The organism is Sorangium sp. So ce362 (assembly GCF_051519845.1).
Classification (GTDB): Bacteria; Myxococcota_A; Polyangia; order Polyangiales; family Polyangiaceae; genus Sorangium.
On sequence record NZ_CP150332.1, the window covers coordinates 3,183,468 to 3,241,138 of the forward strand.

Genomic DNA, 57,671 nt, shown 5'->3' on the forward strand with positions numbered 1-57,671 from the left:
GAGCGCGATCATGTCGCCCGGCAGCGCCTTGAACGACACGTTGTCGAGGAGCGTCTTCTGCTCCTGGGGGTTGTCCCTGTCGGGGACCTGGAGGGCGAGGCTCCACGCCTCGATCTCGTAGAGCGGGCGCCCAGCCCAGCGATCGGCGGAGTACTCTTCCTGGACGACCTCGACCGCGCCTGCGCCCCCCATCTCGATCTGGAGGGGCATGGGCCCGATGTAGATCTTCTCGCCGCTCTGGACGGCGATCTTCTGGCCGGGCGCGATGCGGTTGCCGCGGACGTAGGTCCCGTTGGCGCTGCCGCAATCCTCGACGTAGAGCTGCCCGTTGATCGAGTGCAGGAGGGCGTGGTGGCTCGACACCTGCGGGTGGGCGAGCACGATGTCGTTGTCGGGCGTGCGGCCGATCCTCTTGACGTTCGACCCGGCGCCGGAGAAGTCGAGCTGGCCGAGGACCGTCTTGTTCTTCCGCCCGGGCGCGCCGGCGGCGGGCAAGGACGACGCCGCCTGCGCGGGCTGCTGCGCGTAGCCGCCGGCGGGCTGCGGCGGCGGCGCGTAGCTCCCGGGGATGGGCTGCTGCGACGGCGTGTAGCCGCCGGCGGGCTGCGGCGGCAGGGCGCTCGTGCCGGCGATGGCGCCCTGCGCGGCGGGCAGCGCCGACTGCCGGGCCGCCTGGGCGAGCTGGACGAGCAGGCTGACCTGGACCGGGACGGGCCCGAAGGCGATGGCGCCCTGCGGATCGATCGGCGTCGGCGCGCCGGGGGCGATGCGCTGCGCGCCGACGTAGGTGCCGCTCGTCGAGTTGTGGTCGATGACCATCATGCGATCGAGCGTGACGGTGGCGTGCTGGCTCGAGACGCTCGGGTGCTGGAGCACCAGGGAGGCGCGCGTGGGGTCTCGCCCGATCACGACCTGTCCGGGCGCGGGCGCGAGCGACCCGGGCGACGCCATCATCAGCGTGATGGCCGGGTGGTTGAGCGGCACCGGCGTCTGCGCGACGACGAACTGGGTGCGGAAGTCGAACGGGAGCTGCTCTCCCGGCGCGAGGGGCCGCCCGTTCGCCGATGCAGGCCCTTGGCCGCAGGCGAAGAGCAGCTTTCCACCACCCTGGTTGATGATGCGCGCGTGCTCGGGCAGGACGCCGGGAGCGACGAGCACCACATCGCAGGTGGGGGCACTGCCGATCGTGATGCTTTGCTTGCCTAGCCCCGGGATCATGCGGGCCGCGTTTCACCACAGGCGGTTGGGGAGAGCAAGGAAAGAGGCGCGTCGTGCCCGCGGCGACGGCGCCGCGCTGCTCGCGATCGTGTGCGGGAGGGAGCGCGTGACGCGCGACGCGCGCGGCGGGACGATCTCGTCTGCCGGGCGAGGAGAGCTTCAGAGCGGAGCGTCGTGACGGCCGGTAGCCGGGCGGCTCAGCGCATCACAGGTCGAGGAGCATGAAGCCGGCGCGGACCTCCTCGAGGGAGGGCATACGGGTCGACTGGGGCTCGTCTTCCATCTCCGTGGGCGTGCCATCCATGTCGTGTCCGTACTCGAGCTCTTGATCTCCAGGCATGGAGGAACCTCCGGAGAGCTAGGCTAATCCGGAATCTGGTCCATCTTCAATTGCATTCCGCGGCCGAGATCGTCGCGCGGCGGTCATCCGTTCGTGTTGGTGCGTGGGGACGTCGTCGCGCTGTCGCGCTCAGCCAGCGGCGAGCTTCCAGAGCAGGAGGGCGACCAGCACGACGATCACGACCGAGAGCGAGGCGATGAGGGCGATGTAGACGCCGCGCGAGGCGCGCACGGTGCTCGGGACGCCCGATGCCGTGGACGAGGACACGGGCCCGGAGAAGCTCGGCGCTGGAAGGGCGCGCGGCCCGGCCGCGGCATATCCAGGTGCGTGCGGCGGGGCAGGGGCGAGGTGCGGAGCGGCGGCGGCAGAGGGACCGCCCGGCGCCGCTGCGTGGTGCCCCGAGAAGGCGACCGAAGCGGGAGGAGCGTCCTGGTCGATCGGGTGGGGCGATGGGCCGAAGGCGGCGCCCGGGTGAGGCGGGGCGCCCGGGTGAGGCGGGGCGCCCGGGTGAGGCGGGGCGCCCGGGTGAGGCGGGGCGCCGAAGGAGCCCGGGTGAGGTTGCGGGCCGAAGGCGGCGCCGGGATGGGGCGGGGCGCCCGGGTGAGGCGGGGCGCCGAAGACCCCCGGCGGAGGCTGTGCGCCGTAGCCGGCGCCGGGACGAGGCGGGGCGCCCGGGTGAGGCTGTGCGCCGAAGGCTCCCGGCGGAGGCTGCGCGCCGTAGGCGGCGCCAGGCGGGCCCAGGGCGGCGCCCGGGTGAAGCGGGGCGCCGAAGCCTCCCGGGGGAGGCTGCGGACCGAAGGCGGCGCCCGGGTGAGGCGGGGCGCCGAAGCCTCCCGGGGGAGGCGGCGCGCCATGGGCCATCGGAGGTGGTGCGGATGCCGCGGGAGCGCTCAGCGGAAGGGGGGACAGCACGGCGCGCGCATCGGGCGCGAACGTGTGAGGCACCGGCGCAGGACTTCCCGGCACGGTCGTGGGCAGCGGGTGGACGGAATCCATCGCTGTCGGACTCACGGCAAGCGCGCTGTCGGCGGCGGTCGGGCGCACCGCCGGCGCGCCGTGGGCGATCGTTGGCGCCACGGCGGGCGTGTGGTCGGCGGCGGTCGGGCGCACCGCCGGCGCGCTATCGACGGTGGTCGGGCGCAGCGACGACGCGCCGTGGGCGGGTGCTGGCGCCACGATCGGCGGGTTGTCGGTGGCCGTCGGGGTCAAAGCGGGTACGACGTCGGTGGTCGTCGGGGTCACGGCGAGCACGCCGTTGATGGCCGTCGCGGCCGCGGCGGTCGCGCCGTCGGCGGCCGTCGAGGCCAGGGCGGGCACGCCGTCGGCGGCCGTCGAGGCCAGGGCGGGCACGCCGTCGGCGGCTGCCGGGTCCGCGGTGATCGCGCTGCTGGTGGACCCCGGACGCCGCGCGGGCGCGCCGGTGGTGCCCGTCGGGATCACGGTCGTCGCGTCGCTGGCGGACGCCGTATGCCGCGCGGGCGCGCCGGTGGTGCCCGTCGGGATCACGGTCGTCGCGTCGCCGGGGGACGCCGGGCCTGCAGCAGGCGCGCTTCCAGCGGTCGCCACGCCCGGCGCCGGGGCGCCGTGGCCGTGGGCGAGCAGCGCATCCGCGGCGCTCTGCGGGACGCTCGCCGCCCCCTCGGGGCGGGTCATCGCGACGGTCTCCTGCGGGCCCGAAGCGCGCGCCTGGTCGACGCCGTCGCCGTCGCCGCCTGCCCCTGGCGGTCCGTGCGCGATCGTCAGCGAGCGGCTGCCCGTCTCGATCACCCGGACCATCTGGACGGTGATGTTGTCGTGACCGCCGCGGTGGTTCGCGAGCTGCACGAGCATCCTGCATGCGTGATCGACCGAGCCCGACGCGAGCGCCTGCCGCGTGCACCCGAGGATGTCCCCGCTGAGCACGAGATCGGTGAGGCCGTCGCTCGCCTGGATCAGCACGTCGCCCGGATACAGCTCCATCGGCTCGGGTCGAACCTCGACCTCCGCCTCCGGTTTCATCCCGAGAGCGCGCGTGATCTTGTTCGCGTCGGGGTGGCCGATCGCCTGCGCCTCCGTGATCATGCCCGCGTCGATCATCCCCTGCACCATCGAGTGGTCGCGCGTGAGGGGGTAGATCTGCTGGCTCCGGATCACGTACGCGCGGCTGTCGCCGACGTGCGCGACGTCGACGCCGCGATCGTGGAGGACCATCGCCACGACGGTCGAGCCCGGGCGGACGCGGTTCTCCGCCGGCCCGCCCAGCTGATAGACGCGGCGCGCCGCCTCCTCGATCGCGGCCTTGAGCGCCGCCCTCGGATCGACGGCGGCCGGCGTCTGCTCGATCACCTCGAAGATGGTCTGGATGGCGGCGCGGCTCGCCTCGCTGCCCCCGTAGTGCCCGCCCATGCCGTCGCACAGGACGCAGAGGTGACCGAACCTGGTCTCGGCGTAGCCGCACGCGTCCTCGTTGACCTGCTTGTTCGGGTCACGACCCGCATCGCTGGCCTGGGCGAACTCGATCTTGAGGCGCGGAGAGGACTCGGTCGGGGGCATCATGGGGGGGGGCGTCGCTTGGGGCGTGAGGCCGGGGCCCCGGACACGCTACTCCAAACGGACGTTGAACTCGACGGGGCCGAACCGCAACGAGGCGCCGGGCGGCACGGGCGTCCAGACGCCAGCGGCGACGCGCTGACCGTGCACATAGGTCCCGTTGTTGGAGCCCTCGTCCCGCACGAACAGCTGACCGGCCTCGAGCTTCACGCTCGCGTGGGTGCCGGACACACGCGGCTCCGCGAGCGCGATCAGGCACGAGGCGCCGTCGCGCCCGGCCCGTACCTCGGCGCCGGGGTGCACGGTGAAGATGCCCGCCGCGCCCGAGAGCGTCGCCCGGCTGACGCCGCCCGGGGGAGGCGCCATCATCGGCCCGCCGCCATAGCCGAAGTCGCCCGGCGGAGGCGGCGCGGGTGCGTAGGGCGGAGGCGCCCCGCCGCCCGCCACGATGGGCCTCGGGGGCGCCGCCGCCGCCGCGCCGCGTCGCCGGCCGCCGCCGCCGCCGCCGCGGAAGATGGAGACGAGCAGCAGCACGATGACGACGCCGCCGAAGGTCACGCCGGCGATGAGCAGGTACGGCAGCGGCGCTTCCTTCGCCTTCAGCGTGAGGATCTTGTCGGCCGTGACCGCGCTCGTGCGCCGCGCCTGGTTGTCGTAGACGATGAGGCGCGCCGTCATCTGGTCGCCCTTGCCCACGAGGAACTTGTCCGTGTCCGGCAGCTCGAACTCGACGACGCTGTCGCCGGCCGAGATCGCCTTGCCGCGCATCCCGCTCTCGATCAGCGTCCGCTGGGCCTTCTTCGCGTCCTCGAGGTTCCCGCCCTGCAGCGACTGCGGCGCGGCCTGGTTCTTCGGGACCATGTAGATCTCGGCCCGCTGCGCGTTGCCGCCCCAGCAGAAGTTACCGAAGATCTTGACCGTGCTGCCGGGATGGATCGGCGACTTCTTCGCGGCGCGATCGGTCGCGTCGCGGTCGATGTCGAGCGGCCACGCGGTGGGATCGATGCCGACGGGGACGTTCTGGAACGTGGCGTCGCCCGCGATCGGCGGATCCGTGTTGATGAAGGCGAGCTTGAACGTCTGCGTGATGCTCGGCGCGACGCAGGAGACCCGCCACTTCACGATGTGCATCTTGTTGAAGCGGGTGCGGATCGCGTTGACGATGTTGGCCGCGCGCCGCTGCTGGCCGTCGCGCACCACGCTGAAGAAGCCGCCGATCTCGGTGTTCGCCATCCCCTCCATGAACTCGCGGGCGTTCGCGGTGAACTCCTCGACGAGCCGGCTCGGGAACCAGATCGAGATGACGGGCACCGGCGTCTTCGGCAGGACGTCGTTGTTCTCGGGGAACCGCCCCTTCGTGAGGTAGTCCCGGAGCAGGTTCGACGCCGCGGCGGTCGAGCTCGGATCCGCGCCGGCGGAGCCGTTCGAGAGGACGACCATCGCCTGGTGCATCGGCACCGGGACCCCCTGGCCGGCGTTGCCGAGCTCCTTGAACGCGTCGGTCGCGGCGTTCTTGATGATCGTGAAGAGCGGGCGCGTGCGCCCCTGCGTCGGGTAGGTGCGCGTGACGCCGCCGATGGCCTGCGCCGCCGTCTGCTTGTTGCTCACCCACTTCGAGTCCTCGACGACGCCGCGATCGTTGAAGAACATCACGTCGACGATGTCGTTCGGCTGCATCGCGTTCACGAACGCGCTCGCGACCGCCTTCGCCTCGTCGAAGCGGGTGCCCATGCTCGACGCGGCGTCGATCAGGATGAGCCACGCCGTGCCGACGCCCGGCTGCCCGGCGCTGTCGCCCCACCGGACCTTCGACTCGAACTTCGCCGGCAGGTCCGTGCCGTCGACCGTGACGGAGAAGATCGCGTTCTTGTCCGGGAAGTCGAACGACGAGTAGAGCGCCGACGGCTGCTCGATCGCGTCGGCGACGCAGTCGAGGTTCGCGTCGCCCGTGAGCGCGGCGCAGGTGCGGGTGATGTCGCTGAGGCGCTTGCTCTGCACGACCTCGAGCACGGTCGTGAGCACGGGCGACCCGTCCGCGGTGCTCGCGCGCGGGTCGATGCGGAGCACGTGCGCTTCGGGCGCGGCCTCGGCGCCGCGCGGTCCGCCGAGGAGCGCGAGGACAGCGGCCGCGAGCGCGAGCAGCGGAGCGCAGCGGAGGGGTTTGCCCCCGCGCCTGCCGCGACGGGCGGAGGCGCTCATGGAGTGGATGGGGCGAGTCGCGTCATGAGAGGGAGTCATGCGTGGGGATCTCCAGCGAGCGCGAGGGAGCAGAGGAGCGCTCCCCGCGCGAGCGGGGCGGCCGCCGCGCACTGGCGGCGGCTATCCGGTTGGTTTTCACGCAGCCTGACCGGGGCGCCAGGTGCCGGTGGAACGTCGCGAGGGAAGGGGGCCAGGCTCGGCAACGCCTCTCCTCGTGCGATGGGCCCGTCAGGCCCGCGTGGCCACGTTGAACAGGATGACGCTGAACCCGCCGAAGCGGATCTTGTCGCCATCGCGTAGCTCTCGTCGGCCCTGGAAGCCGACCGCCTCCTCGTTGTGGAACGTCCCGTTGGTGGAGCCGAGATCGGCGAGGACGAGCCGGCCGTTGTCGATCTCGATCGTCGCGTGGTGCGTGGAGGTCGTTCCGTGGGCTATCTCGATGTCGACCTTCTGTCCTGTCTCGGCGCGGCCGACGACGTTCTTGCCTTGCCAGAGCGGCCAGAACCGACCGAGCGGGTCGTCCTGGAAGCTCACGAGGAAGCCGGCGAGGGCGCGTCGGTCCTGCCCGATGGCCCTCGGCGACGCCGGCGTGGACGGGTGCACAGCCGGAGGGGCGGACATGTACTGAGGCGGCGGCGCCGGCTGGGGCATGTGCTGCTGGGGTGGAGGAGGCTCGCCGTAGCCCCCCATGCTGCCCCCCTGCTGCACGGGCGGCGGCGCGGACGGCCCCGGGTAGCCCCCCATGCCGCCCCCCTGCTGCACGGGCGGCGGCGCGGACGGCCCTGGGTAGCCCCCCATGCCGCCCCCCTGCTGCACGGGCGGCGGCGCGGACGGCCCTGGCTGGTTTGGCGCGTGCGTCGTCTGGTTGAAGGCGTCGCCGCTCATCTGGATACCGTCGAGGGCGATCGGGTGGCCTCCCTCCATGCAGAACGAGCCGCCCGCCGGGATCGCGTGCCCCTGTACGCAGCGCGCGCCCTGCGGCTGCGGAGGAGGACCGAAGCCGGGCCGCGGGGAGCCGGGATAGCCGCCCTGCTGCTCCGGGAAGCCCGGGGCCGAGCCATAGCCGCCGCCCTGCCCGCCGTAGATCGGCGGCTCGGGCGGGAACGGAGGTGGCTTCAGCGGCAGCGGAGGAGGTGGCGGGGGAGCGCCGTAGCCACCGGGCTGCGACCCGAAGGGCGGCGGGGGGCCGAAGCTCGACGAGCCGCCCTCGGGCGCCGGCGGGAATCCGGGGGGCGAACCTGGAGGAGCCCCGAAGGGAACCGGCGGAGGCGGACCGAAACCACCGCCCGGTGAGCCGAAGTTGGGAGGCTCAGGGGGCGAGCCGAAGCCCGGTGCAGGAAACGGCGGAGGAGGAGGCGGCGGCGGCGGAGGCGGCGCCCCGAACGCTCCGGGCCCGGAGGGAGCGAGCGGCGAGGCGCACACAGCGCAGAATTTATCGGCGGGGGTCGCGGGCGCACCGCAACGCGGACAGAGCATGGTGATCCTTCTCGGGTTTCGCGGCGCCGCGGCGCCGCCGCCGCGAGCATACCGTGGGCGCTCGGCCGAGGATCAAGAAGAAGTATGCGGGAATCCTTGCTGGCGGCCGACAATGCGGCACGCACACGCCTGCATGCAGCGCCGTTCGGCGCGCGCCGGCTGCAGCGCTGCGCCATGGACGCGCCTGCTCGCGCGCTGCGGGCCAGGGGGCGGCTGCCACCTGGCCATCGGCTCTGCGGGAGCGCGCTGCGTCTGTCCGCGCGGCCGGGACGCCGGCCTGCGAGGCTCAATCCTTCGCGTCGCGGACGCGGGCGGCCTTGCCGGCGAGGTTGCGCAGGTAGAACAGCCGCGAGCGGCGGACCACGCCGCGCGAGACGATCTCGACCTTGTCGATGCGGGGGCTGTGGAGGAGGAAGATGCGCTCGACACCGATCGTGAAGCTCACCTTGCGCACGGTGAACGTGCTCCGGACCCCGGCGCGGTGGCGCTTCAGCACCACACCCTGGAACACCTGGATGCGCTCCTTCTCGCCCTCGACGATCCGGTAGTGGACGCGCACCGTATCGCCGACGCGGAAATCCGGGATCCCCTCGCGGAACAGGGGCGCTTCGATCTTCGCGAGGATGTTCGAGGTCTGCATGGTCGGTCAATCCTTCAAAGGGTCGGGGATCCGTCTTCGCGGTCCCGTGCTCAGGGGGCAGGGCCGCCGCCGTTTGTGGACTGCATCCGGCGGAGCGGGGGCCGCGAGCGGCCCGGTGCTTCACGCCATGACGCAGATGCTTGCCCGGTCGCGGTTCCGGAAGCATGGGCGCGAGCTCGGCCCGCGCACCTCCCCGGGGGGTACCGGAGAGGTGCGGCATTATGCATGCGGGCGATCCGGTGTCAACGCCGGCAACGGCGCAACTGCGCGCTCTCGCGCGGCTCTGCGCGCGAGCTCTCTGCTTCAGCGGCGGACGGGGATGATTTGCACGCGGCGGGCCTCTCCCTCACCGTCGCTCTTCGTGACGACGCCGGGGAATTTCGCCAGGGCCAGGTGGACGACGCGGCGATCCTGCGGGTTCATCGGCTCGAACGTGATGATCTTGCCCTCCTCGACCGCCTGCTTGCCCAGGCGGCGCGCCATGGACGAGAGCGTGTCCTCGCGTCGTTGCCGGTAGCCCTCGGCGTCGATGATCACGTGGCGCCGTTTCTTGCCCGGCCGGTTGATCACGCGGTTGGCGAGGAACTGCAGCGCCGCGAGCGTCTGCCCCTTCTTGCCGATCACGCGACCCGCATCCTTCCCCTCGACCTCGAGGCGGATCTCCTCGGGCGGATCCTCCTCCTCGTTCTCGAGGAGATCGACGGTGCAGTCCATGCCCATCGACGCGAGCACATCGATGACGAAGTCGAGCGCGATGTCGGCGCGTCCGTCCTCCTCGAACTCGGCCACGTCGCCAGCGCCCTGCGCCTCTGCATCGACATCCGCCGCGTCGATTCCCCTTTCGGCAGCTTCACTATCCACGGACACGTGCTTTTCCCTTTCCGAGAGCAGGCGCCGACTTGTCGTCGCCCGGAGTCTTCTTCGTCGCGGATTGGGGCTCCGCGCTCGCGATCTCTCGCACCTCGATACCGGCGGCCCGTTCGTCCCTCGCCTTCAGGTACCGCTCGACGAGCAACTGCTGGCCGATGCCGAGCCAGGTGTTGGTCAGCATGTAAACGCCGAGGCCGGCCGGGAGGAAGAGCATCATGGCGGTGAAGATGCCGGGCATCAGGTACAGCATCATCTTCTGCTGCGCAGGGTCGCCCTGCGGGGGCATGAGCTTCTGCTGGATGAAGCTCGAGGCGCCGAGGACGATGGGGATGATGAAGTACTTGCCCGGGGCCGACAGGTCCGGGATCACGGGGCCGAACGGGGTGTGGTAGAGCTCCACCGCGGTCTGGAGCGCGGTGTAGAGGGCGAACCATACCGGCATCTGGAGCAGCATCGGGAAGCAGCCGATGACCGGGTTGGCGACCTTGTTCTTGCGCCAGAGCTCCTGCATCGCGAGGCCGCGCTGGGTGGCGTCGTCCTTGTACCTCGCGTTGATCTCATCCATCTCCGGCTTGAGCTTGCGCATCGCCGCGGCGCTCTTGATCTGCTGGATGCTCAGCGGGAAGAGCAGGAGCCGGACGGTGATGGTGAGCAGGACGATGGCCCAGCCCCAGCTGCCCACCGCGCCGTAGAGGACATAGAGATACGAGACGAGGAGCTTCGCGATCGGCGAGAACCAGCCGAGGTTGATGACCTCGCTCGCTCCGTGGTCCACGGCGGCGAGCAGGTCGCGCTCCTTCGGGCCGGTGAAGGAGAGGACCTTGTAGGTCACCGCGCCGCCGGGCGCGAGCTCGTGCTCGGGGTAAGCGAGCCGCGCGCGGTAGACGTGCCCGAAGGTCGGGTCATTGCCCTTCTGCTGGAACTTCGACGTGTCCCAGATCTCCTCGATCTGCGTCTCGGCCACGGGCTTCCCGGGCCCTTCCAGCGGGATCGCGATCTTGCTGAAGTAGCTGCTCGCGACCGCGGCAAACCGCGCGTTGCCCGGCGTGCGCCGCCAGCGCTCGGCGGTGAACTCCTTGTCCTCGAAGTCCTTGGGCTCGAAGGCGTCGGGGTGCTGCCGCTCGGTCGTCTGATCGGTCGAGGCGACCGTCTCGGTGATCCACTCCGAGAGCAGGCCGAGGTGGCCCTCGGTTTCCTTCTGGGTTCGCCACGAGGTCTGCTCGACCGCGAACCGGTGCTTGCGCGGCTCCTGGCCGGCGTTCTCGACCGTCAGTTGCAGCGAAAGCTCGTAAGGGCGCCCGGAGGCGGCGACGACCTTGGTCAGCCTCGTCGTGTCGTCGGTGTAGGTGAAGGTGCAGCTCTTGCCGTCCTGCGCCGAGAGCTTCCAGTCGAGGTCGTGGAACGGCACCTGCTGCGCGTTGCCGCCCGGCAGGCGCAGGTCCGTCCTCAGGGGCATCCGCGACTCGAGCGAGGTCGTGACCAGGTCCATCGGCCTGTGCTCGCCGTTCCCCGTCGTGTACTTCGGGTCGGTCATCCAGAGGTGCCGGACCGACGCGCCCCGCGTGGAGAGCTCCGCCTTGAACCGATCTCCGTCGATGACGCACGCCTCCGCGGGGGCGCGCTCCGCGGGGGCGGTGCTGTCGTTCACGTCGAGCGGCTGGAACTGTTCCGCGCTCTCACCGAAGAGGAGCGGCTTGCCGAACTGGATGAACAGGATGATGGCGAGGCCGAGGAACAGCCATTTGGCGATATTGCTGCGTTCCATGAAGTCCTTCGTCGATCCCAGGATCTCGAGCCGCGCCCTTCGCTGCTGGCGCCACGTGACGCCTCACGAGGCTGCCCAGCGTCGCTTCGGACGGGCTTTGCTCCGCGGCTTGTCGGGCGCCGTGCCGCCGGGGCCTTGTCGATGGTCGAGCGGGATTAGTCCATGAGAGTGACCCGGCCGCTGAAGCCCGCTCGCCGAGGGGGCGAGGCGTGCGAGGCGAGCTCCGTGCCAGTAGCCGAACAGCGTGCCGTATCCCGCGGGTCAACGTCCCGTTGCGTCGGCGTCCGAGCCGCCGCGTCACGGGGAAGACGAGGTGGTGGCGGAGGGTCGAACCCGCCCGGATGAAACGGGTGACACCTACACAGTCGCTTGAGCGAAAGCAAGCTCCCCCGAAGCGCTCCGTGACCCAGGATGCAGGCGGCGGCGTAGCGCGAGCAGGAAGGCTCGAACCGGCAGACCGGGCCCATCAACGCCACGATGACCCTGGAGAGCGTCATCTGGTAGGCGCGGATCAGCGCGAGGAGGAGCTTCGCCAGCATGCGGTGACCCGTGAGTGAGCGGGGAGCTTGGGGCTCAGCGCACCACGGCGCAAGGTAAGCCTCGTCATCGGGCGGGCGGATCTTCTGCGCCGCGCTCGTCCGCAGCCGCGGGCGCGCCGGTGAGGGATGGCGCGGCGGCGAGCGCGTCCCGTGCCCTGCGCCGGAGCACCGGGACCACGCTGCGCAGCTCCGCGAGCACGTCCTCGAGGCCGAGCGAGCCGGCGCCGGTGCGCAGGATCACCACGATGTCGACGCGCTCCGGGAAGAGCTCCGGGAACCTCCGGAATGCCTCCCTGAGCAGGCGCTTCGCACGGTTGCGGGCCACGGCGTCGCCGACCTTGCGCGAGGCGACGAGGCCCAGCCGAAGCGCACCCGGTACGGGAGCGGGGGCGGGCGCCTCGCCCTTCTCCGCGCCGCGAGCGGGCGCGTCGGTGGGGGCCGCAACGAGGATCAGCAGGTGCCGGGTGTTGACGCGATGACCGCCGTTCTGGATGCGAACGAAATCGGCCCGCTTGCGGATGCGGCGCCCGCGGGGGAACGACGAGGGGGGGGACGCCGACGAGCGCGGGCGCGCTGGCGCCGTCACGCTCGCGTTACTTCTTGTAGATGGTGGTCGAGAGCCGGGCGCGGCCCTTGCGGCGGCGGTTGTTGATGATCTTGCGACCGCCGGCGGTCGCCATACGCGCACGGAAGCCGTGAGTCCGGGCGCGGCGGGTGTTATGGGGCTGGTAGGTGCGCTTCATGGCTGGTGGTCCCTTGGCGTTCTGGACCGCGAACGGCGGCGACCTGGCCGCACGTCAAGCGGGCGCGCAAGAAAGCACGACGTTCGGCCCAGGTCAACACCAGACGACGCGGCGCCGCCTTGGTTCGCCGTTCTCTCTCACCTTTCTAGGTACCTGGGTTAGCGTGTAGCCTCCGATCGACCGCGGGGGCCGTTCTAGACGGGCCACAGGAGGGAATTTGACGCGCACCGGAGGACATGTGGGGGAGAAGCGGCACGTGGCTGCGCGGGGCGTCACGCGACGCGCGCTGGGCGTTGCTGCGGCGGGAGCAATGTTCCTGAGCGCGCTCCCTGCCAGCGCACAGACGAGGACGTTCTACCTGGACCGGCTCTACATGGCCGGCGCTCCCGAGGATTCGATCGCGCTCTGGAGGCCGCAGGTGGCGCCGGAGACGCGCTTTTTCGGGCAGTTCGGGCTCGGCTTCGGGCTCAACCCCTTCCGGATCGAGAACATGCTGAACGACGAGCGGTCCGCGCAGCTCTTCAGCAGGAAGCACGGCGCGCCGGTGTCGTCGCAGCTCATCGGGTACCTCAACGGAGGCGTCGAGTTCCTCGACCGCTTCAGCGTCCAAGTGGGGCTGCCGTTCATCGGCTTGCAGACGAGCAACCAGACGAACGACGCGATCATCGCCGGCGCGCAGGACGCGGCGAGCCCGTCGAGCGCCGCGATCATGGACCTGCGGCTCGACGCGCGGGCGGTCCTGTACCGCTCCGACGATCGCTTCTTCAAGCTGGGCGTCAACGCGGCCGCGTGGGTGCCGACGGGCCACAGGTTCTCGTTCGCCGGCGACAAGAGCACGAGCACGCTGATCGGGCTCTCGGGCGAGATCGACCTCAGATCCATGTTCTTCGTTCTCAACACCGGAGTGCAGTTCCGGCCGTACGCCTCGCTCAACGACTTCAACGTGTCGCACGAGTGGCGGTGGGGTATCGGCGGCTTCGTGCCGCTGCGGAACGGGACCTTGCGGCTCGGCGCGCAGATCTTCGGGTCGACCGGCCTCGGTCGGGGCACGACGTTCACCGGGGACAACACCCCGCTCGAGTGGATGGCCGAGGGGCGGCTCGCCCTCGACCAGCGGAAGAAGGCGTGGCTCGGTGTCGGCGGTGGCACGCGCCTCACCGGGGGCTACGCGCCGGATTTCCGGCTGACCGGGGTCCTCGGCTACGCGTTCGGCATCTCGGATGTCGAGCCCATGTCGCCGGGCGCACGCTTCAAGGCGCTCCCGCCGCGCGCCGCGGACACCGACAAGGACGGCTACCCGGACGACATCGATCTCTGCCCGACCGATCCCGAGGACAACAAGCCGCCGAACTCCAGCGACGGCTGCCCGGCGCTGCCCGACCGCGACGGCGACGGCATCCCCGACGTCAGCGACAAGTGCCCGGATGAGCCCGAGGATTTCGACAAGATCAACGACGCCGACGGCTGCCCGGAGGACGACGCCGACGAGGACAAGATCCCGGACGCGAAGGACGCGTGCCCCAAGGAGCCGGGCGAGCCGAGCACCGATCCGGCCAAGAACGGCTGCCCGCAGTTCATCCGCCGCATCACGGGATCGAGCGAGATCCAGATCCTGAAGCAGGTGCAGTTCGCGACGGGCAGCGCGAGGATCCTGCCGAACAGCTACGGCATCCTCGACGAGGTCGTCCGGCTGCTCAAGGTGAACCCCGAGATCGGGCTCGTCGCGATCGAGGGCCACACGGACAACCGCGGGCCTGACCAGCTCAACGAGCGGCTCTCCAACGATCGCGCCCACTCGGTGAGGACCTACCTCATCGAGCGCGGCGGCATCGACCCTGCCCGGCTCACGGCGGCGGGCTTCGGGCCGCGGCGGCCGATCGAGAGCAACAACACCGAGGCCGGGCGCCAGAAGAACCGGCGCGTCGAGTTCCACATCCGGGAGAGCAACACGGGCGGCAACAAGGCCTCCGGCAACACCACCGGCGGCGGCAGTGGCGGTACGGTCACGCCCTAGATGCCAGCGCCGGGCGGCGCGCGCGGGAGCTCTGCTGTGTGCAGTCCTCGCCGCCGCGTGCCGCCCGGACGAGGGCACGCCCTATCGCTGCAGCTGCATCTTCGTCACGGACTTCGACGCCGACGCGAAGCTGGACGTGGAGGTCTGCTCGCCGACCGAGGCCCGCGCCGAGGGCGTCGGACGCGGGTGCGCGCAAACCCACGCGCCCGGCCCGGTGTCCGGCTGCTCCTGCACGAGCGCCCCGGCGCGCGGACCGTGCGAGCTCGGCGCGTGCCGCGCTACCCCAGCAGCGCCCTGAGCTCGTCCGGCGTCGTCACCGGGGCCGAGCACGTTCGCCCGCGGCAGACGTAGGCCACGGCCGCGCCGGAGCGCGCCGGCTTGCCCTCGGCGACGACCTGCGCCGCCGCGGCCGTCTCCGGGCGCGCCGGATCCACGAGGACGATCGCCCGGTTCGGCAGGTAGGTCCCGAACGCCTCGCGCGCGAGTCCTCCAGCCGCTGTCGAGCCCGCCTCACCGACCACGACCACCGTCACGCTGCCGCGCGCGAGGCGGTCGAGCACGCACACGGTCTGGCCGAGCCCGAACGGGTTCTCGAGGGCGGCCGGCGCGAGGGCCTCGAGCTGCCGCTCTGCCGGCGGTAGGTAGCGCTCGTCGGCGATCTCGGCGAGGCGCAGGCAGAGGAGCGCCGCCATCGAGACGGCCGACGGCGCCGCCTGATCGTAGATGTCCTGCGTGCGCGCGATCAGCGCGTCGCCGTCGTCGGGGGTGAAGAAGAACCCGCGCGCCGCGTCGTCCCAGTGGTGCGCGATCATCGCGTCGGCGATCGCGCGCGCGACGCTGACGTAGCGCGGATCGGAGGTGGCTTCGTACAGGTCGAGGGCCGCGTTCCCGAGGTACGCCTGGTCGTCCAGGAACCCCGGCCGCACGTCGCCCGCGCCGCCGCCCTCCGCCTTCGCGCCCGCGGGCGCGCCGTCCTTGAGGTAACGGCCGACGCGGCCGCCGCGGATGAGCTTCTGCTCGAGCACCGCGAAGGCGCGCGCCGCGGCGTCGACCCAGGCGGGCTCATCCAGGGCGCGGCCCGCGTCGGCGAGCGCCCCGAGGAGCAGCCCGTTCCAGCTCGCGAGCACCTTGTCGTCGCGCGCCGGCCGGGGCCTCGCCTCGCGCGCGGCGAGCATCTTGACCCGGGCGCGCGCGAGCGCCTCGCGGCAGCGCTCGAGGTGCGCCGCGGCGTCTCCTCCGGCGCCCCCGTCGAGGACTGCCGCGGCCTGCTCCAGCGTGCGGTGCTGCGAGAGCACCGTCGCGCCGGTGTGCTCGAAGTTGCCTTCCTCCGTGATGCCGAAGACGAGGCGGGCCACGTCGTAAGCGAGCTGATCCTCGCCGAGCGCCGCGCGCAGCTGGTCGAGCGTCCACACGAAGAACTTGCCCTCGCTCCCCTCGGAGTCGGCGTCCTGCGACGCGTAGAACCCGCCCTCCGGGTCGCGCATCTCGGCGAACAGGTAGCCCACGATCTCGCGCGCCGTCTCGGCGTAGATCGGCCTCTTGAACGCGCGGAAGCCGTCGACGTACAGGCGCAGGAGGAGCGCGTTGTCGTAGAGCATCTTCTCGAAGTGGGGCACGAGCCAGCGCTCGTCCGTGGAGTAGCGGTGGAAGCCGCCGCGCAGGTGGTCCCAGATGCCGCCGTCGCGCATCCTGTCCAGCGTGAGCTCGACGCTCTCCGCCGCGGCGCGATCGCCCTCCAGCACGCCGCGGCGTAGCAGCACGTCGAGCGACATCGTGTTCGGGAACTTCGGCCGCGATCCGATGCCGCCGTGGCGGCTGTCGAAGCGCGCGAGCAGCTGCCGCGACGCGCGCCGGAGCAGGTCCGACGAGGCGGGCTCGACGGCGCTCGCCGCCCCGGCGGCGGCGGTCGCCGGCGCGCGCTGCACGCGCTCGATCGCCTGGGTGATCTCGTTCGCCTGGAGCTCGACCTCGTCGCGCCGGCTCCTGTAGGCGTCGGCGACCGCGTCGAGGACCTTCGGGAAGCCGGGCATGCCGTGCTGGTCCTTCGGCGGGAAGTAGGTGCCCGCGAAGAAGGGCCGCTGGTCGGGCGTGAGGAACACCGTCAGCGGCCAGCCGCCGCTCCGGCCCATGAGCTGCACGACGAGCTGGTAGATGTGATCGAGGTCGGGGCGCTCCTCCCGATCGACCTTGATGTTCACGAAGAGCTCGTTCATGCGCCGGGCGATCGCCTCGTCCTCGAACGACTCGCGCTCCATGACGTGGCACCAGTGACAGGCGGCGTAACCGATGGACAGGAGGATCGGCCTGTCCTCGCGCCGCGCGAGATCGAGCGCCTCGCCCCCCCACGGGTACCACGCGACCGGGTTGTGTGCGTGCTGCAGGAGGTACGGCGACGACTCGCTCGCGAGCCGGTTCGTGGGGGATGCCATGGAGCCCACCTAGCGCCGGGCGAGGGGGACCGCCAGCCGGGCCGCAGCGGGCTTGGGCGTCTGGGCCAGGCCCGCTCTGGGCTACGCCCGCTCCAGCACGAGGGCGCAGTTGTGCCCGCCGAAGCCCGCAGAGCACTTCAGCGCGTGACGCAGGTCGACCGAGCGCTGCTCGCGCACGACGTCCAGGGAGCAATCCGGATCGAGCTCATCCACGTTGATCGACGGGTGCAGCAGCTGGTCGCGCAGCGAGCACACGACGGCGATCGTCTCCACGGCGCCGGCGCCGCCGAGCAGGTGCCCGATCATCGACTTTGTCGCCGAGATCGGGATGCGCGCGAGGCGCTCGCCGAAGACCCGCCGCAGCGCGAGCACCTCGGCGGCGTCGCCCTGCGGCGTCGAGGTCGCGTGCGGGTTGATGTACCCGATCGCCTCCGGCGCGACGCCCGCCCTGGCGAGGGCGCGCTCCAGCGAGAGCGCGAGCCCGAGCCCGGTCGAGTGCGGCCGCGTGAGGTGCTGCGCGTCCGTGGTCATCCCGAAGCCGGCCACGAGGGCGAGCGGCTTCGCGCCGCGCGCCCGCGCGTGCTGCTCCTCCTCGAGCACGAGCGCGCCCGCGCCCTCGCCCATCACGAAGCCGTGGCGCCGCCGGTCGAACGGGCGGCTCGCGCGCGTCGGGTCGCCGTCGAGGGCCCTGGCGAGCGCCTTCGCGTTGCCGAACCCCGCGACGGTGTTGAGCCGCGTCGCGGCCTCGGCGCCCCCCGCGACCATCACGTCGGCCTCCCCCGCCTCGATCATGAGGGCCGAGGTCGCGATCGAGTGCGTGCCCGTCGCGCACGCGCTCGCGAGGTTGTACGACGGCCCCATGAGCCCGTAGCGCATGGCGATGAGCGCCGCCGCGCCGTTCGGCATGACGCCCGGGATGAAGTAAGGCGACACGGCCCTCGGGCCGCGCGCCGCGCTCCGGGCGATCTGCTCCTCGAAGATATCGACGGAGCCCATCCCGGTCGACATCAGGCACCCGATCCGGGTCCGGTCGAGGCCGCCGCCGCCCGGCGCCTGGGCGCCCTCCGCCGCCTCGTGGTCCGCGGCGGGCGCGCGCTCGAGCGGCGCGATGCCCGCCTCGCGCAGCGCCTCCACCGCGGCCGCGAGGCTCAGGTGGGTCACCCGGCCGTAGATGTCCGCCTCCTTGGGCGACAGGTACTTTCCGACGTCGAACTCCTTCACGCTGGCGGCGATGTCGCTGCGGAGCTTGTCGACGGGGAAATCGCGGATGAAGTCCACGCCGGACCGACCGGCGAGGAGGTTTTGCCAGGTGGTCTCGACGTCGTTGCCCAGCGGGCAAACGGCGCCGATCCCGGTCACGACGACCCGCCTTCGCATCGGACTGCTCGTGCTCGCTTCAGGGAGGGGGAGAGGGTTCAGGGCGGGCCGGGGGACGGTTCAGGCGGACAGCGCCTGCGGACCGGCGTCGTTCAGGTTGGGAGCGGCCGCGAGGCTCTCGAGCGACGTGTCGCGGCGGCGCTCTGCGCCGTGGCGCAGGTCGAGCGCGGCGCGCTGGGCGGCGAGCATCTCGTGCCGGCCCACCCCGAGGTACTTGAGGATCGGCATGTAGACCTTCTGGATGAACACGTTCCGATCGACGCCGGCCTCGCGCATCTTCAGGATGCGCGAGTCGTAATCGGGGACGATCCCGACGCCCGGCATCTCGAAGTTCGCGAACACGTGCGCCATGTCGGCGAGCGTCCCCTGCCGGTCCTCCTCGAGCAGCACCTTGATGACGCTCTGGTAGAAGCGGCAGTGGGCGATCTCGTCGCGGGCGATGTAGTCGTAGACGGCTCGCAGGCACTCGTCGTTCTCGCCCGCCGCCCGCTCCCGGTGCTTCACGTAGATGACGAACGTCGCCATCTCCTGCACGCAGCCGTAGAAGGTCATCTGCCGCGGCGTGTGGAACGGGAGATCCCACTTCTTCGCGAAGAGCTGGTGCTGCAGATCGGCGAGCTGCTCCTCGGTGCGCTTGCCCGACCGCAGGAGGTACTGCATCAGCGTGAGCGAGTGCTTCGACTCCTCGTAGGCCCAGTTCGCCTGGAACCACGCCTGGCCGAAGTAGCTGCGCACGAGGTTGATGCCGTTCGACACGTAGTCGGGCAGGTACATCTCGACCGAGCAGAAGGTCTCCGCGCAGAGCGCGAGCTCCTCGCTGGCGTCCTTGTTCACGCGATCCCAGGGGATGTCCTCGAAGAGGTTCCAGCGGCGCTCGCGCTCCGCCTTCTCGAAGAAGGTCATGTACTCCTGGAAGATCTGCTCCTCGAGCCGGCTCATGCGCCCGCCTCCAGCCGCTCTCCGACCTTCTTGCAGAGGTCGCCCACGGTGATGAGCTCGACCAGATCTTCGTCCGGGATCATGATCCCGAGCTCGGTCTCCATCTCTCCGACGATCTGCATCATCGAGAGCGAGTCGATGCCGAGCTCCGTGATCACCGACGCCGCGGTGACGCTGGGGAACTCGCGCCTGTCCACGCGAGCGGCAACCGTCTTGAACATCTCGAGCAGATTGGTCTTGTCCGTCATGGTTCAGTCGATCCTGCGAAGCTCGTATTGAGCGAGGGAGCTGTAGTGCTTGTCGAACGCGTTCACGCACGTCGACAGGTAACGATCGTAGTCGTCGAAGACCTTGTCCCCCCACGTCGACCGGATGGTCTTCTCGTTCAGCCGGAGCCGGCGGAGCCACTCCGCGGTGGTGCGCTGGTAGTGCTCGCGCCGCGTGTTCACCTGCATCACCTCCCAGTAGGGGTTCGCCGCCTGGATGATGTCCTCGAGCCGCGGGTTCAGGCCGCCGGGGAAGATCTCCCGGGTGACGAAGTAGATGTCCTCGAGGTCCTTCCTCGTGCCGGCCGGGAGCCCGCCCCACGGCGTCATCCGCGGCGTCCGGTTGCGGAGGATGGTCTGGAGGCCGAACCAGGCGCCCTGGTTCGTGAGCTCCCAGGCCTTCTTGAAGTACGCCCGGTAGATGTCGATCGCCTTGCCCTGGCGCGCCTCCTCCGGCGAGCACAGGTGGTCGATCATGCAGATCGAGATGAGGCTGTCGAACCGCTCGGACGTCGTGAAGGTCCGGAAATCCCCGCCGACCACCTCGACGCCGGGGAGCTTGCGGGCGTTCACCTCGGCGGCCTGCGCGGTGGACAGGGTGACGCCGACCGCGCGCTTCACACCGCGCGCCGTGGCCACGTACTCGAGCGCCGCGCCCCACCCGCAGCCGATGTCGAGGACCTTCTTCTCGGGCCCCGCCTTGGCGAAGTCCGACAGGATCCGGAGCTTGTTCAGCTGCGCGGCCTCGAGCGACTGCTCGGGGGACTCGTAGACGGCGCTCGTGTAGTTCATGCGCTCGTCGAGCCACAGCCTGAAGAACTCGTTCGAGACGTCGTAGCTGACCTCGACCTCGGCCTTACTGGATCCCATCGATGACTCCTTCGACACGTGCCGGGGCGCCGCCCGCGCGGCCCCCTTCGTTTCGCGCCGCCGCTCCGCTCGTGCGGACCACGTCGGCATGGGGGGAGGGCGTGATGCCCTCGTCAACGTCCGAGGCGACCTCGAGCTCGCCGGCCTCGAATCGCCGCTTCATCTCGCGGCGCCGCACCTTGCCGCTCGACGTCTTCGCCAGCGTCCCCCGCTTGATGAGCGCGATCTCGGACAGCTGGACGCCGATCTGGGCGCGCACGGCCTGGGTGATCGCCTGCGCGACGCCGCCCGCGCCGCGCTTGGCCTCGGCGACGACGACGGCCCGCTCGGCGCCCGACGCGGTGAGGCACGAGAACGCCACGCAGTGGCCGTCGCGCACCCCCTCCACGGAGGACGCGACGCGCTCGATGTCCTGGGGGAAGTAGTTCTTGCCGCCGAGGATGATGAGATCCTTGGAGCGGCCGCAGAGGTACACCTCGCCGGCAACCGTATAGCCGAGATCGCCGGTCCGCAGCCAGCCCCCTCCGAACGCCGCCTCGGTCGCCTCCGGCTCGTTGAAGTAGCCGGCGGCGACGCTCGGGCCGCGCACCCAGATCTCGCCCACCTCGCGCTCGCCGAGCGGCGCGCCGTCGGGCCCCACGATGGCGAGCTCGTGGCAGGGGAGGGGACGGCCGCAGGAGACGAGCTCCAGCGACGCGCCGCCGTTCGCGGGCCGCGCCTTCCCCGCCTGCATCGCCTTCGCGTCCACGCGGTCGGTGGTGAGCGGGGCCGTGAGGTCGCTGAAGGTGATCGCCAGCGTGGCCTCGGCCATGCCGTACGAGGGCAGGATGCTCTCCGGGCGGAGCCCCTGCTTGCGGAAGCGATCGAGGAACGCGCCGAGCACGTCCGCCTGGATCGGCTCGGCCCCGCACCCGAGCGCGCGCAGACACGAGAGATCCCACTGGCCCGCCTGCGCCTCGGTGACGGCCCGCGTCGCGAGGGCGAAGGCGAAGTTCGGGGCGAAGGTGATCGTGCCGCGGAACCTGTGGATCGCGTCGAGCCAGAGCGAGGGGCGGCGGATGAACGCCGTCGTCGGCAGGAACATCACCGGCACGAGCGCGTAGAGCGGCGCGATGACGAAGCCGATGAGCCCCATGTCGTGGTAGAGGGGCAGCCAGCTGACGCCGCGATCTTCCGGGGTGGAGCGCAGCCCGTCGAACATGATCGCGTGGCTGTTCACCGTCAGGTTGCGGTGGGTCACCATCACGCCCTTGGGCCGCGAGGTGCTCCCCGACGTGAACTGCAGGAACGCGAGGTCGTCGAGGGACACCCGCCAGGGCTCCGCCGCGTCCGACGCGTCGAACCCCTCGGGCTCGCGCAGGTCGCGCTCCAGGACGACGCGCAGCCCCGGCAGGGCGGCTCGGCCCTCGCTGCTCGAGGCGAGGTAGGCGTCGATCATCTCCTTGAGCTGCTCGTTCGTGACGAGCACGCTGGCGCCGGACGCCTCAAGGATGTGCTGCACCGTCTCGCTGTACGCCTCGAGCTTGGCCAGCGACTGCGGCGGATACATCGGGACCGCGACGATGCCGGCCGTGAGCGCTCCCACGAAGGTCAGGACGAACTCGTCGGCCTCGGTCAGGATCAGCGCCACGCGGTCGCCCTTGGCGAGCCCGAGCTTGCGAAGCGCGTGGGCCCGGCGCCGCGCCTCGAGCCAGAGCTCGGCGTAGCTGATCGCCCGCTCCTCTCCCGAGCTGCGAACGAACCGGATCGCTCGATCGGCGTGCACCGAATTTTGCTGGAGGACTTCGACGAACGTTCGCATGGCTCTCTGGTGGCTCAGGCCGAACGGACGTAGGTGCCCGTCCGACAAGGACGCCCCTGGCTTGAGTGAGCGCAGCCATAAGCGAAATTCGGGCCAGGGCAAACCGAAAACAATGAAATCCAAGGTTTGAGCCTGATTCCGCCGCTCGGGCGCATGAGTCAGCCTGACGCTGGCGTCCTGGGTGACGAAAATCCGTGCGCAGAGTGCGTCGAATATTCGTCACATCGCCCCCCGTGTGCGAATCGGAATTCGCGTGGCGCTGGCGGTAGGCCATGTCGGTGCACAAAAAGCGAAGAGGCGCCGGTCTCCCGGCGCCTCTCTGTCTCACGCGCGATGTTGCCGGCTACTCGCCGTCTTCCATGCCGGGCATGCCCGGCATGCCGGGCATGCCCATGTGGCCAGCCGCCTCGTCCTCGTGGGGATTGCCCCCCTGCTTGTCGTCCTTCTTCTCGGACTTCTCGAACCGCTTCGGGTCCGCGAGGGCCCAGTCGGCCGACCACGACGAGAGCACGTAGATCGTGCCGTCGCCGCCTTCTTTCACGGCGTAGCGGCTCGACGCCTTCGCGGTCTTACCCACCTTGATGGTGAAGTCGCCCGCGTTGTCCTTGAGCTTGATCGTGATGGTGCCGCCGTTCGTGGTCGGGGCGTCGAGCCCGGTGTCGGCCTCGGACTTGCCGTCGCCGAAGTCCTCGGCGCCGAGGCCCTTGAAGGCGCGGAGCAGGTCCTTCACCTTGTCCGCGTCGAACTTCGCCCACTTCGCGGAGGCCGCGCCGAGCTTGCCGCTCTTGTCGCGCGGCGCGAACGTGCCGGCCCACTTGTCGTCGTTCTTCGAGAAGCTGAACAGGCCGTTCTTGTTCTCCACCGAGACCTGGATCGCGTTCTCGTCCTCGAACTTGAGGATCGAGTTCTCGCGCCAGTTCTTCGCCTCCCGCGTGTAGAGGTAGCTCGAGTAGCCGCCCGCGACGTAGACGCCGTCCGTGCCCTCGACCCGCGCCATCTGCCCGCGCGACCCGCTCTTGCCGAAGTACAGGTCGAGCGCCTTCTCGTCGCCCTTGTGCGCGACAAGGCGGACCGCCTTCTCGTCGGTGAGCTCGTACTGGCCGTAGGTGCCGCTCGTCCTGTCGATCACCTCCTTCAGCTTGAGCTCCTTCATGTTGTCGAGGAGGCTCCGCACGTTCGCCGCGTTCGCCTTCGCGTTCACGGGCTTCGTGACCTCCCACGTCTCGCCCTTCTTCTCGAGCGTCACGTCGGACTTGTCGGCGTTCTTGATCGAGATCTTCGTGATCTTCTCGACGTCTTCCTTCGAGATCCCGACCTTGGGCAGATCCGCCGTCGCGGCGGTCACCGAGTGCGCGGCGAGCTGGTCCTTCTGCCGCTTCTGCGTGAGGTACACGCCGACGCCGAGGAGCGCGAGGACGACGAACGCGATGTAGATTTTGTGCTCGGTCTTCATGGCTCTTTCACCCCATGGGGTCTGGCTCAGTCGAGCGTGATGTTCTCGCGTGCGCTCTCGCGCCGCCGCCACCGGACGATGCCGAACGCGGCGAAGAAGACCGCCGGCAGGAGCGTGAGCGTCCACTGCACGCGCTGCTGCACGGTCTTGCGCTCCGCCCGGTACTCCTCGGCCTTCTTGGCCAGCGTGGCCTCGTCGTCCGTGGCGTCCTGCTTCGGCTTCTCGATGTCGGCGTAGGTCAGGTTTGTGTCACCGAACATCTTCGCGGTCGCAGCGAGCAGCGTGCTGTCCCCCGCCATCCAGTCGAGGGTGTTCTTGAACGTCAGGATGGTGGCGGTCAGGTACTTCTGCGCGTAGGGCTGCGACAGCATCAGGAGATCCTCGTCTCCGCCCATCCCGCCCATCATCTGCATCTGCGGCGGCATGGGGGGCGCGTTGCCGGCGCGGGCGAACGGGTTCGCGAGGAACTGCGACGCCGAGAGCACGAGGATCCGGCTCCGGTCCGCGCTCTCCGCGGGCGCACTGATCCCGAGCCCCTCCTGGCCGCCGAAGGCGCTCTTGAGCTTGCCCTCGACCGTCACCGCGATCGCGCGCTGCGCGTACTCGCCCTTCGGCTTCCAGTCGGCCGAGAACTTCATGTCGACGGCCTCGGACGTGTCGACCGTGGTCTTCGGGGTCGAGCGCGCGACGACCTTCATCGTCGCCTCGGGCTGCTTCTCCGGGTGCGGCACGAGGGTCGACGGGAAGGGGAAGGCGAGCTCGGGGAGGCGGAAGAAGCCGGGGAACGACGAGTCGAGGATCTGCTCGTTCTCCTCGAAGCGGCTGTCCTCCTGGAGCTGGAGGATGCCCGGCGCGCGGAACCACATCATCTGGCCCGACTGCGTCTGGACCGGGATGGCCATCGAGCGGCTCCAGTCGAGGATCGCCTCCTTCTTCATCTCGACGCCGTAGCCGTCGAGCAGCTTCTCGAGGCCCCAGGTGTTCAGCGTCGCCTTCATCGACGGGTCGGACGCCTTGAGGTTCACCGCGCCGGCGAACACCGCGAGCGACTTGTTGCCGAGCATCAGGAACTGGTCGACGCGGCGCAGCTCCTTCTCGGTGAACTCCTTGCCCGGCTGCGTGATGACGAGGCCGGCGAGCTCCTTGTTGACCTCGGCGTCGCCGCCCTTCAGGTCGACGTCCTCGAACTTGTAGAACGGGAAGTGGTGCTCGAGCAGCGCCCGCATCGACGGGCCGCCCCGGCCGCCCTGCGACGCGACGAGGTTCGGGTCCGTGAGCTTGATCTCGTCCTTGCCGGTCACGACGCCGATCTTTGTATCGATGCCGTCCGCCTTGTCGCGGATCTCCCGGATGGTGTTCGTGATCCAGAACTCGAGGCCCTGCCCCTGGTCGGGCGAGAGCATCGGGATCGCCTCCTTCTCGCTGCCGTACTTGAAGGCGATGCCCATGAACCCGCGGGTGATCGTCGCCTGGTCCTGGCCGGTCTCGCTCCCCTCGCCGAACGCGGCCTCCTGCAGGCCCGCCTCCTTGGCGGCGGTGCGCTGCTCATCCGTCTTCGCCTCGATGAGCGCGTAGTGGAGCTTGCCGTTGGAGGCCTGCTCGTACTCGTTCATCAGGTCGGTGAGGTCCTGGATGAACGCCTCGTGCTTCGGGAGCCCCCGGGTGACGTAGACGTCGATCTGGAGATCCTGCTTGAGCCCCTCGCGGACGAGGTGGGCCGAGCCCTTCGAGAGGGTGAACCTCTCGGCCTTCGTCATGTCGAAGCGCTTGTAGACGCCGAGCGAGATGACGTTGGCCGCCACGAGGATGGCGGCCACGATGGCCAGATAGACGCCTGTCTGCGTCGCGGCTTTGGCTTTGCGTTCCATGGTTAGTCCTTACGCCCACTTCCTGCGCTCGAGCGCCCTGAACGCGGCCATGAGGCAGCCTGCGGTGATCGAGAGGAAGAAGACGATGTCGCGGGTGGACACCATGCCGCGCGCGAACGGCGTGAGGCGGGTGTCGAAGCTGATGAAGGAGAGGACGTCGCGGAAGGCCGACGGGGCGTAGTCGGCGAAGTTGTCCACGCCGTGCAGGAAGGCGAGCACCAGGAAGGTGATGAAGAAGGCGATCACCTGGCTGTCGGTCAGCGACGAGATGAGGAGGCCGATCGAGACCGCCGCCGCGCTGTAGAGCACGAGGCCCACGTAGCCCGCGACCACCGGCCCGCTGTCGAGCGCGCCGAGGTGCCAGGGCCACATGAACATCATGATCGGGTAGAGGATGGTCGAGAAGACGAGCACGAGGACGAGCCCCCACGCCCCGAGGAACTTGCCGAGGACGACCTCGTGGTCCTGCACGGGCAGGGTGATCAGCATCTCGAGCGTGCCGCTCCGCTTCTCCTCGGCGAGGAGGCGCATCGTGATCACGGGGATGATGAGGAAGGAGAGCCCTATCGGCGCCCACGAGAACAGCTGCACGAGCGAGGCGCGGTCCGCCTGCCAGAAGCCGCCGTTCATGAAGAAGAAGATGACGCCGAGCGCGATCAGCCCGAAGCAGATCACGACATAGGCCAGGGGGGAATCGAAGTTGGAGCGGAACTCCCGCTTCGCGATGGTCAGGGTGGTGCTCATACCGTTCAGCCCTTCTTCTTGGCCGGCGCTTCGTCGTCGGCGCCTCCGTCCTCGGCGCCGTCGCTCTTCGCCTCGTCGCTCTCGTCGCCGGCGCTGTCCTCGTCCTCGTCGTCCTCGTCGTCCTCGTCGTCCTCGGCGTCGTTTTCGTCATCGAGGTCGTCGGTGATCAGGGCGCGGCCGCGGTCCTTGCGCTCGTCGCCGCGCGTGAGCGCCTTGAACACGTCCTCGAGGCTCTGCGAGTCGCGCCGCATCTCGAGGAGGAGCCAGCCCTTCTGCACGATGAGCTGGAAGAGCTCGGGCCGGACGTCGCCGCCGAGCGCGCCGAGGAGCTGGAAGCTGTGGGCGTTGTCGTCGGTCGGCAGCTCGGTGACGCTCGTGACGCCGGGCAGCCCGGCGAGCGCCTCCTGGACCTCCTGGGCCGTCGGGGGCTTGCGCGCGCCCGACCGGTAGCCCTCGCCGCCCTCGAAGACCTTCTTCTCGTGGACGGTGACCACGTACCGGACCTTCCCGCTCTTGGAGCGGATCTCGTCGAGGGGGCCGTCGGCGACGACGCGCCCCTTGGAGACGATGATGGCGCGGGCGCAGGCGGCCTCGACCTCGGAGAGGTTGTGGGTGGAGAGGAGGATCGTCCGCTCCTTGCCGATCTCCTTGATGTAGCGGATGACCTCCGCCTTCTCGTTCGGGTCGAGGTCGCTCGTCGGCTCGTCGAGGATGAGGATCGGCGGGTCGTGGACGAGCGCCTGACCGAGGCCGACGCGCTGGCGGTAGCCATGGGAGAGGGTGCCGATGTCCTTGCCGAGCACCTGGGCGAGGCCGCACACCTCGACGATCCCCTTCATCCGCTTCTTGAAGAGCGACGGATCGAGCCCGCGCATGTCGGCGACGAACGACAGGTACTCCCAGACGTTCATCTCGCCGTAGAGCGGGGCGCGCTGGGGCAGGTACCCGAGCTTGCGCCGGACATCGAGCGGGTCGTCGAAGACGTCGTAACCGTGGACGCGCGCCGTCCCGGCCGACGCCGAGATGAAGCAGGTGAGGATGCGCATCGTCGTCGACTTGCCGGCCCCGTTCGGTCCGAGGAAGCCGACGACCTCGCCGCGATGGACCTCGAAGCTCACCTTGTCGAGCGCGCGCAGCGACCCATAGCGCTTGGTCAGCGAGCTCGCCTCGATCATCACATCGCTAGCCAAAATGACCTCCTTAGATGGTTCCTTGAGAAGCGGAGCGGGTGCTCCGCGGTTCGCCCCTGGGCGATCCCCCCCGCCCTGGCGGGCGGCCGCGCCGTCGTGACGCCCTGGATCGCCCATTACCCAGGCGAATGGCGGCGCCATCGTAGCGACGGGTGGATCTGTGTCAACAGCGCCGACCCGAAGCGGTTGAGCCGCGGGTTTATTCCCGGCCGGCGGGCCTTGCACGGGGCGTGGTGGTTCAGGGGTTCCACGGTCGGGGTTGGGGTGGCGGCGGTGCTTCCGGTGCCTGGCCTGGGCGCGCTGTGCTCGTCTGCTCCGCGGTGCTTTCGCGTGCGCTGCGGCGCTGTCGCGTGCTCCGCGAAGCTGTCGCGTGCTCCGCGAAGCTGTGGAATTTCCTCTTGACCCGGGCGTCCACGTTGGACTAGTTGGCCACACCTCGCGTGAGCCTCATCGTCCAGAAGTTCGGCGGCACGTCCGTCGGGTCCATCGAGCGCATCCAGCGGGCGGCCGCGCGGGCGCTCGCCACACAGCGGGCCGGTCATGACGTCGTGGTCATCGTGAGCGCGATGGCCGGCGAGACGAACCGGCTGCTCAAGCTGGCGTCGGACATCGCGCCCGTGCCTGACGCGCGGGAGATGGACGCGCTGGCGGCGACCGGCGAGCAGGTCTCGGCGGCGCTGATGGCGATCGCGATCCAGGCGCTGGGGGGCCAGGCGCGGAGCTTCCTCGGTCACCAGCTGAAGATCCTGACGGACAGCGCCTACACGAAGGCGCGGATCAAGGCGATCGACGCCCAGCGGCTGCACGAGGCGCTGGCGGCGGGGAAGATCGCGGTCGTCGCCGGCTTCCAGGGCGTGGACGACGCGGGCAACATCACGACGCTCGGGCGCGGCGGCAGCGACACGAGCGCCGTGGCGATCGCCGCGGCGGTGGGCGCCGAGTGCGAGATCTACACGGACGTCGACGGCGTTTACACGACGGACCCGAACATCTGCAAGACGGCGCGGAAGATCGAGCGGATCAGCTACGAAGAGATGCTGGAGCTCGCCTCGCTGGGCGCGAAGGTCCTTCAGATACGGAGCGTGGAGGTTGCGATGAAGTATGGTGTCCCGGTGCACGTGCGGTCGTCGTTCTCGGACGTGCCGGGCACGTGGGTCGTCGGCGAGGAGCAGTCGCTCGAGAGCGTGACGGTGACGGGCGTGGCCCTCGACCGGAACGAGGCGCGGGTGATGCTGGTCGGCGTCGACGACAAGCCGGGCGTCGTGGCGCAGATCTTCGGCGCGCTGGCCGAGGAGAACATCAGCGTCGACATGATCATCCAGAACGCGCCGAGCTACGGCCTGGAGGCGCGCGGCGCGTCCGGCGAGGTGAGGGCCGACGTGACGTTCACGGTCGGCAAGGCGGATCTTCCCCGGGCGAAGGTCGTGATGGAGAAGATCGCCGGCGGCGTGGGCGCGGTGGGGATCCGTTACGAGGAGGACATCGTGAAGGTGTCGATCGTCGGCCTCGGGATGCGCGCGCACGCAGGCGTGGCGGCGCGGATGTTCCAGCTGCTCGCGGCGGAGGCGATCAACATCCAGGCGATCTCCACGAGCGAGATCAAGATCTCGTGTCTGGTCGGGACGAAGTACGCTGAGCTCGCCGTCCGTGCGCTGCACGATGGCTTCGGGCTCGGCGCCAAATCGTAACGAAAATCGTGCTACCGTCGTAGCGCGCTCGCCGTGAGCGGCCGCCGACACTGTCGGTGAGGCTGCTCGCGGCGCGTTGCGTTATGGCGTCGCGATCGCTCCGCGAGGAGCGCGCTGGCGAGGTGGTGAAGCTCAGCTCACCCACCGAGAAGGATTTCCATCACGCGTGGGGCGGAGTGAAGGTCCGGCTGGAGGGAACGCTCTCCCCGGTGCTCCGGACCGATACCATGGGCGAGCAGACCGTCGCGGGGGCCCATGGGAATATCCACCTCAACAGCGGACCCGAGGGCGGGCTCGTTCATGTGGGCAACGAGGCCTATTACATCGGCGGCGCGCAGAGCGCTTGCCACGAGGGACCGGTCTACTCGGATGTGAACGTCGTGTTCAATCGAGTCGACGGTTTCATTCATAACAACTCCTGTATCTGGAGCTTGCAGCCGGCGAACAAGTGCACGGACATCGATCCGCCGAGCGAGGACTGCATCGCGGAGGAGTCGATGTGCCCCTGACGCTGTACACCGCGCCTCGTTTGCGTGCTGTCCCGACCTCCCTCACGGCGCCAGCATCAGCACCTTCACCTGGCTCGGCACGACCCTCATCCCCGGGCAGTTCGTGCTGTTCTGGAGCGACATGCTCGTCAGCCTGCTCGCCGGCATCCCGCGGATCAGCACCGTGAAGGCCCCGGTCAGGTGGCGGCTCGGCCCCATCACCGTGCCCGACGCGACCCCCATCGCGACCCCGGCGTTGTCCCCGTTCGTCAGCGGGATCGTCGTCGCCAGGTTGTGGGCCGGCGCGGCCATGAACAGCACGTTGTAGACCGCGGGCACCCCCATCGGGCCGGCGGCGATGTTCGGGTAGGGCACGGGCACCGGCGCGGGCGAGGGCGTCAAGCACACGTCCGGCAACCCCAGGTCGATGCCCATCATCTGCGTGTTGGCAAACATGGCTTCCTCTGCTCCCGTTCAGCTCAACCGAGGTGGATCTGCGCGCCGTCGAGCTTGACCAGCTCCTCGGCCGTCACGAGGGTGTTCTCGCCGCGCAGGCTCATGTTCTTCTTTGCCACGTAGTCGACGCGCTCCGCCCGGAGCTGCTCGAACTCCTCGACGAAGCGGTACACCCGCTTCAGCCGCTGCGTCACCCGCTCCACGGAAGCGTCGAACGCCGCCGCCTTCACCTTGACCTTGTCGATCTCGGCCTGCACCGCCGTCCCGAGGTACGACAGGCTCTCCACGAAGACGCTGCCGAGGCGCGCGTTGACCTTCAGCTCGCCGGCCACCACCCCCACCTCCTTGCCGGACGCGAACGTCACGCCCTCGGCGGCGCCGACGACGAACCGCCCTCTGGGCAGCTTCACGTGCAGATCCCCTTCGAGCACCAGGCTGACGTCGCTGCCCTGCCGCTCCAGCACGGCCAGGATGTACGCGCCGCGCTCCGGCAGCACCGAGACGAGCACCACGTCGCCGGCCATGGGCTCGACCATGCAGCTCACCGCGCGACGTGCCTCGATCTCGGCGGCGCCGGAGGCCACCACGAACGCACCGCCCTCCGCGCGCATAACGCGCCCCGCCTCCTGGTAGGCAGCCTCGGGCTCGATCTCCTCAATCTTCGCGAGCTTCTCGATCTTCGCGAGCTTCCTCGCAACGTTGTTTCGCATCACGCCTCCCGCGCCGGCTCAGCCGGCCTTGCCTCGAAGCTTGTCCTGCCAGGCCTCCGCCTCGGCGAGCGGCTCGTCATCGCCCAGGGCGAGCGCGCGGCCGGTGAAGACGGCCCCCTCGTCCCGCGTCCGGTGAAGGCGCGCCCGGAAGAGCGCGGCCCCCGTGAAATCCGCCCCCCGGACGTCGGCGTGGGAGAAGTCGGCGTACGTGAGCTCCGCGCCCGGGAACCGGGCGCGCTCGCAGCGCGCGCGGTGCCAGAGGCTCTGCTCGAGGCTGGCCCTCGAGAGATCGGCGCCCTCGAGCTCGGCGTCGACGAAGATCGCCTGCTTGAGCCGCGCGCCGCGGAGGCTCGCGCCGCTCAGGTCGGCCTCGACGAAGATCGCGCCCTCCGCCCTGGCGTCGTCGAGCCGCGCGCCGGTGAGCTTCGCGCCCTTGAAGCCGCACTGCGTGAGGGTCGCGCCGGTCAGGTTCGCGCCGGTGAGATCCGCCTCGGTGAACTGGCTGAGGGTGAAATCGAGCCCCGAGAGATCCATGCCCGCGAACCGGCTGCCGATGAAGACGACGCTCCGGCAGCGCGCCCCGGCCAGCGCGACCGTCGTCATGTCCGCCTTGATGAGGTGCGTGAACTCCAGCCGAGCGCCCGAGAGATCCAGGTGCGCCACGTTCGCGTCGACCAGCACCGTGCGATCCAGGCTCGCGCGCGCGAGCCTCGCGCCTGCGAAGCCCGACTGCGCGAACGCCGCGATGATCAGATCCGCCTCCGAGAGATCGGCGCACGACAGATCGGACGCGGCGACCTGCGCCGCCGCCCAGCTCGTCCGGACCAGCTTCGCCCGCGCGAGCACGCACCGGTGCATCGCCACATGGTGCAGGTTGGCGCCGGTCAGATCCGCTTCCCTGAAGTCGCACGCGGTGAGGATCGACTCCTTGAACGAGGCCCCGGCGAGGCGCGCCCCCTGGAAGCTCACCTGCTCGAAGAGCCCGCCCGAGAGGTCGGCGCCGCTCAGGTCCTGCCCGTCCAGGCAGGCGCCCGAGATCGTCTCGCCGCCCTGGATCGCCGCGATGAGCTCAGCCCTGTCCACGTTGCCTCCGCGGCACGAACCGCACCTCCCGGACGTTCGCCTCCTCGAAGCGCGTCCGCTCGTCGCCGAGCACCTTCGCGAGATCCGCGCGGAAGAGGTTGGCCCCGGTGAAATCGGCGCCCATGAGCTTCGCCTTCTGGAGGACGCCCAGCATCAGATCGGCATACGTCAGATCGGCGTCCGACAGCTCGGCTCGGATGAACCGCGCCTCTCGCGCCGCGATCCAGGCCATCCTGGCGCCGCGCAGGTCGCAGTCGCTGAGGTCGCTGCCGTTCATCTGCGCCTCGGTGAAATCGGCGCCGGCGAGGCTCGCCCCCCGGAGGTTCGCGCCGCTCAGCGTGGCGCCGCGGAAGTCGGCGCCGTCGAAGGCGCACGCCTTGACCATGCGCAGGTTCTCCGCGAAGGCGCCCCGGAACACGGCGCCTCGACCCTCCGACGAGAAGAAGGCCGTCGAGATCAGCCGGGCGCCCGAGAGATCGACGCCGCCGAGCTTGCACTCGATGAAGGTGGACCGCGAGAGATCCGCGCCGGTGAGCTTCGACCCCGCGAGATCGACCCGCAGCAGCGTGAGCAGCTGCGCCAGCGCGTCCGAGAAGTCGTTGTCGCCCAGGGTGGCCTCGGAGAGGTCGGCCAGGGTGAGCTCCGCGCCGCGAAACGATGCCCCCGTGAGGTCCGCCCGGTAGAGCACGGCGCCGGAGAGGTCCGCGCCGGAGAGGTCGGCGCCCCGGAGCGTCGAAAGCCCCAGGTTCGCGTCCTCGAGCCTCGCGCCCCGGAGCGTGGCCCGGGAGAGGTCGGCGTGGGCGAGGACCGCGCGTTCCAGATCGGCGTCCTCGAGGTCGGCGCCCGCGAGGCTCGCGCCCTCGAGCAGCGCGCCGGTGAGGATCGCCCCGCGGAGATCGAGGCCGGAGAGGTCGGCGCCGGTCAGATCGCGGCCGGCGAGCGAGCGCCCCGCGCGATGCGCTTCGATCACCTCGTCGCGGAGGCGCCGCGCGGCCTCGCCGGCGAGCCGGCCGGCCGCGGGGCCGAAGTGCGCGGTCTGCCGGTATCCCTCCAGCACCTGCGCTTCCATCTCGGCGAGCTTCCGATCGAAGGCGGGATCGGCGAGCGTCTCCTCGAGCGCGGTGTCCGGATAACCCGCGTTCGCGAGCAGCGCCGCGAGATCCTCCAGCCGCTCGCGCTCGGCCTTCGCCGAGAACTTCGGCGGGCCGGCCGCCTGCTTCATCGCGTCTGCCGCCAGCGCGTCGTAATCCATCCCGGCCGCGGCGTAGGCCGCGCGCGCCTCGGCTTCAGCGCTCGCCCGGCGGCCCTCCGCCTCGGCCCGCTCCCGCTCTGCGCGCGCCTCCAGCGCCTCGACGAACGGCCCCAGCTCCTCGATGTCGGGGATGACCTCGTCCACGGCCGGCTCCTCGGCCTGATCGAGACCGAACTGCGCCGGGTCGAGCCCGAGCTCCACGACGGTCGCGTGCGCCTTTCGGCGGTTCGCCTCCGCCCTGCGCCGCGCGCCGTCCTGGAGGTTCTTCCGGAGGAGATCGTCGCTCTCCAGCAGCCGCTCGACGTCGGACTTGTCGCGCGGCGGCCGCGCTCCCGACGGCAGCGGCGGCAGGAGATCGCCGTCGCGCAGGGCCGCGAGGTGCCCCGCCTCGGGGTCGAGCCGCTGCCTCAGCACCTCGCGGTAGTGCTCCCCGGCCCTCGGCTCCCCGAGCGTCTCTGCGCCGATCACGATCTGCAGCACGTCGGCCGCGTCGTCCTCGTCGACGAGCGCGATGCCCCGGAACAGGAGGACCCCGCGCTCGGCGTGAGGAAAGAGGTGCACGGTCTCGAGGTGCATCGCGATCTCGCTGAACGTCTCCGTCTCCCCGCTCTTCCGGTTCATGAACGCGCGCGTCGCGATCCCCGGCAACGCCGCCTCGATCACCGGCTTTTCCGGGTGCATGTGCTCCAGCACCATCGGCTCGTCGCCCCGGAAGAACCCCTGGATCTGCTGGTCCTCCGGCGCGGCGTTGAACATGCCGAGATCGGTGTCCTCGGCGAAGCCGGGGAACCGCTCCTTGAGCCACTTCTGGTCGTACGTGCCGATCTTGGCGAAGCGCTGCGGCCACATGAGGTCGATCGGGCCGAAGCCCGCGGGCGCAGGTCGATCGCCCGGCGACGTGATCAGCGGCTTCGGCAGCTCGATGTTCGGGAGCGGGTGGGTCTCTCCCGCCTCGGTCTCGATCGGCTGGGCCCCCTTGCCCACGGGGTTCGGCGCGAACCCCGGGCCGCCGAAGGCGCGCTCCCAGACTATGGGCATCGAGGTGAACGGCTCCGGCTCGGTGGGGACGCCGCGCCGCCACGTCCTGTCGCCGATGACGTAGAGCGTCTTGTCCACCGCGCCGAGCCGCGCCCTCACCGCGCAGGCCGGCGCCCGGCCCTCGCGCGGGTAGGCTCGCCCGGAGATCAAGAGCTCTCCTCTCGGCTTGGGCATGCCCATGTCGAGCACGGCGTCCCTGCCGAGCTCGGCCGCGGTGAACTTCCAGAGATCGATCTCGGACAGCAGGGCTGCTCCGGGGTCGAACGAGAAGAAGGCCAGGACGGTGACCGACAGATAGCAGTCGCTTCCATCCTCGAAGACCCTGTGGAGGAGGCCGAGCTTCTGGGGCTTGATCGTCTTCATGGGAAAGGGAGGCGCGCCGCGGGAGCGCTGGCCCACGGCCCCCGTGCCGAGGGGATGCGAGGCCGTGGGGCCAGCCGAGGATCAGGGTCGCCGCGGGCCATGCCGCGGCGGCACTGTCACCGAGCCGCCCGCGTCCGTCAATGCGGCGGCCGGAGACCCGGCAGGGTTCCGGCGCGCGCCGCTACGCCTGCGCCATCGCCGCGGCGAAGCGCAGGAGCCCCTCGCCCCAGCCGCCGAGGATGTACGTGCGATCGTAGAACTCGGGCATGAGGGTGTCCTGGTAGCCGGCGACCTGCACGAGGAACACGCGCACGTCGCGGTGCACGCGCGCGCGGTACGCCGCGACGAGCTTGGCCACGTCGATGTACTGCTCGTTCCAGGCGAAGTCCGCGTAGTCCTTCGGTCGCTTACCGTAGAGGCCGCCGTGGCCGGCCTGCATGTCGCTCAGCACGAACACCGCGTCCCAGCGTTGCCGCTCGCGGATGGCGCGATCCCAGAACAGCCACACGCCGTTCTCGGTCGCCGTGCCGATCGTGCGGGCGATCTGCTCGGCGCGGTCGAGCTGGGAGAACACGCTCTCTTTCCTGCGCACGGCGAAGCTCTCCAGCCGGTCGCCGAACACGCCGAGGTGCCCGTCGTCGGCGCGCATCCCGGCCACGACGCCCGTGAGGTTCGCGATCGTGGAGATCCGCATCGTGCCGAGGCTGCTCGTGGTCGTGCCCTGCGCCGAGCCGCTGTTGTCAGAGAGCACCATCACCCGCCCGGGGAAGAACGGCACCTGGCCGAGGGAGCGGTGCAGGCACTGCTCCACCGCGTCCAGCACGGCGCCCGGCGCGCAGGCCTTCACCGCCTGATAGGCGCTGTAGTACCGGAAGGGCAGCTGCTTGCCCTCGGCGGCCGTCGCGACGAGCTTCGGCAGGAACACGTCGGTCGGCACGCCCGCCTCGATGAGGTTGCGCAGGTTGCGCAGCAGGGCCATGTGGCCCATGGCCGGCAGCGCCTTGCGCCACGCGCACCGGTTCGAGCCGCGGGCCGAGACGATCGCCTCCCAGGTGCGGCCTGTCGCGCGGAGCGTGCCCTTCGCGAGGCGGTCGACGCTCGGGCTCTTCGGGTGCACGAGGTTCACGACGTCCACGGTCTTGCTCCCCTTGCCCTCGAGGCGGTACTTCGCGAGGGCGTGATCGTCGAGGCGCTGCAGCGCGTCGCGCAGCGCGCGCTTCAGCGCGTTCGGCACCGGCTTGCCGAACCGGTAGAGCTGGTACGCGAGGGCGACCGCCGGCTCGTCCGCGCGCTTCAGGATGCCCGGCGCGAACCGGCGCACGAGGCCGGTTCCGCGGACCGAGGCGGTGTTCGCCGCGCGCACGAGGATGACCTGGGGCGTCGTGCGCAGGTGCTCCTCCTCGCGCAGCCGCGCCGCCTCGGCGAGCGTCGCCTCCGGATCGGCCGCGAGCGCCTCGTCGATGGCCCGCTCGATCAACGCCGCCGGCGAGAGCGCGCGCCACTCGGCAGGATCCACGGCGCCGAGCGTCTCGCGCAGGCGCCTCACCTCCGCGTCCGAGAGGCGGGCGCTGTCTTCCGCCTTCTTCCTGGTCTTCGCCGGGCGCGGGTCCGCCGGGTCGCGGTGGTAGTACATGGGCTCGCCGAAGAAGCACGACGAGGCCGCGAGGCGGAGGCGCTTCAGCGGATCGGCGATGTCGTAGGAGCGCCCGCCCATCCAGTTCAGGTGGGAGGCGCCGTCGCGCTGAGCCTTGCGCTTGAGATGCTGAAAGAAAGCCATGAGGACACCTCCTTCCTCGACGCACGCGCGGCGAGGGGTCGAGAGATCGGGCGCAGCGCGGAGGATGGTGGTCACGGGGGTTGTCGTTGTTGGACGAAGGAACCGTGACGCTCACTGCCGCGCTGCGCCCTTGTGCCAGAGGCGGGACTCGAACCCGCGACCTCGTCCTTAGGAGGGAAGTAACCCCGGTTCTCACTGCCGGCGCTCATCGCGCCGGAGAACACCGTCCGGAGTTGTTTGCGCGCTCTACCGCTGAGCTACTCTGGCGTGGACGCTGAGGGGGTATTGCAGGGAGGATGCCAGCCGGCCTCGGGCGGGGATTTCCGCGAGGAGCCGTGGGGGACGAGCGCGGGGCCAGGGGGAGGCCTATCCTGGAGGATAAATTTGTAGATGGGGGGATAGAGAGGTGGGCGCGCCGCCGCGCGGGCACGGGCGAGCTGCGGCCGGCGGAGCTCCCGCCGTCCGGCCGGCGGCGTGCGGTGGGGCCGGGGGTTGGGTGTATCGAGGGCGGACGGCCGGGGGTGGGGCCGGCGCGGCGCCGGCCGGATGGCGCGCAGGGGGCCGGGAGGTCGCGACCGCGGCGGGCGCTCGTGACGAGCGAGCGCGGAGGTCGCGACCTGGCGCGCCGCATCTTTTCGACGGAACTGCGAGGTCGCGACCGATGGCTCAGCATAATTTTGAAGGAATTGCGAGGTCGCGACCTGGCGCGCCGCATCTTTTCGACGGAACGGAGAGGTCGTGACCTATCGCACGGCATGATTTCGACGGAACTGCGAGGTCGCGACCTATCGCACGGCATGATTTCGACGGCGCGGAGAGGTCGGGACGTGTCGCAGTGCATGATTTCGACGGCGTGGAGAGGTCGGAACGTGGGCGGGGGCTGTGAGACGAGGGGGCGGCCAGGGGCGCGACCTCCCCAGGGGCTGCGGAGCGAGGGGGAGTATCGCGTGTCGTGATCGAGGTTGCGGTGCGCGCCGGCCAGCGTTCGTGCGGGCTGTCGCTTCGTGTACAGTTCGCGCAACGCGCCCGAGCGCGCCGTCGATCTCCAGGACAGGATGAGCACAGCGACCGTCGAGTTTGCCGGCATCGAGCTCCTCAGCCCGTGCCCCCACTGCAGCGCGCCGATGGCGGTCAACACGCTGACCGACCGGTGCCGCTGCTCGAGCTGCCTCATGGAGTCGGCGCTGCCGCCGCCGGTCTGGGACGAGGCGCTGCGCGGCGTCGAGAAGGACGTTGTGCAGTTCGCGCCCGGGTACCTGCGGCACGGCCCGGCGTGGGGCGAGGGGGGGCCGCCGCCGGGGCCGCACGTGGAGTGGCAGCGCGGCCACGACGCGCCGCCGTGCCCGCGCTGCCAGCGGCCGATGCGCCTGGCGCCGCAGGGGGGCTGCGTCTGCGCAGCGTGCGGCGCGGGGCGAGCGATCCTGCCGAAGCCGCCGTGGCTTCCGGAGAACAGCCCTGTTCTGGGCTTCGTGAGCGACGAGCCGGCCGTGGCCGAGGAGCGGCCGCGCGAGCCCGTGCACGTCTCCTGCACCCAGTGCGGCGGGCCGCTCGTGGCGGATGGGTCGAGCCGGATCGTGCCGTGCGGCTACTGCTCGGCGCGGGTGGCATTGCCGGATGCGGTCTGGGCTGCGCTCCACCCGCCGCGCATCAAGAGGCGGTGGTGGCTCGTCGTCCATGTCGTCGCTGACCCGCGACGAGAGCCGGCGCGACCCGACCTGTTTGGAGAGCCTGCGCTTTGGGTTGTCCTCATGGCCGTGCTGGTGCTGCCGTGGCCTGGCATGCTTCTCTTGGCTCTACTGGATTGGCGAGTGGAAGTTGCTGCCGCCTGTCTACTCACTACGATTGCCGTCATCGTCGCCCTTTGGCTCCGAGGGCGTTGGCTCTACCGAACTATCTGCCGCCCCGAATGCGAAGTCGTGGGCCGCCTGGTTGGTCCTTGGCGCTTGCGGTACACCGCCAGGGTGCTTCTCACGAAGCCCCATCAGCCGGACGTCGTTCTAGCAAGTGCAGTTCTACGGCACGTCAGTGCAGAACGGTTCGCCGAACTCGGCGGTGACGGTGGCAAGGTCCGCGCATGGATGGTGCCCGGAAGAACAGATCGGGTTCACGTCGAGGCGATGCCTTCTGTGCTGGAGTAGGGGCTTTATTTGATCGGGCTGTGCAACCATGTCGCTACACCCGGTTGAGCTCGATGCGTCAGGATCTGTCCGTAGAGGAACTTGATTTTGCGCTTCGGGCAGCGCTGTTCTCGCGACCCTCCGGCCCAATTCACGTCGATGTCGTGAGGCGTTGGGGTGGATGACCACGAAGGACCGGTGACTCATGTTGCGAGGCGTGGGCCACCTCACGCGATCGAAAAGATGCCCGTGAGCATCGCTCGAACGGCGTTCTTGTCAATATGGGTTGCGGCAGTCTTCATGTTGACGGCATTGTTCTGCATCTTGAAGCCGGCGAAATCGACCTTGAAGACGGTTATGTCCATTTTCTGAATTCCGATGTTGATGCTCCGGCCGAAGGTCTTTGTTTCGGCAATTACTCCTTTCATATCCAGGCCGATGAACGCCGACTTGTACCAGGTCCTCTCGTTCCAGCTCGCGATCACCGTGTCCACTAAGCCTTTGGTTTCCTTGTGGCTCCCCGCGTTGGTGACCTTGAACTCCGGCGCGTCGATCACGAAGCTCGGCGCCTTGATGTAGCCGCCCCCGCTGAGCGTCCACTTGAGCCCCTTCGTCTCCCAGTCGAGCGCGCCGACCCTCCACTTGACGTCCCCGCCCTCCTGCTCCGCCGTCCCGAACTTGTCCTTGTGCAGCCCCTCGACGGTCGTCTCGAGGCGCTTGAAGTCCTCGTCCACGGCGCCGGCCTTCGTGTGCTTCTTGCCCGCCATCTCGGTGTCCTGGCTGGCGTAGCGCTCGACCACGGCCTCGGCGGTCGTCTCCTGCTTCCCGCCGATGGTCGTCGTCAGGGAGGTGTCGTAGTCCTCCTCGACCGCGCCCTCGACGTGGTCGTCGCGCTTGCCCGCGACGTGGAGCTTCTGGTCGCCGCCCACGTCCACGCCCTGGTTCGCGCCGACCGTGACGACGTTGTCGCGGTGGGCATGGAGCTCGAGCAGCTCCGCGCCCTTCTTGTCCTCCATCATGATCTGGTTGAAGCCGTCGCCGCCGGGCGACGTCTTGCTCTTCCAGATCGAGCGCGTCTTCTCCGCCGGCAGCTTGAGCGGCGAGACGCTCCACGCGTTGTGCAGGCGGCCGACGACGACGGGCTCGTCCGGGTCGCCGTCGAGGTAGGCGATGATGACCTCCTCGTTCACGCGCGGCAGCATCACCATGCCGTAGTCGAGCCCCGCCCAGCCCTGCGAGACGCGGACGAAGCGGGTCGGGTTGCCCTCGTGCAGGTCGCGGCGATCCCACCGGAACTCGACCTTGACGCGGCCGTGCTCGTCGACGTCGATCTCGTCCACGCCGGCCTTGTTGCCGACCACGAAGGCGGTCTGCGTGCCGAAGATGCGCGGCTTCGGCCGGCGCGCAGGACGCCACGGATCGCCCGCAGGCACGCAGACGAGGACGTGCCGCCGCACCGGGTGGCCGTCAGCCCCCGCCGTCACCGTGCAGCGCGACCGGATCACGAGCAGCTGGCCGTTCACGTCGGCGCGCGGGTGCTCCTCGACCGTGAAGCGGCCGCCGGCGCCGAGCGCGAAGCTCGTGTGGCACTCGAAGACCCGCCGCTCCGAGCGGGCCTCTTCCAGGTACCGCTTCGCCAGCGCCTCGCCGTGCTTCTCGGAGGCGGCGGTGAACCTGTTCGTCGTGAACTCGTACCGTTCGAGCGTCGCCTCGCGGACGAAGGCCTTCTGCGAGGTCTCGACCCGCTGATCGAGGACGTACTCGGGCTTCTTGAAGTCGTAATCCCGCACCGTGACCATCGACGTCTCGATCGACGAGGTGATCGCGATGAACGAGACCGTCGGCGCCGCCGCGCTCATCCCGGCGCCCGTCGGCGGCACGAACGGCACCCGGGGCGCGCCGTCGTCGGTGAAGGCCGTGTCCTCGGCGAGCACCCAGTCGCTGCTCCGGGACCCGTGATCGAAGTAGGAGATGAGGCCCTCGTCCGCGAGGGCGCGGAACATGAAATCGAAGTCGGTCTCCCCGTACTGGACGCGGTACTCGCGCGCCGGCCGATCCGGCGAGGCGATGAGCGAGCTCGGCGCCGGGATCCGGCCGCCGTACGCCGACGCCACGACCTCGCAGACATCGTCCGCCGTGAGGTTCTGGATGATGCGGTGATCCGCGGCCCGGGTGCTGAGCCACAGGGGAGGCACGACCGCGAGCTCGTAGCGCGACACACCGGTGGGCTCCGCCGAGAGCTGCCGCACCCGCCGCACGATGCCGTGGACCTTCTTGAGGAAGGGCTCGCCGTCGAGCTCGACGACGATCTCCTCGCCCACCACGCTGGAGAGATCGACCTCCGGATCGGTGGTCACCACGTCGAGCGTCAGCTCGAAGAGATCGTTGAGCGCGTCCCTGTAGTCGAGCTGGTGGACCTCGAAGCCGGTGACTCCGGAGGTGGGGAACGTCAGGCGCACGTCGATGGCCATGGTCGGGTCTCCTCGGGGGTTGCGCCGCCGGGCGCGGCGCTCATCTCGGCTCGTTCGGGCTCTTCCCGGCGGGAGAAGAGCGGGCCCTTTGCTGCCAGTAAAGCTCCTGCCAGCGCTGATGCGCCGCCGGGTCGCGCGCCAGGCGCTCGCGCCAGAAGCCGTCCACCGCGCGGCGCGCCTCGGGCTCCCTGAGCCCGTACTGCGCGAAGAGGGCCTCCGCGCCGGCGGGAGCGACGGCGAGGTCGGCGCAGAGGGACGCGTACTGCTCCAGGGAGAGCGCCGGGGCCGGCGGGGCGCCCGGGGACGCAGCGGGCGCGGCGGGCGCAGCGGGCGCGGCGCGAGCGCTGGACGAGAACGGCAAAGCCGCCTCCGCGGGCGCTCCGGACGTCGGCTGCGTTCCGGTCAAGCTGGTGAAGCCGCGCATGCCTCTGGGCACCTCGGCCATCGCTGCGCCGAGCTGCGCGGGCTGCGGTGGTGCAGGGAGGCCGAACGGCAGCACGGGCGCGGTGGAGGCGGCGTCGGAGGTGGGCTGCGTGCCACGAAGATCGGTGAACTTGCGCATGCCCGGCGGGACGAGCGACGCCGGGTCGGCCGGCGCCGCGCGCAGGAAGCTCGGCACCGCCGGCGCGCGAGGCGGGGCAGGGTCGCCGGTCGGTCGCGGCGCGGGGGGCTCGCCCGGCTCGGGGGGCGCAGATGCCTCGGGTGCAGACGCCTCCGCGCGAGCCCCGCCGGGCTTCGCCACGCGGGCGTGCGCCGCCGCCTCCGGCGGCAGCGCGCGCGGCCGGGATCGAGATGCGTTGGGCGACGGGATCATCAGCAGGCTCTTGAGTTGTTTCGTGATCATCGCTGTCGTCTGTCCCGCCGCCGCTCCGACGCTCTCCAGGCCGGCTGCGTTCGTGGCTGTCCACGACAGGTATCATGATGCTGGTGTTTCGGCGCGAGAACGCACAGCACCGGGCGGGCGCCGCGCCCGCGGCTTTGCCGCGAAGGCGCGCGGCACCGGCGCTGCGCCCGGTTGGCGTCCCCAGGAACGTGCAGCGCCGGCGCCGCGCCAGGTTCCGCTCAGGCTGGATGCCCTCGAGAGCATTTGTTTCCGACGGCGCTCACCGGTGTGCGCGCCACGACCCGACGGCTTCTGTCTCGTCGCGGCCCACGAAATTCCCTCCCGCCGCTCGCGCGCCTCGGGTAGAGAGCTCTGGCTGGGTCCGCCTGTTCCGCGGTGGAGTTGCCCCCATGTCCGATTCCTACATCTACCAGCGCGATATTCAGGCTTACGGCCGCTTCACCGCGTCGCAGATCCGGACGCTCGTCCTGCCGGTCGATGCGGGCTTCCAGCAGGCCTTGCGCGCCATCACGGCGCGGCTCGACGCCGCGACGGAGGCCTTGCGCAAGGCGATGCTGGACGCGATCGCGGCTGCGGTGGCGGCCCCCGCGTCCAGCACCTCGAGGAGAGGCCAGGTCGATCCGGTCGCGAAGGGCCGCGACCTGCTTCGCCGCCTCGTCGAGCACGCCGCGTCTCGGCCCGGCGGCGCCGCGCTCGCGCGCGACATCCTTCAGGGCGAGACCCTCGCCACGGTGCTCCGCCGCCGCCCCGCGAAGCTCGCCGCGGCGATGGCGCATGCGGTCGAGGTGGTCGAGCAGCGCAAGCGTCAGCTGCCAGAGCACGAGGCATGGGCGGCTGAGCTGAAGCGCTCGCGGGACGCCCTCGAGCCGCTCATCCGGAGCGTGCGCAAGACCCGGATCGCCCGCCGCACGATGACCCCCGAGGTGATGGCCGCGCGCGCCGAGTGGCTCAACATCTATGGCGCGGCGAAGCTCCTCGTGGAGTGCGTACTCCGGCTCCACGGCAAGGTGTCCCTGATGCCGCAGATCTTCGACGACCTCGCGGACGCGTCCCGCGTCACCGACGAGCCGGCCGCCCCTGCGCAGCCTCCGGCCGCCAGCGCCGCCTGAGGGCTCCTCTCCGGCGCCAGCCGCATCCGACACGCTCGCCTCGGGCCGGGCAGCTCGGATCTGCCCCCCGCGCCGCGCAAACAGACCTGGAATAAGCGCCTACCGCCCCCCGAGGTGCGTCCGGAAGAACCGCACAAGGTGACCGTACTGGAGCACCTGGTTGTCCCGCTTCTGCGCCCCATGCCCCTCGTCGGCGAACAGGATGAGCTCGGACGGGATCTTCTTCGCCTCCAGCGCCCGCTGGATCTGCACCGACTCGCCAGCAGGCACGCGCGGATCCGTCACCCCCTGCACGATCAGCAGAGGCGCCTTCACCCGATCAAGGTACGTGATCGGCGAGAGCTTGATCAGCGCGTCCCGGTCCTTCTCGGGATCACCGTACTCCGAGATCCGGAGGATGCGCCGGTAAGGCGCCGTGTTCTGGAGGAACGTCACCAGGTTGCTCATGCCGACGACGGCCGCGCCCGCGTCGTAGGCGCCGGCGAACATCGTCATGCCGAGCAGCGCGGAATAGCCGCCGTAGCTGCCGCCGAAGATGCCGACCTTCGGCGGCCGGCCCTCGTGGCCGAAGCTCGCCCTGACGAACTTCGCCGCGTCCTCGATGTCGGTGATGATGTCGAGCCGCTTCGCGCCGTCGTCGGCGTGCAGCCACGTCTTGCCGTAACCGTCGCTCCCCCGGACGTTCGGCTCGACGAACACGAACCCCGCGTCCACGAAGATCTGCGCACGCGCGCTGAACCCCGCCCTGATCTGGCTCTCCGGGCCGCCATGGAAATGGACGATCACCGGACAAGGCCGCTCGCACCGGGCAGGGCGCCGCACGAACATCGGGATCTGCGTCCCGTCGCGCGCCGGATAGGACTCCAGCGTGGCCGCCGCGAACGCGTCCGGCGCGATCTCGGGCATGCTCGGGGTGTGCCACTGCGTCAGCTTGCCAGTCGTCCAGTCGAGGACATAGCTCGCCGCCGGCGCCCTCGAGGTCTCCAGGAGCAGCGTCGTGAACCGGCCATCCGGCGTCGTCGCGACCGGCACCACATGATCCGCCGCGGGGAGCGCAGGGAGCTTGACCTCGCGGTGCGACCTCGCGTCGAGCGCGCGCAGCCGCGTGTGGCCCCGCTCATTCACGGTGTAGAGGATCCTCTTCCGCGCCCTGTCGATGGAGAAGGCGCTGACGTCGAACGGGAGCTCCGGCGAGATCGGCGTGAGCTTGCCCGCCTTCCAGCTGTAGAGCCGGCGGTACTCCCCGAGGCGCGGCGTGAGCACGAGGACCTCGCCGGGCGCCGCTCCATACATGGCCCTGTAGTCCTCGCGCTCGCCCTGCCCGAAGAGGGGAGTCAGCGCTCCGGCCGCAGGATCGGCCTTCGCGGCGCCCTGCGCGCCGGGCGCCCACTCGTAGAACTCGCTCATGTTGGAGCCGACGTCCCTCGCGAGCAGCAGGCGGCCGCCGGCCGCGGCATCCACGGCGCGCCAGATGCCCTCGCGATCGAAGACGAGCTCGCGCTGCTTCGACGCGATGTCATACCGGTAGATGGCATACGCGTCCTTCTTGACGTCGTTGGCCCGGTAATAGACGTGCCGCCCGTCGTCGGAGACGAACTGCAGCTGCGTCTGCACGCCAGGCTTGTGCTGGATGGCGAGGAGCGGGCCGCCCTTCACGTCCTGCAGGTAGAGCCCGGGGTTCTCCTCGCCCTTGCGATCGCGCGAGAGGACGAGGTGCGCGCCGCCGGGCGTGACGTCCTGCACCACCGTCGGATCCTCGCCGCCCGTCAGCTGCAGCGGGAAACGCTGCGGCCCGTCGAGCCGGAAGACCTGCCTCGTGCCCGTGATCGTCCAGGTGAAGTAGAGCGCCTTGCCATCCGGCCCGAGGACGCCGCCAGAAGGAGCGCGCACGTCGAGCAGCACTTGGATCCGGCGCGACACGTCGTCCGGGAGCGGCGGCGGCGCGTAACGTGCCAGGATCTCAGGAGAAACGCTCGCCGCGCCGTGGCCTTCGTACCCCGGCCGCTCCGGCGCGGGCGCAGGCCGCGGCGCCTCGGCGGAGACCGACGGCACAGACGGCGCGGGCGCCCCGGGCCGGGGTGCGGCCGGCGCGGGCGCCGACGAGGCGGGCGCGCACGCCGCGGAGAGGGAGAGGAGGCCGAGCAAGGAGAGCAGCGCGCCGTCGTGGCGCCGGCGCCGCGTCGAGGGGGACGACATGTGGGACATTTCGCCGGAGAGGCCGCGCGCCGGCAAGGTCAAAGGCCGCGGCGGCGACCGGGAGCTGGCTCAGTCGGGCTCGCCCGGGAGCCTGAGGCGGCCGAGGGCCGCTTCCGCCGCCGCGAGCTGCGCCGCGAGCTTCCGCAGCAGCTCGGCCTCGTCGCCCTGGAGCGAGATGTTCGGGACGAGCGCGTTCAGGGCGCGGCGGTTGTACGCGAGCCCGAGCGGCGAGCCCTTCTCCAGGTTCATCGCCATCGACTCGGCCAGCAACGAGAGCGCCTCCCGGTGCAGCCCCTTCGCCGAGAGCACCTCGGCCAGCGCGGCCGTCGAGCGGGCAAGGCCGATGAGATCGCCGAGCGCCTCCTCCGCCTCGATCGCGGCGGTCAGGCGCTGCGTCGCGCGATCGAGGCGGCCCTTGCGGAGCTCCAGACGGCCGATCGTCTCCCACACCCGGGCGAGCTCCCGGCCATCCCCGAGCTGCTTGTAGGTGCGCTCCGCGGCGAGCGCGTGGTCGATCCCCAGCGAGAGGGCGTCGGACTCGCGCCCGGGCCGGGGGGGGACGTGGAGCGGGATCCGCGCGAAGAGGTGGTCCGTCTCGGCCAGCTCGACGCGCGCCACCGGATCGACCCGGGCCCGATCCTCGAAGACGCGGCGCGACTCGGTGAGAAGGTGCGCCGCCCGGACGGGATCGCCCATGCGCACGTAGACCGCCGCCTGATCGTTGAGCAGCCGGGCCGAGCCGAGGGCGTCCCCGGCGTCGAGCAGCAGGCGGCTCGCGGTCGTGAGCTCCTCCAGCGCGCGCTCGAGCGAGCGCATGTCGCCGATGTCGTAACAGACGCTCGCGGTGAGCGCGGCGACCTCGGCGTGCAGCTCCGGCGGGTCGCCCTGCGCGAGGAGCGCCCGCGCGGCGTCGAGCACCTCGAGCGCGCCCGCGAGCGTGAAGTCCGGGTCAGGGCCGGCCGCCTGCCATTGCACCCGGGCGAGGCCCGCGAGCGCGCCGACACGGAGCCGCCGGCGCGCGGGGGTGGCCGGCATGCCGTCGAGCAGCGCGAGCGCCTTCCGCCCGTAGCTCAGCGCCTGGGCATACGCGCCCATGGCGGCCGCCTCCGCCGCGGCCCCGCGGTAGCGCCGCGCCGCTTCCTCGAGATCGCCGGCCTCGGTGAGGTGGGCTGCCGCGCGCGCGCCGTGGGAGCGGCGTCCGGCGCCGTGCTCCGACGCGCCCGCGGCGCTCGCGGCCTCGGCGCGGTCGGGCTCGGGCGGGGCCGGGTGCACGGACACGCCGAGCGGCGCGGCGGCGCGCAGGGATTCGGCCGCGGCGCGCGCGGGGTCGACGCGCGCGCTGGCCGCGGCGTCGGGCGCCGCAGGCCACGGGAAGGACGAGCGGGATCCGCCGGGGGGCGGTCGCTCGGACAGCGCGGCGGGGACGCGCAGCGAAGCCCCACGGACCGAGAGGATCGGCTCGTCCCCCTGGCCGCCGGCGCTGCCGGGCGCGAGATCGCGGGGCACCCGCACCGGCCCCGGGATGGGCGCGTCCAGCGAGTCGGGCGGGGCGTCGAAACGGACGGACTCGGGCGGCTCGGAGCGGCGGCGGCTCTCCGGGCTGCGCGGGAACAGCTCGGCGTAGGGCCACGGCGGGTTGCCCGGTCCGGCGGGCGCGATCGGCGTGGCCCTCTCCTGGCCGACGCGCGGGTAAGCGCGGCGCGCGCTGTTCATGTGCGCGCCGCCGGCATGGGCGGCGGCAGGCGGCGGCCTGAGCGTCTCCGCCGCCGGCTGTACCCCGCCGCGCGCTCCCAGGGATCCGGCGTCGGCGCCCTTCTCCCGCTCGTCGGCGGCCGCCGCGCCGCCGCTCTCGAGAACTTGCACGGCGGCGGCGGTGGGCGCGCCCGGCGATGCGGCCGCCGGCGATGCGGCCGCCGGCGGGGGCATCGTGCCGCTCGTGCGCGGCGTCGCGATGGCGGGTGTCGACGTGGACGGCGCAGACGACGCGCCGGCAGGCCCCGCGGCAGGGCTCTTCTGGGGGTCGGGCGCGACGGCGCCCGCCGCCGCGCGCGGGTCGTACGCCGCCGGAGCGCCCGGCGCGATCGGCTCCTCGCTGAGGAGGGACGCGAGCCGCCGGTGCCACAGCCGCGCGAGCGATGGGAGGATCGACCCGCGGAGCGCCTCGACGATCGTCTGCGGCAGGTGGAAGCGCCCCTCGCCGCGATCCTCGAGCGGAACGCCCGCGTCCGCGGCGCGCTGCAGCGCCTCGAGCACGTCGACCGCATCGACGCGGAGGAGCGCCGCGACGAGCTCGCCCTCGAACCCCGAGCCGACGATCGCGCCGGCCCGGAGCACCCGGAGCACCTCGCCGGGCAGCTCGCGCAGCGTGAGCTGCGGCGGCGGCGGGGGCGCGGTCACGCTCGTCAGCGTTGTCGTGGCGTCGGGCGGCCGGAGGATCGCGTCGGCGCCGGAGCCGGCGCGCACGGCGCTGAGCAGCTCGCCGGCGGGGCCGGCGGGCGCACGCAGGCGGAAGGACAGGACGAGCGCGACCCGGAGCGCGTCGGGGCGCGACACGACCCGCCGCAGCACGTCGAGCGTGGCGTGGTCGGCGAGCTCCACGGCGTCGAAGACGATGGCCCACCTGCGATCGGTGTGCTGCGCGAGGCGGTTGGCGGCCTCGGTGAACTCGACGTCCACCCTCCGCTCATGCACGTCGCCGAGGAGCCGGCGCCGCAGCCCGGAGACGACGCGGCTGCGCGCCTGATCGAGCAGCGGCGGCGCCCCGCCGACGAGCCGCTCGACCTGGGTCCGCACCTCGTGCAGCGGCCCCAGCGTCACCTCCGGCACATCGCAGCGCACGCGCAGGACGCGCAGCCCGAGCTGGGGCGGAGGCTCCCCGGGGACGATGTCGAGCAAGGCCGTGTGCCGGCCCTCAGAAACACGCTGCCAAAGCTGTTCCACGCTCCGCTCCTTCCGTCTGGCTCGCCCGGAGGTCTCGCACGACTGCGCCCGATCTCTCCGAAGGACGTCACGCGCGAGCTAGTAGCCCCAGAGAAACTCCGCGCGGGCGAACGCCGTGAAATAGCTCCCTGGACCGTCGCCTGCGCCCGGGAGGAGCAGCGTGTACTTGCCGGCGAAGCCTGCGGCGAACTGGCGGTTGAAGGCGTAGTCGATGCCGAACGGGATGGAGACCCCGAACTGCCCTCGGTGGCAGCTCGGCTGGCCATGCGAGCCGCAGGGCGCGAGGCGCACGCTGTCGTACGCGCCGGTCATGAGGCCGATGTAAGGGACCCACTGCAGGATGTCGATGACGTACGCGGCGCCGGCCGATGCGCCGAGGAACATGAGATCGCCCCCCGGGTGGGACGCGGTGTCGAGCTCGGCCATCACGTTGAACGCGTCGGTGAGCCCATAGGCGACGTGCAGGCCGCCGCCGAGCCCGGGGTACGTTCCGCCGTCCGCGAGGAGCGCGTACCCGATGCTGGCGCCGGCGTGCCATTGCCGTTCAAAGGCGTCGGCCTGCGAGGGGGCGAGGAGCGCGACGAGCGCGAGCGCGGTGGCGGTCAGCGGGGCGGCAGGGGAGCATCTCATGGTCGGTGGCGGCGAGCAGCCCGGAGCGCCCCCGCGCCGAACCAGGGAGCGAAGGCGATGGAGGCGCGCGCCGGGCGCTCGATGGGCGCGCGGCGCGAGGCTAGCATGCGCGCCGCGGGACATCCTCAGCGGAGCTGCTCGCGGCGGCGGGGAGCGCGGGACGCGCCCGCTTCCTCTTCATCGAACTCCTCCGCGAAGACCCTCGCCGCGGGGTCGGCCGCGCCGCGGCCCGGATCGATGCGGAGCGAGGGCTGCGGGAAGCGGACGCCGGCCGCCCCCGTGATCCCGGAGAAGGTGTAGAGGAGCTCGCCGTGCTCGCCGAGCTCGACGCCCACGTCGTCGGGGCGCTCCTTGGCGAGCTCGGTGAGCAGGGTGTCCGCCTCCGACGCCGGCAGGTCGAGCACGACGCCGACCTCCTGCGCGGTGAGCGGGCGGCGGCGGTGCGACGCGAGCGAGAAAATCGCCTGGATCTGCGCGTCCCGCGAGGCCTTCACCCCGGACCGGGAGAGCTTCCGCCCGCTGATCAGGAGAAGCACGCCGAGCGTCAGGGCGACGAACCCGATCGGCAGGCCGATCGCGAGGCCGGCGATCGAGCCCGGGAACAGCGCGGCCGCGCCCAGCCCGAGGAGAAGCGCCAGCCCGATCCCCCCGATGAGGACCAGCCAGCCGAGCGCGCCCGCGACAGCTCCGCCGACCCTGGACGGCTTCCCCGCCAGGCTGACCGACTTGCCCGCAAACGGCAGGCGCTCCCGGCCGCACGCGGTGCAATACGCAGCGAGCCCGCGGTGAATGACCGGCGCGTTCTTTCCGCAATGAGGACACATGAGGACTCTCCCCGCGAGCAATTCTTCGCGAGCCAGGCTGTAGCGTAGGAACCGAGCGCCACCACCGCCAGCGGGTCGATGACGTGCTCTCCAGGTTTTTCAAGGCATGCCACGGAACGCTCTGGCGGTGGAGTCCGTCCCGGGGCGAGGTGCTCTGCGCGCAGGTCTCAGAGGCCGAGGTAGCGCGCGATCTCGGCGCGGGCCGGGTCGGAGGCCACGGCGCGCAGGGCTTCGTACCGGCGTTGCCATGCGGCCGCGCTGTCCTCGTCGCCGCGCCATCGCGCCGCCTCGGCCCGGGCGAAGGCGGTGTGCCGGAGCGAGAAGCGGGGAGCGTCGAGCGCGAGGAAGGCGTCGAGCCACACCTCGGCGTCCCCTTCACCGTCGCCGAGCAGCTGCGCCGAGAGCGCGGCGTACGGGACGAGCGCGGGCGGCGCGTCGCCGCGGCGGCGGAGGGCGGCGTAGCGGAGCGCGCGGCGCGTGGGCGGCGGCGCGTCGCGCGCGGCGCTCCAGGCGGCGAGCGCGCGCGAGAACGCCGGCTGGCCGGCGCGCGCCCAGGGGGCGTCGGGGCGCGCGAAGCCGACCCACGGCCAGGCGGCGGAGAGGTCCGCCGGCAGCAGCGCGGGCGGGCTGCCCTGCCGGAGCGGCTCGCCGCTCCCGGGGAGGGCGAGGGCGAGCCGGGTCCACCGCGCGCGAGCGTCGAGCAGCGCGAGCCCGGCGAGCCCCGAGGGCGCATCGCCGGGGCGCGCCGCGCGCGCGGCGGCGGCCGCCTCATCCGCGAGCACGGCCGCGCGCGCGGCCTCGATCCGGCGCCCGAGCGAGGCGAGGAGCTCGGCGCGCTGCAGGAGCACGGCCGCGTGGAGGGCCGGCGGCGCCGCGGCGAGGTCGACGCGCTCGATCCGGTCGAGCGCGCGATCGCGATCGCCGGCGAGGGTCCAGACGCTCGATCGAGCGAGCGCGCGCGCCGCCTCCGGCGCGAGCTCCGGGGCGAGCGCGCCGAGGCGATCCAGCGCGTCGATCGCCCGGGGCGCGTCGCCCTCGAGGGCGAGCTCACGGGCGGCCTGCAGCGCGAGGGCTCCCGCGGCGGCGCGCAGGGCGTCGCCATCGGCCGGCGATAGCTGAGGGTCGGCGGCCAGCTCGGCGGCGCGCGCCGCCGCGCGCGCGCGCAGCGACCCGGCGATCGCGGGCCGCGCGAGCCCCCGCTCCGGGAGCCAGTCGAGCGCGCGCAGCGAGCCCGCGCGCAGCGCCAGCGCAGCGCCGGTCGCGCCGCGTGCCGGGGCGGCCACGGCGCCTCCGACGGCGACGTCGGCCTCCTCGGTCTCGTCCGACTCCGGCCGCGCGAGCGCGGCGGCTTCGCTCGCGTCGAGCGTTCCGCCCTCCGCCAGCACGACGGCGAGCAGGTCGCCGCGGGCGTCCGGATCGAGCGCGGCGGCGGCGACGAGCAGATCCCGGATCGCGCGCACGGCGTGCGGCTTGGCCTCGGCGGCGTCCTCGCGGGCGGCGGCGAGGCGGGCGCGCTGCGCGAGCCGCGCCTCCACGGCGTCGGCCAGGCCGGCCTCGGGGTCTTCCGGCATCGGCGGGGGCTCGACGCCGGCCCGGGCAGCGCAGGCGACCAGGACGGCGCGGACCTCGCCCCAGTTGCGCACCATGCCCGCGTGGCGCTTCGATGCCCGGTCGTCCTGGGTCAGCGTCAGGAGCTCGACGCCACGCTTGGCTTCTGCTCCCGTGCCGAGGCAGAGGATCGCGGCGACCGTCGTGCGCAGATCCTCGTCGCGGGGGTCCATCCCCGCGTAGCGTGTCGCGATCGCGAGCGCGCGCTGCAGGTCGCCCTCGGTGAGCGCCGCGCGGAGGGTGTGCACGCGCACGTGCCAGTCGGCCCAGCGATCCGGCTGCTCCAGGAGCGTGCGGCGATCGCCGAGGCGCGCCGCCTCGCGCGCGAGGCTCGGCGCGCCGCCCGCGGGCCCCAGCTCGTCGAACGTGATGCGCCTGGAGCCGGCGGCGACCGCGGCCTCCGCCGTCGCCACGGCCGCGGTCGCGCCGGCGAGCGCCGCGCGATCCGGCCGGCCGACGGCGGCGTCGATGTACCCGGCGACCGCGGTGCGCACGCCGAGCTCCTCGGCCAGCGTGCTCGCCGTCCGGTAAGTCCACGGCAGCCGCGACGGCAGCGGGAACCAGCGGATCTCGGGCCGGCAGTCGGGCAACGCGGGGCCGCGCGGCGCCTCGATCGACGCGAGGCACGCCGCGGCGCTGCGCCTGCCGGCGAAGACCAGCGCGACGGGGGCGAGCAGCGCGAACACGAGCAGCGCCACGGCCGCCGTGGCGAGCACCAGGGCGAGGGGCCGCCGCCAGCGCGGCCGCGCGGCCGAGGCGCCGCGGTGCACAAGGGAGCCGTGGCTTTCACGGGGCCGTATCGTGGGCTGCGCGCGCACGGGACGGCTTTAGCCCACGGCGCGGCCGAGCGACACTGCCTCGGCGGCGCGGCCCATCGCGCGGCGTCGTCCGCCGGCCGCTCGCTATCGAGCGCCCCGGCCCTCGCCGGCCACGGCCTCCGGGGCGATCAGCGCGCCGGCGAGATCGGCGAGATCGGCGACCGCCGACAGATCCTCCACGCGGGCGACGTCGAGATCGAGCCCGCGGGCGAGCTGCGGGGCGCTGGCGAGGGCGACCTCGGCGACGGTGAGCTTCCGTCCGGTGAGCTGGTGGAGCGATGTCACCCCGTGATCGCGGATGCCGCAGGGCACGATCAGTTCGAACGCCGCGAGGTCGACCGTGATGTTGAACGCGAAGCCGTGCATCGTGAGCCAGCGCGACAGGCGCACGCCGATCGCGCCGAGCTTGGCGATCTCGCGCGCCCACTCGGCGCCGCCCCACTCCTCCGGGGCCGCGCGATCGACCCAGACGCCGATCATCCCGTCGACCACGCCGCCCTCGACGTGGTGCTCGCGCGCGAGCAGGATCATCACCTCCGCGAGCGCCCGCACGTACCTGCGCACGTCGCACCGGTCCGGCCGCAGATCGAGCAGCGGGTAGCACACGAGCTGGCCGGGGCCGTGGTAAGTGACGTCGCCCCCGCGGCCCGTCGCGACGAGGTCGATGTCGCGCTCGTTCAGCGCGCCGGAGTCGAGCAGCACGTTCTCCGGGTTCGCCCGCGGGCCGAGCGTGATGACGGGCTCGTGCTCCAGGAGGAGGATCGTGTCGCCGAGCCGCCCCTGCGCGCGCGCCTCGACGAGCTGCTTCTGAAGATCGTGGATCGGGGCGTAGCGGCGCCGGCCGATCCACACGGCGCGCGCGCTCCGCGGCTTCGGCGCTCCGAGCGGGGCGCCCTGGTCCCTCGCGGGCTGCAGGAGATCGCGGAGCGGGTTGGTCGGCATGGCTACTCGGGGACCTTCTCGCCGCGCGCCCGCCGCTCGTCGCGGTACGCCTCGATGTGCGTCGTGAAGCTGGCCGCGACCTCGGGGTCGAACTGCGAGCCCGAGCACCGCTCGATCTCGGCCACCGCGACCTCGTGCGGGAGCGCGCGGCGGTACGAGCGATCGCTCGTCATCGCGTCGTACGTGTCGGCCACGGAGATGATGCGCGCGATGATGGGGATCTCGTTGCCACGCATCCGGAGCGGGTAGCCGCGCCCATCCCAGCGCTCGTGGTGCAGGTGCACGCCGGGGATGAGCGGGTGCAGGAACTTGATCGGCTCGAGGATGTCGCGCCCGTAGACGGGGTGCCGCTTGAACACCTCGTACTCGTCGTTCGTGAGCTTGCCCGGCTTGTTCAGGTTGAGCACGCACCCGATCTTGCCGATGTCGTGCATGAGCGCGCTCTGCCGGACGATCTCGATCTCGATCGGGCCGAGGCCGAGCCGCTGCGCCAGCATCACCGCGTAGACGGCGACCCGATCCGAGTGGCCCGCGGTGTAGCGGTCCATCTTGTCGATGGCCTTGGCGAGGCCCTCGATCGTCTGCTGGAACGTCGCCTGGAGGTCCTGGTAGAGGCGCGCGTTCTCGATCGCCGCCGCGGCGCGCGATCCGATGATGCTGAGCAGCTTGCGCTGCCCCTCGTCGAAGCGCTTCGTCCGGGTGAACGACGCGACGGCGACGAAGCCCATGACCCGCTTCTGGATGCGGAGCGGCACGGCGACCAGCGACTGGAGCGGCAGCGCCGGCTCCGCCGCGAAGAACCTGAGCCCCTTCATGCCCTGCTCGAGGAGCAGCGCCTCGGGACGAAAGTGATCGAGCACGAGCGCCGGGTCGAGCCGGCCGAGGTCGGCCCCCGTCGGGACCGACGGGCCGCGGAGGTGCTGCCGCTCGAAGAAGCTGCCCTCGCCGTCGTCGAGCCACGTCGAGATGAGATCGCCGCGCACCTCGTGGAGACAGCTGTCCGCGACGGTCTCGAGCACCTGGTCGAGCGAGAGGCTCGCCGCGATGGCCTCGCTCACCTTGTAGAGCGACACCGCCTCGCGCAGCCGGATGTTCTCCGCGGCCATCCGCTGCTTCTCGATGCCGCGCTGGACCACGTGCACCACCTCGTCCAGCTTGAACGGCTTGAGCACGTAGTCGTAGGCGCCGCGCTTCATGGCGTCGATCGCGGTCTCGACGGTGCCGAAGCCCGTCATGATGACCGTGAGCGCGTTCGGCGCCGTCTTGCCGATCTCGTCCAGCAGCGCGATGCCGCCCATCCGCGGCATCTTGAGGTCGCTGATCACGAGGTCGTAATGACCCTTCGTGAGCTCGCTCAGGGCGCTGGTGCCGTCCTCTGCAGTGCGAACGTAGTAGCCCTCCATGCCGAGGAAGTCGGCCAGCATGTCGCGGATCACCTTCTCGTCGTCCACGACGAGGATGCGAGGGCGGTCTTCTGGAAACGTGGACATGCGGCCGGCAAGCCTACCAGATCCGCTCGCAGCCCATCGCTCCAAGGTGGGCGGGTCGGGCACACAGGCGGACCCACGCCCTTTGAGATCCAACGGACCTGCGGCGCCCAGGTACGGTGGATGGCGCTGCGGGGAAGGGGGCGGCCGCCGCGAGCGAGGTGGTCGCCGCCGCGCCACGGGCCGCGGCGGCCGGCCGGTCGGTCTCCTGCCCGCGCGCGGCGCGGGGCCGCTCAGTCCTCGTCGCCGGTCGAGACGATGGGGTGCCGGATGGTCCGCGGCGACTCGTCCAGATCCGGGACGCGGATCGAGATGGGCCCGGGGCTGCGGATGGAGGGAGGCGGCGCGGACTCGGCGTCCTCGGTGCGCAGCGGGATCATCCTGCTGCTCGGAGCGGGCTCGTCCGTGGCGGTCGTCAGCACGGCGACCGCCCGCTGCTCGCCGAGGGCGTGCTTCTGCTCGAGGAAGCGGAGGACCGACGGCCCGGTCGAGCGCTCGAGCGCCGAGCGCAGATCGCCGGGCAGCGTCGACTCGATGATCATCTTCACCCCGGTGCGGGGGTGCTCGATCTCGATGCGCACGAGGTGCACGAACGAGCGATCGAGCCCGTGCTTCTCCTCGAAGTAGCGGTTCGTGGGCACGTGGCCGTAGCGCTCGTCGCCGAGGATCGGGTGGCCGATCGCGGCGAGGTGCCGCCGGATCTGGTGCGTGCGCCCGCCGTCCGGGATGACGCGGAGGATCGAGTGGCCCGAGGCGACCGCGAGGCGGCGGTAGCGCGTGCGCGCCGTGTACGTGCGTGTCCCCTCGCGGAGATCGCGGGTGATCGCGCCCTTGCCCGGCGTGACGCCCTTGGCCGCGGCCAGGTAGATGAGGCGCCCCGTCTTCGTGAGCGCCTCGCCCCAGCGCGCGGCCGCCTCCTCGTTGCGCGCCAGCATGACCAGGCCGCTCGTGCCCGGATCCAGCGCGTGCACGATGACGGGCGTCGTTGTGTTGCCGGGGATGCGGGCGCAGCGGGCGAGCAGCGAGCCGAGGTACTCGGGCTGCGTGGCCACCGGCTCGTGCGGGCCCTTCTCGACGACCAGCACGTCGTCGTCGTCGTAGATGACCTTCGGCGCCGGAGGGGGCGTCCTGCGGAGGGCGGCGATCGTCTCGATCTCCTCCGTGAGCGGGATCATGTCGAGCGGGGTGAGCTCCGTCGACGAGTACCCGAGGCGGCAGAAGTGATCGAGGTCGCGCGCGAGCGTGTCGGGATCGCACGAGACGTAGACGAGCAGCGGCGCGCCGAGGCGCGCGATCGCCTCGCGCGCCGTCGGGGAGACGCCGCGGCGCGGCGGGTTCACCACGATGCCGTCGAACTTCTCCGTGCTGTTGACGAGGGAGCTCACGATCTCCGAGACGTCGCCGGTGCGCACCTCGATGCGCTGGCTCAGCCCCTGCGCCTCCGCCGCGGCGCGCGCGTTCGCCGCCGCGGGCGCGAACGACTCGACCATCAGGACCCGGTTGCCGCCTTGCGCCAGGGCGAGCGAGATCGCGCCCGAGCCGCCGTACAGATCGAGGACGCGCGGGGGCTCCTTGCGCCGGGAGGCCGGGCCCATCGGCGCCTCGCCCTCGATCACGGGCCCGTCGTTCTCGAGCGACGCGATCTCGCGGAGCAGGAGGGCGTGCACGCGCGCGGCCTGCGCGCGGTGCGCCTGCACGAACGAGCCGAACGCGGCGATGTGGTAGGTCTGCCCGATCCGGTCCTCCGCGTGCGAGACGCCATCGAGCACGATCGTCTCGGGCCCGAGGATCTGCGGCGCCTCCGCGTCGTGGAAGTTCGCCGCGATGCCGATGACGCGGGGGAGCATCTGGCGGATGGCGCGGCCGGCCTCCCGCAGCTCGTCGCGCGTGCACGCGCGCTCGCGCTGGAGGACGAACGTGATCAGCACGAACGCCGGGTTGTCCTCGGTCGCCCCCATCTCCGCGAAGAGCGGCGTCCCGGGCGCGAGGTGGACCTCGCGCAGATCGAGCGCGCGGAGCACGCCGCCCCTCGCCGGATCGTACGGCAGGAGCAGCGGCCGGACCTCCGGCGGTGGGGACGCGATCAGCTCGCGGAGCCGCGAGGTCACCGCGGCGAGGGCCGGGGCGAGGACCCTGCAGCCAGGGATGTCGACGACCTCGTGATGCCCCGTGCGGCCGTACAGCCCGATCGCGCCGGAGGGGGCGACGATGAGCTTCGCTCGACCGCGATAGCCGGTGATCGGATCGGCCGGGATGACCGGGCTCGTCTGGAGCAGCTGGAGCGACGGGTAGTGCGCGGCGGCGGACACGACCCGCGCGCGCTTCGTGCTGAGCTGCTCTGCGTAATCACCCGCGATGAGCGGACAGCCCGCGCACTCGACCGAGTGCCCGCACTCGATCAGGGTGTTCGGGATCTCGCCTGCCTTCAATGTACGCCGCACGGGTCCGGACAAAACGCCGCCGCCCGATCCCTCTGCGCTGGTGCTCTCGCCCAGCCCGTGCGGTTCTTCGATACCTGCGCCGGAAGCCATTCCGGGGGAGCTTACAGGGGCTCTCGGCCAGCGTCGAAGGTGTAAAGAGGAGTCCGTCGAGCTTTTCGTCTGCAGCGCTTCGGCGTTCCGGGCACGCCTCCGGGGGACGCTCGGGATCCCGGCAAAGCACCGTGTCTCCCCCGGCGGCCCGCGCGATCGCCCGGACGGCGGGCCGTCCAGGCCGCGCTCGCTCCGTCGGGGCGGCCATCTGGGGATGCAGGCGCCAATGTGGGAGGCGCCTCGCGCTGCTCCGTACCTCGAGCCGCCGCGCCGTTCGCGACATCCGTGGTCGCAGCGTCGCAGCGGGCGCGTCCGTCCCGCGCGCGCCGCGGATGAGGTGGTAGACTGAGCGCCTCTTGCGTCTTCCGATCGCTTCTCTCTTCGGCGTTCTGGCTCTGCTGTTCGCCCACGCGGCGCTCGCCGCGCCGGGCGACAAGGAGGCGAACCAGGGCATCAACGCGGCCAAAGGCGGACAATGCAAGCGGGCGATCCCGCTCCTCGAATCCGCCGAGCGCCAGCGGCATCGCCCGAGCTCTGCGGTCCCGCTCGCCGACTGCTACGTGAAGCAGGGCGACATGCTGAAGGCCAGCGAGATTTATCACACGGTCGCGAGCGAGAAAAAGCAGCCCGGTTACAACGCGCGCGATGTCGCGGCCATCACATCGGCCAAGAAGAAGGCGCCGCAGCTCGACGGGCGCATCCCGACGCTCGTCGTTGCGCCGGTGGAGCCCTACGAAGGGCTCGTCATCGAGATCGACGGCGCGGCGACCCGGGATCCATCGAGACCGCAGCGATTCGATCCCGGCAAGCGGCTGGTGATCGTCGCCCGGGCCGATGGGTACGCGGAGCTCACGCAGAAGATCACGCTGAAGGAGAAGCAGCGGCGCGTGATCAAGCTGCGCCTCAAGCCGAAGGTCAGCGCGACGAAGCCGCCGCCGAAGCCCGCGGCGACGAAGCCTCCGGAGAAGAAGCCGCCGAAGCCCGCGGCGACGAAGCCGTCGGAGAAGAAGCCGCCGGAGAAGGAGCCGC

At 71.4% G+C, this 57,671-nt stretch carries 42 protein-coding genes and 1 tRNA gene (2 of these 43 cut by a window edge); 6 read left to right on the top strand and 37 right to left on the bottom strand.

The features are described from left to right. The 11 genes from WMF17_RS12635 to rpmH all read right to left on the bottom strand — a co-directional run. On the bottom strand, positions 1-1,218 hold the beginning of the coding sequence (locus tag WMF17_RS12635) for an FHA domain-containing protein (RefSeq protein WP_437602292.1). It extends 1,848 nt beyond the left edge of the window; 1,218 of the gene's 3,066 nt are visible here — the first part of the coding sequence; it begins with the start codon at positions 1,216-1,218; its stop codon lies off the left edge, out of view. A 205-nt stretch (positions 1,219-1,423) separates the two neighbouring features. Further along, positions 1,424-1,558, bottom strand: coding sequence for a hypothetical protein (locus WMF17_RS12640; RefSeq protein ID WP_437602293.1), 135 nt, complete (start codon positions 1,556-1,558; stop codon positions 1,424-1,426). Positions 1,559-1,687: 129 nt separating this feature from the next. After that, entirely contained in the window at positions 1,688-4,093 is a 2,406-nt protein-coding gene (locus WMF17_RS12645) for a protein phosphatase 2C domain-containing protein (RefSeq protein ID WP_437649617.1), read from the bottom strand. A 45-nt stretch (positions 4,094-4,138) separates the two neighbouring features. After that, positions 4,139-6,286, bottom strand: a complete 2,148-nt coding sequence (locus tag WMF17_RS12650) for an FHA domain-containing protein (protein ID WP_437649618.1) — start codon at positions 6,284-6,286, stop codon at positions 4,139-4,141. Positions 6,287-6,514: 228 nt separating this feature from the next. After that, positions 6,515-7,762, bottom strand: a complete 1,248-nt coding sequence (locus tag WMF17_RS12655) for an FHA domain-containing protein (RefSeq protein ID WP_437649619.1) — start codon at positions 7,760-7,762, stop codon at positions 6,515-6,517. A 286-nt stretch (positions 7,763-8,048) separates the two neighbouring features. After that, positions 8,049-8,402, bottom strand: a complete 354-nt coding sequence (rplS, locus tag WMF17_RS12660; RefSeq protein WP_437602299.1) for a 50S ribosomal protein L19 — start codon at positions 8,400-8,402, stop codon at positions 8,049-8,051. 303 nt (positions 8,403-8,705) lie between these two features. Beyond that, entirely contained in the window at positions 8,706-9,263 is a 558-nt protein-coding gene (locus WMF17_RS12665) for a protein jag (protein WP_437602300.1), read from the bottom strand. Then, the gene (gene yidC / locus WMF17_RS12670; RefSeq protein ID WP_437602301.1) at positions 9,256-11,037 is read right to left on the bottom strand and encodes a membrane protein insertase YidC; all 1,782 of its coding nucleotides are present in this window, start codon (positions 11,035-11,037) and stop codon (positions 9,256-9,258) included. Before yidC ends, WMF17_RS12665 begins: the two co-directional genes overlap by 8 nt. Positions 11,038-11,192: 155 nt before the next feature. Continuing rightward, positions 11,193-11,576, bottom strand: coding sequence for a membrane protein insertion efficiency factor YidD (yidD, locus tag WMF17_RS12675; RefSeq protein WP_437602302.1), 384 nt, complete (start codon positions 11,574-11,576; stop codon positions 11,193-11,195). A gap of 64 nt (positions 11,577-11,640) precedes the next feature. Then, positions 11,641-12,162 carry a ribonuclease P protein component gene (rnpA, locus tag WMF17_RS12680; protein WP_437602303.1) on the bottom strand — a complete coding sequence of 174 codons (522 nt, stop codon included), beginning with the start codon at positions 12,160-12,162 and terminating at the stop codon, positions 11,641-11,643. 7 nt (positions 12,163-12,169) lie between these two features. Beyond that, complete coding sequence (gene rpmH, locus WMF17_RS12685) at positions 12,170-12,319, bottom strand: 50S ribosomal protein L34 (protein WP_437490053.1); 150 nt, start codon at positions 12,317-12,319, stop codon at positions 12,170-12,172. Between the two features lie 310 nt (positions 12,320-12,629). Here rpmH and WMF17_RS12690 point away from each other — a divergent pair, with 310 nt between their 5' ends. Beyond that, positions 12,630-14,333: an OmpA family protein gene (locus tag WMF17_RS12690; RefSeq protein WP_437602304.1), complete on the top strand. Its 1,704-nt coding sequence runs from the start codon at positions 12,630-12,632 to the stop codon at positions 14,331-14,333. A gap of 278 nt (positions 14,334-14,611) precedes the next feature. Here the strand turns inward: WMF17_RS12690 and WMF17_RS12695 are convergent, their stop codons facing one another. From WMF17_RS12695 to WMF17_RS12740, 10 genes are all read right to left on the bottom strand, one after another. Then, a complete protein-coding gene (locus WMF17_RS12695) occupies positions 14,612-16,762 on the bottom strand; it encodes a thioredoxin domain-containing protein (protein ID WP_437602305.1) in 2,151 nt (716 codons plus the stop codon). A gap of 81 nt (positions 16,763-16,843) precedes the next feature. Then, complete coding sequence (locus tag WMF17_RS12700; RefSeq protein ID WP_437649621.1) at positions 16,844-18,139, bottom strand: beta-ketoacyl-[acyl-carrier-protein] synthase family protein; 1,296 nt, start codon at positions 18,137-18,139, stop codon at positions 16,844-16,846. Between the two features lie 60 nt (positions 18,140-18,199). Further along, entirely contained in the window at positions 18,200-19,078 is an 879-nt protein-coding gene (locus WMF17_RS12705; protein ID WP_437602307.1) for an acyl-ACP desaturase, read from the bottom strand. Further along, positions 19,075-19,326, bottom strand: a complete 252-nt coding sequence (locus WMF17_RS12710; RefSeq protein WP_437602308.1) for an acyl carrier protein — start codon at positions 19,324-19,326, stop codon at positions 19,075-19,077. Before WMF17_RS12710 ends, WMF17_RS12705 begins: the two co-directional genes overlap by 4 nt. Positions 19,327-19,329: 3 nt before the next feature. Then, positions 19,330-20,214, bottom strand: coding sequence for a class I SAM-dependent methyltransferase (locus WMF17_RS12715; protein WP_437602309.1), 885 nt, complete (start codon positions 20,212-20,214; stop codon positions 19,330-19,332). Then, positions 20,201-22,015: a fatty acyl-AMP ligase gene (locus tag WMF17_RS12720; RefSeq protein WP_437602310.1), complete on the bottom strand. Its 1,815-nt coding sequence runs from the start codon at positions 22,013-22,015 to the stop codon at positions 20,201-20,203. The genes WMF17_RS12715 and WMF17_RS12720 overlap by 14 nt, the downstream gene beginning before the upstream one ends. Before the next feature lie 343 nt (positions 22,016-22,358). Further along, the gene (locus WMF17_RS12725; RefSeq protein ID WP_437649623.1) at positions 22,359-23,468 is read right to left on the bottom strand and encodes a DUF4340 domain-containing protein; all 1,110 of its coding nucleotides are present in this window, start codon (positions 23,466-23,468) and stop codon (positions 22,359-22,361) included. A gap of 26 nt (positions 23,469-23,494) precedes the next feature. Beyond that, positions 23,495-25,336, bottom strand: a complete 1,842-nt coding sequence (locus tag WMF17_RS12730) for a GldG family protein (RefSeq protein WP_437649625.1) — start codon at positions 25,334-25,336, stop codon at positions 23,495-23,497. Between the two features lie 9 nt (positions 25,337-25,345). Beyond that, complete coding sequence (locus WMF17_RS12735; protein ID WP_437602313.1) at positions 25,346-26,080, bottom strand: ABC transporter permease; 735 nt, start codon at positions 26,078-26,080, stop codon at positions 25,346-25,348. 5 nt (positions 26,081-26,085) lie between these two features. After that, positions 26,086-27,270, bottom strand: a complete 1,185-nt coding sequence (locus WMF17_RS12740; protein ID WP_437602314.1) for an ATP-binding cassette domain-containing protein — start codon at positions 27,268-27,270, stop codon at positions 26,086-26,088. Between the two features lie 440 nt (positions 27,271-27,710). On the opposite strand from WMF17_RS12740, the gene WMF17_RS12745 reads away from it, so the two are divergent. Both WMF17_RS12745 and WMF17_RS12750 read left to right on the top strand, forming a co-directional pair. After that, a complete protein-coding gene (locus tag WMF17_RS12745) occupies positions 27,711-28,958 on the top strand; it encodes an aspartate kinase (RefSeq protein WP_437602315.1) in 1,248 nt (415 codons plus the stop codon). A gap of 83 nt (positions 28,959-29,041) precedes the next feature. Beyond that, positions 29,042-29,467 carry a hypothetical protein gene (locus WMF17_RS12750; RefSeq protein WP_437649627.1) on the top strand — a complete coding sequence of 142 codons (426 nt, stop codon included), beginning with the start codon at positions 29,042-29,044 and terminating at the stop codon, positions 29,465-29,467. A 42-nt stretch (positions 29,468-29,509) separates the two neighbouring features. Here WMF17_RS12750 and WMF17_RS12755 read toward each other — a convergent pair whose 3' ends face one another. The 6 genes from WMF17_RS12755 to WMF17_RS12780 form a co-directional block, all read right to left on the bottom strand. Beyond that, a complete protein-coding gene (locus WMF17_RS12755) occupies positions 29,510-29,902 on the bottom strand; it encodes a DUF4150 domain-containing protein (protein ID WP_437579845.1) in 393 nt (130 codons plus the stop codon). A gap of 23 nt (positions 29,903-29,925) precedes the next feature. Beyond that, positions 29,926-30,612, bottom strand: a complete 687-nt coding sequence (locus tag WMF17_RS12760; protein ID WP_437649628.1) for a DUF3540 domain-containing protein — start codon at positions 30,610-30,612, stop codon at positions 29,926-29,928. An 18-nt stretch (positions 30,613-30,630) separates the two neighbouring features. Beyond that, positions 30,631-31,695 (bottom strand): pentapeptide repeat-containing protein, encoded by a 1,065-nt coding sequence (locus WMF17_RS12765; protein WP_437649630.1) that lies wholly within the window; start codon positions 31,693-31,695, stop codon positions 30,631-30,633. Beyond that, the gene (locus tag WMF17_RS12770) at positions 31,682-34,348 is read right to left on the bottom strand and encodes a DUF2169 family type VI secretion system accessory protein (RefSeq protein ID WP_437649632.1); all 2,667 of its coding nucleotides are present in this window, start codon (positions 34,346-34,348) and stop codon (positions 31,682-31,684) included. Before WMF17_RS12770 ends, WMF17_RS12765 begins: the two co-directional genes overlap by 14 nt. A 181-nt stretch (positions 34,349-34,529) precedes the next feature. Beyond that, positions 34,530-36,125 (bottom strand): TROVE domain-containing protein, encoded by a 1,596-nt coding sequence (locus tag WMF17_RS12775; protein WP_437649634.1) that lies wholly within the window; start codon positions 36,123-36,125, stop codon positions 34,530-34,532. A 133-nt stretch (positions 36,126-36,258) separates the two neighbouring features. After that, positions 36,259-36,392 (bottom strand) — tRNA-Arg (locus WMF17_RS12780). A gap of 737 nt (positions 36,393-37,129) precedes the next feature. On the opposite strand from WMF17_RS12780, the gene WMF17_RS12785 reads away from it, so the two are divergent. Continuing rightward, positions 37,130-38,263: a hypothetical protein gene (locus WMF17_RS12785; protein ID WP_437649636.1), complete on the top strand. Its 1,134-nt coding sequence runs from the start codon at positions 37,130-37,132 to the stop codon at positions 38,261-38,263. A gap of 206 nt (positions 38,264-38,469) precedes the next feature. Here WMF17_RS12785 and WMF17_RS12790 read toward each other — a convergent pair whose 3' ends face one another. After that, positions 38,470-40,713, bottom strand: coding sequence for a type VI secretion system Vgr family protein (locus WMF17_RS12790; protein ID WP_437649638.1), 2,244 nt, complete (start codon positions 40,711-40,713; stop codon positions 38,470-38,472). Between the two features lie 40 nt (positions 40,714-40,753). Beyond that, positions 40,754-41,557, bottom strand: coding sequence for a hypothetical protein (locus WMF17_RS12795; RefSeq protein WP_437649639.1), 804 nt, complete (start codon positions 41,555-41,557; stop codon positions 40,754-40,756). 389 nt (positions 41,558-41,946) lie between these two features. Between WMF17_RS12795 and WMF17_RS12800 the strand changes: the two genes are divergently transcribed. Continuing rightward, complete coding sequence (locus tag WMF17_RS12800; protein ID WP_437649641.1) at positions 41,947-42,666, top strand: hypothetical protein; 720 nt, start codon at positions 41,947-41,949, stop codon at positions 42,664-42,666. 99 nt (positions 42,667-42,765) lie between these two features. Here the strand turns inward: WMF17_RS12800 and WMF17_RS12805 are convergent, their stop codons facing one another. From WMF17_RS12805 to WMF17_RS12840, 8 genes are all read right to left on the bottom strand, one after another. Further along, positions 42,766-44,862 carry a S9 family peptidase gene (locus WMF17_RS12805; protein ID WP_437649642.1) on the bottom strand — a complete coding sequence of 699 codons (2,097 nt, stop codon included), beginning with the start codon at positions 44,860-44,862 and terminating at the stop codon, positions 42,766-42,768. A 69-nt stretch (positions 44,863-44,931) separates the two neighbouring features. Beyond that, complete coding sequence (locus WMF17_RS12810; protein ID WP_437649644.1) at positions 44,932-47,802, bottom strand: hypothetical protein; 2,871 nt, start codon at positions 47,800-47,802, stop codon at positions 44,932-44,934. Between the two features lie 78 nt (positions 47,803-47,880). Further along, positions 47,881-48,432: an outer membrane beta-barrel protein gene (locus WMF17_RS12815; RefSeq protein ID WP_437649646.1), complete on the bottom strand. Its 552-nt coding sequence runs from the start codon at positions 48,430-48,432 to the stop codon at positions 47,881-47,883. Between the two features lie 125 nt (positions 48,433-48,557). After that, on the bottom strand, positions 48,558-49,256 hold the full coding sequence (locus WMF17_RS12820) for a hypothetical protein (protein ID WP_437649648.1): 699 nt from the start codon (positions 49,254-49,256) through the stop codon (positions 48,558-48,560). A gap of 167 nt (positions 49,257-49,423) precedes the next feature. After that, positions 49,424-51,682: a hypothetical protein gene (locus WMF17_RS12825; protein WP_437649649.1), complete on the bottom strand. Its 2,259-nt coding sequence runs from the start codon at positions 51,680-51,682 to the stop codon at positions 49,424-49,426. 84 nt (positions 51,683-51,766) lie between these two features. Then, a complete protein-coding gene (lipB, locus tag WMF17_RS12830; RefSeq protein WP_437649651.1) occupies positions 51,767-52,624 on the bottom strand; it encodes a lipoyl(octanoyl) transferase LipB in 858 nt (285 codons plus the stop codon). A 2-nt stretch (positions 52,625-52,626) separates the two neighbouring features. Beyond that, positions 52,627-54,114: an HD domain-containing phosphohydrolase gene (locus tag WMF17_RS12835; protein ID WP_437649653.1), complete on the bottom strand. Its 1,488-nt coding sequence runs from the start codon at positions 54,112-54,114 to the stop codon at positions 52,627-52,629. A gap of 230 nt (positions 54,115-54,344) precedes the next feature. Beyond that, positions 54,345-56,552: a pseudouridine synthase gene (locus WMF17_RS12840; protein WP_437602334.1), complete on the bottom strand. Its 2,208-nt coding sequence runs from the start codon at positions 56,550-56,552 to the stop codon at positions 54,345-54,347. Positions 56,553-56,998: 446 nt separating this feature from the next. On the opposite strand from WMF17_RS12840, the gene WMF17_RS12845 reads away from it, so the two are divergent. Further along, positions 56,999-57,671: the start of a hypothetical protein gene (locus WMF17_RS12845; protein ID WP_437649655.1), read on the top strand. 854 nt of this gene lie beyond the right edge of the window; only the first 673 of its 1,527 coding nucleotides appear in the window; it begins with the start codon at positions 56,999-57,001; the stop codon falls past the right edge of the window.

Excerpts from the sequence above, each read along its gene's own strand:
- WMF17_RS12820 (WP_437649648.1), bottom strand. The coding sequence starts at position 49,256 with ATGTGTCCTCATTGCGGAAAGAACGCGCCGGTCATTCACCGCGGGCTC.
- WMF17_RS12760 (WP_437649628.1), bottom strand. The coding sequence starts at position 30,612 with ATGCGAAACAACGTTGCGAGGAAGCTCGCGAAGATCGAGAAGCTCGCG.
- WMF17_RS12720 (WP_437602310.1), bottom strand. The coding sequence starts at position 22,015 with ATGCGAACGTTCGTCGAAGTCCTCCAGCAAAATTCGGTGCACGCCGAT.
- WMF17_RS12650 (WP_437649618.1), bottom strand. The coding sequence starts at position 6,286 with ATGAGCGCCTCCGCCCGTCGCGGCAGGCGCGGGGGCAAACCCCTCCGC.
- yidC (WP_437602301.1), bottom strand. The coding sequence starts at position 11,037 with ATGGAACGCAGCAATATCGCCAAATGGCTGTTCCTCGGCCTCGCCATC.
- WMF17_RS12795 (WP_437649639.1), bottom strand. The coding sequence starts at position 41,557 with ATGATCACGAAACAACTCAAGAGCCTGCTGATGATCCCGTCGCCCAAC.
- WMF17_RS12770 (WP_437649632.1), bottom strand. The coding sequence starts at position 34,348 with ATGAAGACGATCAAGCCCCAGAAGCTCGGCCTCCTCCACAGGGTCTTC.
- WMF17_RS12805 (WP_437649642.1), bottom strand. The coding sequence starts at position 44,862 with ATGTCGTCCCCCTCGACGCGGCGCCGGCGCCACGACGGCGCGCTGCTC.
- WMF17_RS12775 (WP_437649634.1), bottom strand. The coding sequence starts at position 36,125 with ATGGCTTTCTTTCAGCATCTCAAGCGCAAGGCTCAGCGCGACGGCGCC.
- WMF17_RS12645 (WP_437649617.1), bottom strand. The coding sequence starts at position 4,093 with ATGATGCCCCCGACCGAGTCCTCTCCGCGCCTCAAGATCGAGTTCGCC.
- rpmH (WP_437490053.1), bottom strand. The coding sequence starts at position 12,319 with ATGAAGCGCACCTACCAGCCCCATAACACCCGCCGCGCCCGGACTCAC.
- WMF17_RS12695 (WP_437602305.1), bottom strand. The coding sequence starts at position 16,762 with ATGGCATCCCCCACGAACCGGCTCGCGAGCGAGTCGTCGCCGTACCTC.
- WMF17_RS12735 (WP_437602313.1), bottom strand. The coding sequence starts at position 26,080 with ATGAGCACCACCCTGACCATCGCGAAGCGGGAGTTCCGCTCCAACTTC.
- WMF17_RS12815 (WP_437649646.1), bottom strand. The coding sequence starts at position 48,432 with ATGAGATGCTCCCCTGCCGCCCCGCTGACCGCCACCGCGCTCGCGCTC.
- WMF17_RS12750 (WP_437649627.1), top strand. The coding sequence starts at position 29,042 with ATGGCGTCGCGATCGCTCCGCGAGGAGCGCGCTGGCGAGGTGGTGAAG.
- WMF17_RS12800 (WP_437649641.1), top strand. The coding sequence starts at position 41,947 with ATGTCCGATTCCTACATCTACCAGCGCGATATTCAGGCTTACGGCCGC.
- WMF17_RS12640 (WP_437602293.1), bottom strand. The coding sequence starts at position 1,558 with ATGCCTGGAGATCAAGAGCTCGAGTACGGACACGACATGGATGGCACG.
- WMF17_RS12835 (WP_437649653.1), bottom strand. The coding sequence starts at position 54,114 with ATGTCCACGTTTCCAGAAGACCGCCCTCGCATCCTCGTCGTGGACGAC.
- WMF17_RS12790 (WP_437649638.1), bottom strand. The coding sequence starts at position 40,713 with ATGGCCATCGACGTGCGCCTGACGTTCCCCACCTCCGGAGTCACCGGC.
- WMF17_RS12715 (WP_437602309.1), bottom strand. The coding sequence starts at position 20,214 with ATGGGATCCAGTAAGGCCGAGGTCGAGGTCAGCTACGACGTCTCGAAC.
- WMF17_RS12755 (WP_437579845.1), bottom strand. The coding sequence starts at position 29,902 with ATGTTTGCCAACACGCAGATGATGGGCATCGACCTGGGGTTGCCGGAC.
- WMF17_RS12690 (WP_437602304.1), top strand. The coding sequence starts at position 12,630 with ATGTTCCTGAGCGCGCTCCCTGCCAGCGCACAGACGAGGACGTTCTAC.
- lipB (WP_437649651.1), bottom strand. The coding sequence starts at position 52,624 with ATGCCGACCAACCCGCTCCGCGATCTCCTGCAGCCCGCGAGGGACCAG.
- rplS (WP_437602299.1), bottom strand. The coding sequence starts at position 8,402 with ATGCAGACCTCGAACATCCTCGCGAAGATCGAAGCGCCCCTGTTCCGC.
- WMF17_RS12705 (WP_437602307.1), bottom strand. The coding sequence starts at position 19,078 with ATGAGCCGGCTCGAGGAGCAGATCTTCCAGGAGTACATGACCTTCTTC.
- WMF17_RS12655 (WP_437649619.1), bottom strand. The coding sequence starts at position 7,762 with ATGCTCTGTCCGCGTTGCGGTGCGCCCGCGACCCCCGCCGATAAATTC.
- WMF17_RS12710 (WP_437602308.1), bottom strand. The coding sequence starts at position 19,326 with ATGACGGACAAGACCAATCTGCTCGAGATGTTCAAGACGGTTGCCGCT.
- yidD (WP_437602302.1), bottom strand. The coding sequence starts at position 11,576 with ATGCTGGCGAAGCTCCTCCTCGCGCTGATCCGCGCCTACCAGATGACG.
- WMF17_RS12730 (WP_437649625.1), bottom strand. The coding sequence starts at position 25,336 with ATGGAACGCAAAGCCAAAGCCGCGACGCAGACAGGCGTCTATCTGGCC.
- WMF17_RS12700 (WP_437649621.1), bottom strand. The coding sequence starts at position 18,139 with ATGCGAAGGCGGGTCGTCGTGACCGGGATCGGCGCCGTTTGCCCGCTG.
- WMF17_RS12725 (WP_437649623.1), bottom strand. The coding sequence starts at position 23,468 with ATGAAGACCGAGCACAAAATCTACATCGCGTTCGTCGTCCTCGCGCTC.